General features: G+C 72.1%; 45 protein-coding genes and 1 pseudogene (2 of these 46 only partly in view). 13 read left to right on the forward strand and 33 right to left on the reverse strand.

What is annotated here, in order from left to right:
• Positions 1 to 1,401, reverse strand: a pseudogene (ctaD, locus tag GA0115234_RS15025) (cytochrome c oxidase subunit I); it reaches 310 nt to the left of the window's first position.
• Positions 1,402 to 1,852: 451 nt separating this feature from the next.
• Here ctaD and GA0115234_RS15030 point away from each other — a divergent pair.
• Positions 1,853 to 3,523 (forward strand): sensor histidine kinase, encoded by a 1,671-nt coding sequence (locus GA0115234_RS15030; RefSeq protein ID WP_093542367.1) that lies wholly within the window; start codon positions 1,853 to 1,855, stop codon positions 3,521 to 3,523.
• 14 nt (positions 3,524 to 3,537) lie between these two features.
• Here the strand turns inward: GA0115234_RS15030 and GA0115234_RS15035 are convergent, their stop codons facing one another.
• Positions 3,538 to 4,260 (reverse strand): response regulator, encoded by a 723-nt coding sequence (locus tag GA0115234_RS15035; protein WP_093542368.1) that lies wholly within the window; start codon positions 4,258 to 4,260, stop codon positions 3,538 to 3,540.
• Between the two features lie 280 nt (positions 4,261 to 4,540).
• On the opposite strand from GA0115234_RS15035, the gene GA0115234_RS15040 reads away from it, so the two are divergent.
• A complete protein-coding gene (locus GA0115234_RS15040) occupies positions 4,541 to 5,878 on the forward strand; it encodes a globin domain-containing protein (RefSeq protein ID WP_093541832.1) in 1,338 nt (445 codons plus the stop codon).
• Here the strand turns inward: GA0115234_RS15040 and GA0115234_RS15045 are convergent.
• Together GA0115234_RS15045 and GA0115234_RS15050 are read right to left on the reverse strand one after the other, a co-directional pair.
• On the reverse strand, positions 5,829 to 6,509 hold the full coding sequence (locus tag GA0115234_RS15045) for a vitamin K epoxide reductase family protein (RefSeq protein ID WP_093541834.1): 681 nt from the start codon (positions 6,507 to 6,509) through the stop codon (positions 5,829 to 5,831). The two genes, GA0115234_RS15040 and GA0115234_RS15045, sit on opposite strands and share 50 nt — an antisense overlap.
• Positions 6,506 to 6,985, reverse strand: coding sequence for a hypothetical protein (locus GA0115234_RS15050; RefSeq protein ID WP_093542370.1), 480 nt, complete (start codon positions 6,983 to 6,985; stop codon positions 6,506 to 6,508). Before GA0115234_RS15050 ends, GA0115234_RS15045 begins: the two co-directional genes overlap by 4 nt.
• Positions 6,986 to 7,165: 180 nt before the next feature.
• Between GA0115234_RS15050 and argB the strand changes: the two genes are divergently transcribed.
• Positions 7,166 to 8,008 carry an acetylglutamate kinase gene (gene argB / locus GA0115234_RS15055; RefSeq protein WP_256088721.1) on the forward strand — a complete coding sequence of 281 codons (843 nt, stop codon included), beginning with the start codon at positions 7,166 to 7,168 and terminating at the stop codon, positions 8,006 to 8,008.
• A gap of 34 nt (positions 8,009 to 8,042) precedes the next feature.
• Here argB and GA0115234_RS15060 read toward each other — a convergent pair whose 3' ends face one another.
• Positions 8,043 to 8,564 (reverse strand): GNAT family N-acetyltransferase, encoded by a 522-nt coding sequence (locus tag GA0115234_RS15060; RefSeq protein ID WP_093542374.1) that lies wholly within the window; start codon positions 8,562 to 8,564, stop codon positions 8,043 to 8,045.
• A gap of 17 nt (positions 8,565 to 8,581) precedes the next feature.
• Positions 8,582 to 8,791 (reverse strand): MbtH family protein, encoded by a 210-nt coding sequence (locus GA0115234_RS15065; RefSeq protein ID WP_093541836.1) that lies wholly within the window; start codon positions 8,789 to 8,791, stop codon positions 8,582 to 8,584.
• Between the two features lie 261 nt (positions 8,792 to 9,052).
• On the opposite strand from GA0115234_RS15065, the gene GA0115234_RS15070 reads away from it, so the two are divergent.
• A complete protein-coding gene (locus tag GA0115234_RS15070) occupies positions 9,053 to 10,165 on the forward strand; it encodes an alpha/beta hydrolase-fold protein (protein ID WP_256088722.1) in 1,113 nt (370 codons plus the stop codon).
• Between the two features lie 38 nt (positions 10,166 to 10,203).
• On the opposite strand, the gene GA0115234_RS15075 is transcribed toward GA0115234_RS15070, so the two are convergent.
• The 8 genes from GA0115234_RS15075 to GA0115234_RS15110 all read right to left on the reverse strand — a co-directional run bounded on the left by GA0115234_RS15075 (position 10,204) and on the right by GA0115234_RS15110 (position 30,278).
• Positions 10,204 to 11,904, reverse strand: a complete 1,701-nt coding sequence (locus GA0115234_RS15075; RefSeq protein ID WP_093541840.1) for an ABC transporter ATP-binding protein — start codon at positions 11,902 to 11,904, stop codon at positions 10,204 to 10,206.
• On the reverse strand, positions 11,891 to 22,777 hold the full coding sequence (locus GA0115234_RS15080; RefSeq protein WP_093541842.1) for a non-ribosomal peptide synthetase: 10,887 nt from the start codon (positions 22,775 to 22,777) through the stop codon (positions 11,891 to 11,893). The genes GA0115234_RS15075 and GA0115234_RS15080 overlap by 14 nt, the downstream gene beginning before the upstream one ends.
• Positions 22,778 to 22,834: 57 nt before the next feature.
• Positions 22,835 to 24,622, reverse strand: a complete 1,788-nt coding sequence (locus tag GA0115234_RS15085; protein WP_093541844.1) for an ABC transporter ATP-binding protein — start codon at positions 24,620 to 24,622, stop codon at positions 22,835 to 22,837.
• A 46-nt stretch (positions 24,623 to 24,668) separates the two neighbouring features.
• Positions 24,669 to 25,718, reverse strand: a complete 1,050-nt coding sequence (locus GA0115234_RS15090; protein ID WP_093541846.1) for an iron-siderophore ABC transporter substrate-binding protein — start codon at positions 25,716 to 25,718, stop codon at positions 24,669 to 24,671.
• Between the two features lie 185 nt (positions 25,719 to 25,903).
• The gene (locus GA0115234_RS15095) at positions 25,904 to 26,758 is read right to left on the reverse strand and encodes an ABC transporter ATP-binding protein (RefSeq protein WP_256088723.1); all 855 of its coding nucleotides are present in this window, start codon (positions 26,756 to 26,758) and stop codon (positions 25,904 to 25,906) included.
• Positions 26,759 to 26,797: 39 nt separating this feature from the next.
• Positions 26,798 to 27,859: a FecCD family ABC transporter permease gene (locus tag GA0115234_RS15100; RefSeq protein ID WP_093541848.1), complete on the reverse strand. Its 1,062-nt coding sequence runs from the start codon at positions 27,857 to 27,859 to the stop codon at positions 26,798 to 26,800.
• Positions 27,856 to 28,914, reverse strand: coding sequence for a FecCD family ABC transporter permease (locus GA0115234_RS15105; RefSeq protein ID WP_093541849.1), 1,059 nt, complete (start codon positions 28,912 to 28,914; stop codon positions 27,856 to 27,858). Before GA0115234_RS15105 ends, GA0115234_RS15100 begins: the two co-directional genes overlap by 4 nt.
• Before the next feature lie 11 nt (positions 28,915 to 28,925).
• A complete protein-coding gene (locus GA0115234_RS15110; RefSeq protein WP_093541851.1) occupies positions 28,926 to 30,278 on the reverse strand; it encodes a lysine N(6)-hydroxylase/L-ornithine N(5)-oxygenase family protein in 1,353 nt (450 codons plus the stop codon).
• A 245-nt stretch (positions 30,279 to 30,523) separates the two neighbouring features.
• On the opposite strand from GA0115234_RS15110, the gene GA0115234_RS15115 reads away from it, so the two are divergent.
• Complete coding sequence (locus tag GA0115234_RS15115; RefSeq protein ID WP_093541853.1) at positions 30,524 to 31,471, forward strand: methionyl-tRNA formyltransferase; 948 nt, start codon at positions 30,524 to 30,526, stop codon at positions 31,469 to 31,471.
• Between the two features lie 71 nt (positions 31,472 to 31,542).
• Here the strand turns inward: GA0115234_RS15115 and GA0115234_RS15120 are convergent, their stop codons facing one another.
• The 6 genes from GA0115234_RS15120 to GA0115234_RS15145 form a co-directional block, all read right to left on the reverse strand.
• On the reverse strand, positions 31,543 to 32,133 hold the full coding sequence (locus GA0115234_RS15120; RefSeq protein ID WP_093541855.1) for a hypothetical protein: 591 nt from the start codon (positions 32,131 to 32,133) through the stop codon (positions 31,543 to 31,545).
• Positions 32,134 to 32,147: 14 nt separating this feature from the next.
• The gene (locus GA0115234_RS15125) at positions 32,148 to 33,311 is read right to left on the reverse strand and encodes an ROK family glucokinase (protein WP_093541857.1); all 1,164 of its coding nucleotides are present in this window, start codon (positions 33,309 to 33,311) and stop codon (positions 32,148 to 32,150) included.
• A gap of 134 nt (positions 33,312 to 33,445) precedes the next feature.
• The gene (locus tag GA0115234_RS15130) at positions 33,446 to 34,306 is read right to left on the reverse strand and encodes an ATP-binding cassette domain-containing protein (RefSeq protein WP_093541859.1); all 861 of its coding nucleotides are present in this window, start codon (positions 34,304 to 34,306) and stop codon (positions 33,446 to 33,448) included.
• Positions 34,303 to 35,355 carry an ABC transporter permease gene (locus GA0115234_RS15135; protein WP_093541861.1) on the reverse strand — a complete coding sequence of 351 codons (1,053 nt, stop codon included), beginning with the start codon at positions 35,353 to 35,355 and terminating at the stop codon, positions 34,303 to 34,305. Before GA0115234_RS15135 ends, GA0115234_RS15130 begins: the two co-directional genes overlap by 4 nt.
• Complete coding sequence (locus GA0115234_RS15140) at positions 35,352 to 36,335, reverse strand: sugar ABC transporter substrate-binding protein (protein WP_093541862.1); 984 nt, start codon at positions 36,333 to 36,335, stop codon at positions 35,352 to 35,354. The genes GA0115234_RS15135 and GA0115234_RS15140 overlap by 4 nt, the downstream gene beginning before the upstream one ends.
• Before the next feature lie 361 nt (positions 36,336 to 36,696).
• Positions 36,697 to 37,455 (reverse strand): GntR family transcriptional regulator, encoded by a 759-nt coding sequence (locus GA0115234_RS15145; protein ID WP_093541864.1) that lies wholly within the window; start codon positions 37,453 to 37,455, stop codon positions 36,697 to 36,699.
• 136 nt (positions 37,456 to 37,591) lie between these two features.
• Between GA0115234_RS15145 and GA0115234_RS15150 the strand changes: the two genes are divergently transcribed.
• Positions 37,592 to 38,614: a Gfo/Idh/MocA family protein gene (locus tag GA0115234_RS15150; protein ID WP_093541866.1), complete on the forward strand. Its 1,023-nt coding sequence runs from the start codon at positions 37,592 to 37,594 to the stop codon at positions 38,612 to 38,614.
• Positions 38,615 to 38,619: 5 nt separating this feature from the next.
• On the opposite strand, the gene GA0115234_RS15155 is transcribed toward GA0115234_RS15150, so the two are convergent.
• From GA0115234_RS15155 to GA0115234_RS15175, 5 genes are all read right to left on the reverse strand, one after another.
• Positions 38,620 to 39,045, reverse strand: coding sequence for a PaaI family thioesterase (locus GA0115234_RS15155; protein WP_093541868.1), 426 nt, complete (start codon positions 39,043 to 39,045; stop codon positions 38,620 to 38,622).
• A gap of 16 nt (positions 39,046 to 39,061) precedes the next feature.
• On the reverse strand, positions 39,062 to 40,279 hold the full coding sequence (locus tag GA0115234_RS15160) for a cytochrome P450 family protein (protein ID WP_093541870.1): 1,218 nt from the start codon (positions 40,277 to 40,279) through the stop codon (positions 39,062 to 39,064).
• A 63-nt stretch (positions 40,280 to 40,342) separates the two neighbouring features.
• The gene (locus GA0115234_RS15165; protein ID WP_093542377.1) at positions 40,343 to 41,077 is read right to left on the reverse strand and encodes a response regulator; all 735 of its coding nucleotides are present in this window, start codon (positions 41,075 to 41,077) and stop codon (positions 40,343 to 40,345) included.
• A gap of 82 nt (positions 41,078 to 41,159) precedes the next feature.
• On the reverse strand, positions 41,160 to 42,377 hold the full coding sequence (locus GA0115234_RS15170) for a sensor histidine kinase (protein ID WP_093541872.1): 1,218 nt from the start codon (positions 42,375 to 42,377) through the stop codon (positions 41,160 to 41,162).
• A gap of 117 nt (positions 42,378 to 42,494) precedes the next feature.
• A complete protein-coding gene (locus GA0115234_RS15175) occupies positions 42,495 to 43,418 on the reverse strand; it encodes a DMT family transporter (RefSeq protein WP_093541874.1) in 924 nt (307 codons plus the stop codon).
• A gap of 212 nt (positions 43,419 to 43,630) precedes the next feature.
• Between GA0115234_RS15175 and GA0115234_RS15180 the strand changes: the two genes are divergently transcribed.
• On the forward strand, positions 43,631 to 44,383 hold the full coding sequence (locus GA0115234_RS15180) for an SDR family NAD(P)-dependent oxidoreductase (RefSeq protein WP_093541875.1): 753 nt from the start codon (positions 43,631 to 43,633) through the stop codon (positions 44,381 to 44,383).
• Between the two features lie 36 nt (positions 44,384 to 44,419).
• Here GA0115234_RS15180 and GA0115234_RS15185 read toward each other — a convergent pair whose 3' ends face one another.
• The 3 genes from GA0115234_RS15185 to allB form a co-directional block, all read right to left on the reverse strand.
• Complete coding sequence (locus tag GA0115234_RS15185; protein WP_093541877.1) at positions 44,420 to 44,749, reverse strand: putative quinol monooxygenase; 330 nt, start codon at positions 44,747 to 44,749, stop codon at positions 44,420 to 44,422.
• Positions 44,750 to 44,871: 122 nt separating this feature from the next.
• Entirely contained in the window at positions 44,872 to 45,987 is a 1,116-nt protein-coding gene (gene alc, locus GA0115234_RS15190; protein WP_093541879.1) for an allantoicase, read from the reverse strand.
• 2 nt (positions 45,988 to 45,989) lie between these two features.
• Positions 45,990 to 47,333, reverse strand: a complete 1,344-nt coding sequence (gene allB, locus GA0115234_RS15195) for an allantoinase AllB (RefSeq protein ID WP_093541881.1) — start codon at positions 47,331 to 47,333, stop codon at positions 45,990 to 45,992.
• Between the two features lie 363 nt (positions 47,334 to 47,696).
• Here allB and GA0115234_RS15200 point away from each other — a divergent pair, with 363 nt between their 5' ends.
• The gene (locus GA0115234_RS15200) at positions 47,697 to 48,497 is read left to right on the forward strand and encodes an IclR family transcriptional regulator (protein WP_093541882.1); all 801 of its coding nucleotides are present in this window, start codon (positions 47,697 to 47,699) and stop codon (positions 48,495 to 48,497) included.
• 60 nt (positions 48,498 to 48,557) lie between these two features.
• Here GA0115234_RS15200 and GA0115234_RS15205 read toward each other — a convergent pair whose 3' ends face one another.
• Both GA0115234_RS15205 and GA0115234_RS15210 read right to left on the reverse strand, forming a co-directional pair.
• A complete protein-coding gene (locus tag GA0115234_RS15205; protein ID WP_093541884.1) occupies positions 48,558 to 49,238 on the reverse strand; it encodes an ABC transporter ATP-binding protein in 681 nt (226 codons plus the stop codon).
• Positions 49,235 to 50,329, reverse strand: a complete 1,095-nt coding sequence (locus GA0115234_RS15210) for an ABC transporter permease (RefSeq protein WP_093541886.1) — start codon at positions 50,327 to 50,329, stop codon at positions 49,235 to 49,237. The genes GA0115234_RS15205 and GA0115234_RS15210 overlap by 4 nt, the downstream gene beginning before the upstream one ends.
• Before the next feature lie 110 nt (positions 50,330 to 50,439).
• On the opposite strand from GA0115234_RS15210, the gene GA0115234_RS15215 reads away from it, so the two are divergent.
• Positions 50,440 to 51,651 carry a sensor histidine kinase gene (locus GA0115234_RS15215; RefSeq protein WP_093541888.1) on the forward strand — a complete coding sequence of 404 codons (1,212 nt, stop codon included), beginning with the start codon at positions 50,440 to 50,442 and terminating at the stop codon, positions 51,649 to 51,651.
• Positions 51,648 to 52,289 (forward strand): response regulator, encoded by a 642-nt coding sequence (locus GA0115234_RS15220; RefSeq protein WP_093541890.1) that lies wholly within the window; start codon positions 51,648 to 51,650, stop codon positions 52,287 to 52,289. The genes GA0115234_RS15215 and GA0115234_RS15220 overlap by 4 nt, the downstream gene beginning before the upstream one ends.
• 20 nt (positions 52,290 to 52,309) lie before the next feature.
• Here the strand turns inward: GA0115234_RS15220 and GA0115234_RS15225 are convergent, their stop codons facing one another.
• Positions 52,310 to 52,624, reverse strand: a complete 315-nt coding sequence (locus GA0115234_RS15225; protein ID WP_093541892.1) for a DUF5955 family protein — start codon at positions 52,622 to 52,624, stop codon at positions 52,310 to 52,312.
• A gap of 245 nt (positions 52,625 to 52,869) precedes the next feature.
• On the opposite strand from GA0115234_RS15225, the gene GA0115234_RS15230 reads away from it, so the two are divergent.
• Both GA0115234_RS15230 and aceB read left to right on the forward strand, forming a co-directional pair.
• Positions 52,870 to 53,475, forward strand: coding sequence for a nucleotidyltransferase family protein (locus GA0115234_RS15230; RefSeq protein WP_093541894.1), 606 nt, complete (start codon positions 52,870 to 52,872; stop codon positions 53,473 to 53,475).
• A 234-nt stretch (positions 53,476 to 53,709) separates the two neighbouring features.
• The gene (gene aceB / locus GA0115234_RS15235) at positions 53,710 to 55,329 is read left to right on the forward strand and encodes a malate synthase A (RefSeq protein ID WP_093541895.1); all 1,620 of its coding nucleotides are present in this window, start codon (positions 53,710 to 53,712) and stop codon (positions 55,327 to 55,329) included.
• Positions 55,330 to 55,402: 73 nt separating this feature from the next.
• On the opposite strand, the gene GA0115234_RS15240 is transcribed toward aceB, so the two are convergent.
• Positions 55,403 to 56,671, reverse strand: a complete 1,269-nt coding sequence (locus tag GA0115234_RS15240; RefSeq protein ID WP_256088724.1) for an extracellular solute-binding protein — start codon at positions 56,669 to 56,671, stop codon at positions 55,403 to 55,405.
• A gap of 124 nt (positions 56,672 to 56,795) precedes the next feature.
• On the opposite strand from GA0115234_RS15240, the gene GA0115234_RS15245 reads away from it, so the two are divergent.
• Positions 56,796 to 57,410 (forward strand): TetR/AcrR family transcriptional regulator, encoded by a 615-nt coding sequence (locus GA0115234_RS15245; RefSeq protein ID WP_343335943.1) that lies wholly within the window; start codon positions 56,796 to 56,798, stop codon positions 57,408 to 57,410.
• 73 nt (positions 57,411 to 57,483) lie between these two features.
• Here the strand turns inward: GA0115234_RS15245 and GA0115234_RS15250 are convergent, their stop codons facing one another.
• A protein-coding gene (locus GA0115234_RS15250) for a glycosyl hydrolase family 18 protein (protein WP_093541899.1) crosses the window boundary here: on the reverse strand, positions 57,484 to 57,671 show its final stretch. 2,101 nt of this gene lie beyond the right edge of the window; the window shows 188 of its 2,289 coding nt (coding positions 2,102-2,289); the start codon falls outside the window, past its right edge — the gene reads right to left on this strand; it ends in the stop codon at positions 57,484 to 57,486.

Below are 57,671 nucleotides of genomic sequence, written 5' to 3' on the forward strand. Positions count from 1 at the left end.
CGCGGCATTCCCTGGGCTCCGAGCCAGTGCTGCACGAGGAAGGTGAGGTGGAAGCTGACCGTCAACACCCAGAAAGTGATCTTTCCCAGGCGCTCGTCGAGCATCTTCCCGGTGAATTTCGGCCACCAGAAATGGAATCCGGCGAACATCGCGTACACGACCGTACCGAAGAGCGTGTAGTGGAAGTGGGCGACGACGAAGTACGAGTCGGAGACGTGGAAGTCCAGTGGCGGTGAGGCCAGGATGACGCCGGTCAGTCCGCCGAACACGAAGGTGATCAGGAATCCGGTGGTCCACAGCATCGGAGTCTCGAAGGACAGCGACCCCTTCCACATCGTGCCGATCCAGTTGAAGAACTTCACTCCGGTCGGTACGGCGATGAGGAAGGTCATGAAGGAGAAGAACGGCAGCAGGACACCGCCGGTCACATACATGTGGTGGGCCCAGACCGTGACGGACAGTCCGGCGATGGCGATCGTCGCGGCGACGAGACCGATGTAGCCGAACATGGGCTTCCGGGAGAAGACCGGGATGACCTCGGAGACGATTCCGAAGAACGGCAGGGCCAGTACGTAGACCGAAGAACCAGAAGAGGTGCTGCCACAGAAGGGCGCCCCCGTTGGCGGGATCGAAGATGTGCGAGCCGAACTTCCGGTCCATCTCCAGCGCGAGGAGCGCCGCGGCCAGGACCGGGAAGACCAGGAGGATGAGTACGGCCGTCAGCAGTACGTTCCAGGTGAAGATCGACATCCGGAACATCGTCATGCCCGGGGCCCGCATGCAGATGATGGTGGTGATGAAGTTCACCGCTCCGAGAATGGAACCGAAGCCGGAGAGCGCCACGCCCATGATCCACATGTCGGCGCCGATCCCCGGTGAATGCGTGGCGTCGGACAACGGGGCATAGGCGAACCATCCGAAGTCGGCGGCGCCCTGCGGAGTGAGGAACCCCGCGGCGGCGATCAGCGAGCCGAAGAGGAAGAGCCAGTACGCCAGCATGTTCAGCCGCGGGAACGCCACATCGGGGGCGCCTATCTGAAGCGGCATGAGCCAATTGGCGAAACCCGTGAACAGCGGCATCGCGAACAGCAGCAGCATCACCGAACCGTGCATGGTGAATGCCTGGTTGAACTGTTCGTTGGAAATGATCTGCGTCCCGGGGCGGGCGAGTTCGGCACGCATCACGAGTGCCATCACCCCACCGATGAGGAAGAAGACGAACGCGGTGACGAGATAGAGCGTTCCGATCTGCTTGTGGTCGGTCGTGGTGAGCCACGAGACGACGATCCGCCCGCGCGACGGACGGCCCTTCCCGGTGGGACGCGTGTCGGCGGTGGCGGCTCCGGGGCCGGGGGGCCTGGACCCCTGTGCGGGGGCTGCTCGATTGCCCTGCGTTTCCATTGCGTCCACCGGACCGTGTCCTCCAGCTCTTGCGGTTCTTCGAGCGCTCCCCGGCCGCACGGGCGGCGGGGGAGCGGTCGGAAAGGTCCGGTGGATCACGGGGGACGGGACCGGACCTTCCCGGCCGCACCATGCTGGCCTCGCCCCCGACGGCCTTCCAGGGACCGACGGGGTACGCTCCGCCGGGCCGACCGGCCCTACGTACCGGGGCGTCGGGGAGCCGACCGGCCTCATCGGGCCGACCGCGCATGGCCGGACCCGCCCCACGGCTGCCGTAGGCTGACCGGCCGTGACCGGTCCCGGCCCTGCGGTGATCCGGTGAGCGACTTCCCGGCCTACCGCACACGGATCCTGAGAGCAGCGCCCGATGACAGAGACAGCACCCGGGGCCCTGCCCGGCTCCCCCTGCGCCGGCCCGGCGGCCTGGCCCGGACCCGGCGAACCGGACCGGATGCGCAGCCTGCTGGACGCCGTGATGAGTCTGGGGCATGGTCTGGAACTGCCCGAGGTGCTCCGCGGGATCGTGGAGGCCGCGGTGAAACTCACCGACGCGGAGTACGGAGCGCTCGGCATCGTCGGGGACGGGCGGACACTGCTGGAGTTCCTGCCGGTCGGCATATCGGAGCAGCTCGCCGCCGTGATCGGGCGGACGCCGTGCGGGCGCGGGATCCTCGGTGAACTGATCCATCACCCGGAACCGCTGCGGCTCACCGATCTCAGCAGCCATCCGCGCAGCTTCGGCTTTCCGCCCCACCATCCGCCGATGCGCACCTTCCTCGGGGTGCCGGTACGGGTCCGGGACGAGGTGTTCGGGAATCTCTACCTCACCGAGAAGCGGGGCGGGGCGAGCTTCGACGCCGACGACGAGGCGGTGCTGACGACCCTGTCGATCGCGGCCGGGGTCGCCATCGACAACGCCCGTATGTACGACGAGAGCCGCCGCCGGGAGCGGCGGCTGGAGGCGCTGGGCGAGATCACCCGCACGCTGCTCTCCGGGACGGACGCCGACGAGGTGCTGCATCTGATCGCCGAGCGGGCGATGGAGGTGGCGGGCGCCGACCGGGCCGCGATTCTGCTGCCCACGCCCCCCGCGTCCGTCTCCAGGGCCTCGGAGGCACCGGGGGCCGAGGCACGTCTGACCGTCGCCGTCGCCCATGGCAGGGACGCCGAGCGCGTGACGGGGCTGTCCGTACCCGCGCGGGGATCCCTGGCCGGGCTCGCCGCCCGTACGGGGACCCCGGTGCACTGCGCCGATGTGCGTACCGATCCCCGGGCCCATCCGTTCGGCGACGGTGCCGAGGACGGTCTCGGTCCGGTGGTGACGGTGCCGCTGCGGGTCGACGCGGAGACCCGGGGCGCACTGCGTCTGGGGCGGCCGGCGGGCCGTCCGCCCTTCGACGACACCGAGGTCGCGCTCGTATCGGGCTTCGCCGACCAGGCGGCCATCGCCCTGGAACTGGCCCACAGGCGGGCCGAGTCCGAGGAGCTCGCCGTGATGCACGACCGGGACCGGATCGCCCGCGATCTGCACGATCTGGCGATCCAGCGTCTCTTCGCGACCGGGATGACCCTCCAGAGCACCACGCGCGCCATCGCGGACCGGCCGGACGCGGCCGAGCGGGTCAGCCGGGCGGTGGACGATCTGGACACCACGATCCGGATCATCCGGTCCACCATCTTCGATCTGCGGACGGCGGACGGTCCGGGGCGCGGCGGGCTGCGGCAGCGGATGGCGGAGACCGCCCGCACGGCGGAGACCGCCCTCGGCTTCCGGCCCGCGCTGCGGATCGACGGGCCGGTGGACACCACGGTCCCGGACGAGCTGGCCGAGCATGTGGTGGCGGTGGCCGCCGAGGCCGTCTCCAATGCCTCCCGCCACGCCCGTGCCACGCGGATCGGCATCGCGCTGTCGGCGGACGAGGAAGTGACCCTGACCGTCACCGACAACGGCATCGGAATCCGGGACGGTGTCGCGGCGGATGCCGATGAACCGGTGGCGGGGCGCACCGGAGGGCTGGCCAACATGCGGACGCGGGCGGAGCTGTGCGGGGGCACCCTGACCGTCGAACGGCCGGCGGACGGCGGCACCCGGATCATCTGGCGGGCGCCGCTCCACGACTGACGCCCGCGCGTCCGTCAGTCGCGTGCCGCGGGGGGCCACCCCTGGCGGTCCTTGATCCGGCCGACGAGCATCGCGGCCTGGATCCGGCGGCCCACGCCCAGTTTGGCGAGGATCGAGGAGATGCGGTTCTTGACGGTCTTCTCCGCCAGGAAGAGGCGTTCCGCGATCTCGCGGTTGGTGAGGCCCTCGCCTATGAGGTCGAGGATCTGCCGCTCCCTGGGGGTGAGTCCGTCCAGCTCCGATGTCCCGGACGCCTGGGCAGGGGGGTGTTCGGTGCCGCGCAGCCGTGCCATCACGCGGGCGGTCGTGCGTGGATCGAGCATCGAGGTGCCCGAAGCGACCCTGCGTACGGCGGTGATCAGATCGGCTCCGTTGATCTGCTTGAGCACGTATCCCGCGGCGCCCGCCATGATGGCGTCGAACAGCGCCTCGTCGTCATCGAACGACGTCAGCATCAGACAGGCGAGCTCGGGCATCAGGGCGCGCAGTTCCCGGCACACCTCGATACCGGCGTGGTCACCGCCGCGGTCGTCGCCGAGGCGTACGTCCAGCACGGCGACCTGCGGTCCGCAGGCCGGTACGCGGGCCAGCGCCTCCCGGGCGTCGGACGCCTCGCCGACGACCTCGATGTCGTCCTCGGCCTCCAGCAGATCGCGTACGCCGCGCCGGACCACCTCGTGGTCGTCGAGGATGAAGACGCGTACGGGGGCCGTGGACGGCGGCGGGGCCGTGCTCAACGGGGTCGTGCGCGGTGGGGTGTTCACGGAATCGCTCACATCGTGCTCGATCGGTTCGGGGAGAGGGCCGGATTCAGTATGTGCCCGTGCGCGGGACCGTTCCCGCCGGGGTCCCACAGCATGGTGAACGGCATCCGAACAGGGCCGAAAGGCCCTGTGGCCGGGGGCCGGTCAGCGGGTGGGGCGCGGTGCCATACTGACGCCGCCAAGATCGTCCGGGCGCCACGGACATCTCCCTTTCCGGCCACCCCACTGAGCTGCACCGAGGAGCAACCGGCCCATGAACACCCCGAGCGAGGACTACCACGCACTGCTCGCACGGCATGACGCGATGCGGCTGCGACGACGCATCCTGGCCCCCTCCGGCAGCCGTGCCGGAGAGTGGAGCGCCGAGGCCCCGCAGGCGTACGACGGCACGGCCGACCAGCTGCTGATCAGCGATTCGCTGCTCCTGGTGAACCCGCTGGAGGAGCTGATCGCCGAGCTGTACCGGATCCTGTTCGAGCGGCACCCGTATCTGCGGTCGCTGTTCCCCGAGTCGATGGCGTTCCAGCAGGCCCATCTCGCCGGGATCTTCCGCTATCTGATCGGCAATCTGCACCGTACGGACGAAATGATCGCCGTCTTCGGGCAGTTGGGGCGCGACCACCGCAAGCTCGGGGTGCGGCCCGCGCACTTCGAGGCCTTCGAGGCGGCGCTGATCGAGGCGCTGCGCGTGCGCGGGGGCGCCCGGTGGACCCGTCCCCTGGAGCAGGCGTGGCTGCGGATGCTGCGGCTGGCCGTCTCGGCGATGGTCCGGGGCGCGGACGAGGCGATCGCCGAACCGCCCAGCTGGGAGGCGACGGTGACCGCGCACGAACTGCGCGCCCCCGATCTCGCGGTGCTGCGGGTACGTCCCCATCAGCCCTACGCCTTCGAGGCCGGGCAGTACGCGTCCCTGGAGTCGCCGCTGCTGGAGCAGGCCTGGCGTCCTTACTATCTGGCCCGCGCCCCGCATCCGGACGGTGAGCTGGAGTTCCATGTGCGGGCCCGGGGCGCCGACGGGGTGAGCGACGCGCTGGTGCACGGTACGCGGGAGGGCGGCGCCGTCCGTCTCAGCGCCCCGCGCGGCGCGCTGGCCCTGCCGGATCACCTCGTGTCCTCGGACCTTCTGCTGATCGCCTCCGGTACGGGCTGGGCCCCGATGAAGGCGCTGCTCCAGCGGATCGACGCCGACCGGACCCGTACGCACCGGGTGCGGCTGCTGCTGGGGCCCGCCGGGACGGAGGGGAGGGCGGCGGCCGGGGAGCTGTACGACGCGGCGTACCTGGACGCGTTCCGGCGCGAACGACCCTGGCTGACCGTCATCGCGGCCGACGCGGAAAGTGCCCGCTTCGCGGGTCCCGGGCTGCGGGCCCTGAACGGCATCCTGCCCCCGCAGCCCGGGGCCGCGGCCCGGCAGCACGCCTTTCTGGCCCTCTCCCCCGAGGCCGGCACGACCGGTCCGGTGCAGGCTGTCTCGGCCCGGCTGGCCGCCGCCGGCGTACCGGTCGAGCAGATCCGGCACGACGCCACCGGCGTGGTCGCGGTCACAGAAATGTCTGCCAGTACGGCCAGAACCGGACTGCTATCAGCATGACGATGACCAGGCACCAGGTCACCGGCACCACGAGGGGGAACTCCAGCACCGCCGCGACCAGGGCGCGCGGTGCGGGCAGGACCCCGTGGCGCAGGTTGTGCACCGTGGTGTGCCAGAACATGAGGACGGTGGCCACCCACACCAGCACGCACCACAGGCAGAGTGCGCCGATCTCGAACAGGGCCTGTGTCATCAGCCACATGCAGAAGCCCGCGCCGAACAGCGTGCCGAGGTTCAGCCCCCACCAGTACCAGCGCCGGTAGCGCGCGCCCGCGAGCAGGCCCGCGCCGGCCCCCAGCACCACCGCGAAGGCGACCAGCCCGATGAGCGGGTTGGGGAAGCCGAACGCCGACGCCTGCTCGCTGCGCATCACACTCGTGCAGGACACCACGGGGCTCAGCGAGCAGGCGGGCACGAAGCCGGGGTCGGCGAGCAGTGCGAACTTGTCGATCGTGATGACGAACGAGCCGAGCAGCCCGAGCGCGGCGGTGACGATCAGCAGCCACGCGAACCCGCGCCTCGCCCCGGCGCGTTCCCCACCGTCGCCCGCCCCGGACACACCGGCGCGGACCCGCTCGTCGGCCTCGGGCTCCTGCGCCGCCCCCACCACCCCGCGCTCCGGCCGCTTCATTCCCGGCCCCGTACGGAGCCGTCCGGCCAGACGACCTCCACCCGGATTCCGCGCGCACGCGCGAAGGCGACCAGATGCGCGGTGGCGTCCCGGCCGTCCGAGGGCGAACCGTCCCATACGGCGAGCACGGTCCGGCACGTCTCCACCAGCCGTTCGTCGGCGCCGACACACGCGTCGCGGTCGGCCGGGTCGAAGGCCAGCAGCCGTACGTGTTCGGCCAGCACCAGGAGTTCGCCCGCGGCCGACCGGTCGCGGGCGGGCAGCACGGCGGGGACCGCGTCCTGCGCCGGCAGCAGCACCGTCAGCTTCCGCCCGGCCTCCCGCGCCACCCTCCCGAAGACCACCGGCAGCCCCGCCCCGACCCGCACCAGGGCGGCGGCGCTCTCCGCCAATCGGTCCAGCCGCGCTCTCAGTTCGGCCTCCACCAGCTCCAGGGTTCTGTTGCCGAGGTCCCTGTGCCCGACGACTGCGATCACCATGCTTCCCTCCCGCGCACCCGAGGCGTGCTGCCTCGCAGTGAACCCATCGGGGGCCCGGCCCCGCTAGGGCCGATCGGCCCTGCACGACGGGACCCGGTGGGCCCGGCCGCGATGCGGACGGCAACTCCCTTCGCCCACAAGGAATCGCGACAAATTAGGTTAGGCTAAGCTAAGCGGGTGAACAGGGTGCGAGGCGGCGCGGTCGTCGTCAAGTTCGGCGGGAACGCCATGGTGGACGCGGACCTGAAGCGGGCGTTCGCCCGGGACGTCGTGGAACTCCGGCGCACGGGGCTGCGCCCGGTCGTCGTCCACGGGGGCGGGCCGCAGATCAGCGCGATGCTCGGTCTCCTCGGCCTGGAGTCCCGCTTCGAAGCGGGGCTGCGGGTGACCACACCGGAGACCATGGACGTGGTGCGCATGGTGCTGAGCGGGCGGGTCCAGCGGGAGCTGGTCGGTCACATCAACGAGCACGGCCCCTTCGCCGTGGGGATGACCGGCGAGGACGCGCACACGCTGACGGCGGTACGGCGGCCCGCCTGGGTGGACGGACGGCCGGTGGACATCGGTCTCGTCGGCGACATCGTGGACGTGAACCCCGCCATGGTGCATACACTCCTGGACCAGGGGCACATCCCGGTGGTCTCCCCCGTGGCACGCGGCGAGGACGGGCAGGTCTACAACGTCAACGCCGATCTCGCGGCCTCGGCCTTGGCCGTGGCCCTCGGAGCCGAGCGGCTGGTGATGCTCACCGATGTGGCGGGGCTGTACGCCGACTGGCCGCACAGCACCGAGGTGATCGAGCACCTGACGGCCGACGCCCTGGACGGGCTGCTGCCGGGGCTGGCGAGCGGGATGCTGCCGAAGATGGAGGGGTGCCTGCGGGCGGTCCGCGGCGGGGTGCGCAAGGCCCAGGTGCTCGACGGCCGCGTACCGCACGCGGTGCTGCGCGGCGTCCTCGACGAGACCGGCCCCGGCACCACGGTGGTCGCCGACAGCGATCCGGTCGGCGTCACCGGGTGACGGTGACGGCCGGCGCGCACGCACGCGCCGGCCGTCACAGGGACCTGGCGAGGATCCGCGCGTTGCGCCGGGGGTCCAGGGACCGCACCCAGGACGAGGGCGCCCGGCGCGTGGTCGTGGGCGCGAAGCCGTAGCGGAGGAACAGGCCGCCACCGCCGGTCGTCGCCGCGAACAGCGCACCGAGCGACCGGGCGTGCGCCATGGCCAGCGCGGCACGCAGGAGTCCGGCGCCCACCCCGCTCCCCTGCCGGTGCCCGGCCACGCAGAAGTTGTACAGAACACCCACGGGTCCGCCCCCCTCACCGGGGGCGGCCGGGTAGACCCGCAGGCCGACGGAGCCCTCGATGGGGCCTCCGGGGGCCTGCGCCACGAGGAAGTCGGCCGCGTGGGCGGCGTAGAGCGGGACGGACCGCTCCCGCAGCGCGCCCGAGCGCACGAACGGCCGGGACAGTTCGGCGAGTTCGGCGGCGTCCTCCGCACGGGCCGAGCGCACGGAGTACGTCGGCACGGGGAGCGCGGGCGGCGGCGGGGCGGGCTGCGGCGAGGCCGTGATCAAGACGTTCCCCACGCGGTTCAGTCGGTGGACGTCACGAGGGAACGGGGCCGCAGGTCGGTCCAGTTCGCCTCGATGTACTCCAGGCACGCCTCCCGGGTGTTCTCCGCGAGGGCGGTCGTCCAGCCGCCGGGAACCTCGGCGAAGGACGGCCAGAGCGAGTGCTGTCCCTCGTCGTTCACCAGGACCAGGAAGCGGCCTTCGGGGTCGTCGAACGGATTGGTGCTCATGTGTCGGTGTCTCCTCGGGCCCGACGGGCCGGTGGGGGCCGCGTCGTGACTGTGCGTCGGATCGAGAGATGGAACAGAAGGAAGGAGCCAACAACGTTAGGTTAGGCTCACCTAATGCAGGATGAGCCTAACCTCTCCCCCTCCCTCTCACAAGGAGACGTCCATGCGCCTGGTGATCACACGGGTCCGCACCGGGGGCGGCACGAGCGCACCCCCGGAAACGTGCCCCCGGACCACGGACGAGCGCCGCACGGACCGGCCGTGACGGAACCCGGACCCGGCCCCGCGGCCGACGAGGAGCATGCCTTCGCCGCGTTCGGGCTGTCCGGCCGCCCCGGCACCGACGCGTTCTGGGCGGCGGCGCGGACGCCCGTCCCGGTACCCGCCGCCGACGGCGGCTGGCGGACCCTGTTCCTGTGGCGCGGCTCCGAGGCCTGCCTCGACTTCGAGAGCTGGTCGCCGCCGGTGCCCCTGCGCCGATGGGCCGATACGGACTGCTGGTACGCCGAGGTGCGGATGCCCGCGCGGCTGCGGGTGACCTACCGGATCGTCGCGGGCGAGGCGGCGCACGCGGACCCGTTCAACCCGGTCGGTGCCGGCGCCGACCGGTCCATCGCCGCGACCCCCGACGCCCCGGCCCAGCCGCACTGGCCGGTCGTCGGCGCCGACGACGTCCTGCCCCTGCCCCGTACCCGGCTCCGCTGGACCGGCGAACGGCTCGGCGGGCGGCGCACCGTGCGGGTGCACCCGGTGGGCGGCGGCGGACCGGTGGTGCTGCTGCTGGACGGGGACGACTGGCTGTATCTGCACCCGGCCATGACCGCGTTCGACTCGGCCGTCGCGGCCGGCGAGATGCCTCCCGTCACCCTCGTCTTCCTGCCGGCCAGGGACAGGCAGGCCGAGTTCGGGTGCAGGCCCGAGTTCTGGGAGGCGGTCCGGGACGAACTCCTGCCGCTGGTGGCGGAATCCGGCGTACCGGCCGACCTGGACCGGCTGGTGGTCGCCGGACAGAGCCTGGGCGGGCTCAGCGCGCTGTACGCGGCGCTGGAATTCCCGGACCTGGTCTCGCGGATCGCCGTCCAGTCGGCGTCCCTCTGGTGGACGCCCGGGGCCATGGAGCTGGCGGACCCCTTGGGCGGCCCGGTCGGCGGCACCCTCGCCGCCCGGCTGCGCCGGAGCCCCGACCTGTCGGGACTGCGGTGCGCGTTCGACGTCGGGGAGCACGAGACGCGGATGCTGCCGCACTGCGAACTGGCCGAGACCCTGACCGAACGGGCCGGTGCGACGGTGCGGGTCTCCCGCTCGGCCTCGGACCACGACCGGGCCGGCTGGCGGCACGCCCTCCTCAGGGACGTCGCCTGGGCTCTCGACTGAGCGGTGCCGGGGACGGGCAGCGGCCCGTCCCCGGCGCCTCAACGGGCCACGGCCAGGCAGTAGTCGGCGTCGCCGGCCAGGAGATTGCGGTGGGTGTCCTCGGCGGTGATGACGCCGTCGTCCAGGACCAGTACCCGGTCGGCGGCGTCCAGCAGGGCCGGGCTGCTGGTGATCACGACCGTGGTGCGGCCGCGGCGCAGCTTCGCGACATTGCGCGCGACGAGCTGCTCGGTGACCGCGTCGACGGCCGTCGTCGGGTTGTGCAGGACCAGTACGTCGCTGTCGGCGGCCAGGGCGCGGGCCAGGGAGAGCCGCTGCCGCTGTCCCCCGGAGAGGTTCGCCCCCCGGTCCCGGACCGCGTAGTCGAGCCCGTCGCGGTGGAGGGCGACGACATCCGTCAGCATGGAGGCCTCGACGGCCTCGGGGACCATCCGGCTGGTGCCCGACGGGTCCATGTTCGTGCGGAGCGTGCCCGCGAAGATCTCCCCGTCGTACGGGTTCACCAGCATGTGCTCGCGGACCGCCTCGACCGACAGCTCCGCGACCGGCCGCCCGCCGATCCGCACCACCCCCTCGTACGCGTCGGGCGCGACGTTCACCGCGAGGACCGACGCGAGGTCGGCCGCCGCCCGCGGCTGGTAGACGGCGATCGCCACGAACTCGCCCGCGGCCACCTCGAACGTCAGCCCGCGCAGCGACCCGTACCGCACGCGGTCGACCGCGAGGCCCCGGTCCGCCTCCGGACGCCGCGACCCCGGGACGGTCACCGGCGGCGCGGTCAGCACCAGGGCCATCCGCTCGGCAGAGGCGCGCGCCATCATCACGTACTTGGGCATCTCCGAGAACATCTTGAGCGGTTCGATGATGAACTGCGCGAGACCCACGGCCATGACCAGTTCCCCGATGGTGATCCGGCCGTCGAACGCCAGCCAGCCCGCGGTCAGGGAGACGGCGGCGGCGAGGACCGCGTTGAGGGCCAGCGCGGTGCCCGCGTACGTGCCGTTCACCCGGGCGACGGTGATCGCCTGGCGCTTCGCGTCCGTGCTGACCTTCCGGTAGGACCCGAAGGCCGCGTGGTTGCCGCCGAATCCGTGCAGCGGGCGCAGGCCGATGATCAGGTCGGCGACCTTGGCGCCGGCCCGCGCCACCCGGGCCTGCTGTTCCTGGGTACTGGCGCCGATCCGCCGGGACATCACGGCCAGGATCGACAGGATCGCGACCGTCCCCACGATCACCAGCAGGCCGAGCCGGATGTCGGCCAGCCCCAGCGCGACCGCCGCGACCACCACCGCGACCAGGGAGCTGATCAGCAGCGGCACCACCTCGACGATGTCGGCGGTCTGGTCGGCGTCCTCGGTGGCGATGGTCAGCACCTCGCCGGACTTCAGGTCGACGTCCCTGGCCACCGGCTGGAGCCCGCAGGCGGCCACCTGGACCCGCCAGCGGTGCGCCTCGGTCGTGTTGGCCTTCTGCAGGACACGCATCCCGAACCGCCACGACAGCGACACCGTCGTGATGATCACGGCCAGCGCGCCGATCGACAGACCGAGCGAGGCCGGGCTCCGGTGCTGCAGGGTGTGCTCGACGATCAGGCCGAGCGCGATGGGGAAGGCCGTCTCCCCCGCCTGGTACAGGCCCATGAGGACGGTGCCCCAGACCATGGCGCCGACGTTGCGGCGCAGCGCGGTGCGCAGGATGTCGGACCCCGGCCGGGGCCGCTGCGTGTCAGGAGTTTTCATCAAGGTGGCGGGCAATCGCTTCCGGGGTTCGCAGGGTGAACAGATCACGGATCGTGATCACAGGACCGTACGCGCGGCGGAGCAGCCCGGTCAGCCGCACCGCCAGCATGGAGTGCCCGCCGAGGGACACGAAGTCGCTCACCGCGCTCACCTCGTCGTCGTCCAGATCGAGTGCTTCGGCGAAGAACTCGCAGACCTCGGTCTCGGTGGGGGTCCGCGGTCCGCGCTCCTGACCGGTGGTCAGCGCGCCGAGCGGCCTGGCCTCCGGCAGCGCCTTGGTGTCGGCCTTCCCGTTCACGGTCAACGGAATGCTGTCGACCTGGGCGAAGTGTGTCGGGCGCAGGAAGTCCGGCAGTCCGGCGCCCACTTCGGCGGCGACCCGCGCCAGGTCGGCGCCCTCCAGTACGAGGTAGGCGGCCAGCCGGTACGCGCCGTCGACCTGCGGGTCGGGCTGGGCGACGGCGGCGGCGAACCGCACCGCCGGGTGCGCCGCGAACACCGCCTCGACCTCGCCGAGTTCGACCCGGTGGCCGCGGATCTTGACCTGCTGGTCGGTGCGGCCCAGGTAGGTCAGGTTCCCGTCGGGCCTGCGGATCACCAGGTCGCCGGTGCGGTACATGCGCTCGCCGGGTCCGCCGAACGGGCAGGCGACGAAGCGGTGCGCGGTCTGGGCACTCTGGCCGAGATAGCCGCGCGCGATGCCGATGCCCGAGACGTAGAGCTCACCGGGGACCCCGTCGGGCAGCGGCCGCAGCCACGGGTCCAGTACGTAGACCTCCGTGTTGTCGATCGCCACGCCCACCACCGGGTCCTGGCACTCGAAGGTGCCGACGCCGAGGGTGTTGATGGTGTACTCGGTGGGCCCGTACAGGTTGTAGCCGACCGTCCCCTCGGTTCCGGCGAGCCGCTGCCAGAGCGTCGGGGTGACCGCCTCGCCGCCCAGCAGCACCAGCGCTGGCCGCCGGTCCGGGTTGTCGAGCAGACCCTCGGCCACCAGCTGCTGGGCGTAGGTCGGGGTCACGTTGATGACGTCGATCCCGTGCTCGCGGCAGTACTCGACCAGCCGCGGGGCGTCGCGGCGCAGTTCCTCGTCGCAGATGTGGACCTCGTGGCCGTCGGCGAGCCAGAGCAGTTCCTCCCACGACATGTCGAAGGCGAACGACACGGTGTGCGCGATCCGGAAGACCCGGTGCTCGTGCTCGGCGAGGACCGGTTCGAAGATCCGCCGCTGGTGGTTGATCAGCATGTTGGTGAGTCCGGCGTACTCGGTCACCACGCCCTTGGGCTTCCCGGTCGAGCCGGAGGTGTAGATCGTGTACGCGGGGTGGCGCAGCCGGTCCGGGTCGTCCGGCGCGAACGTCACATACGGATCGGCCTCCGGAAGCGGGTGGTCCAGCTCGATCAGCTCGCCGCCGAGCCGGGGGGACACGGCGCTCACGGTGAGGATCACCTCGGGGCGGGCGTCCGCGACGATGGTCGCGATCCGCTCGTCCGGGTGGTCCAGTTCCAGCGGTACGTACGCGGCGCCGACGCGCAGCACGGCGAACAGCGCCACGATCGAGTCGAGGGAGCGCGGGATCGCCAGGCCCACGGTCGTCTCGGGTCCGATGCCCCGGCGGGCGAGCACCCCGGCCAGTTCGCGGCTGCGGTCCCGGAGCCGGGCGAAGGTCATGGCCGAGCCGTGGGCGACGAGCGCGACCCGGTCGGGATCGCGGTCGGCCGCCTGGTCGAAGCGGTCGACGACGGTGTCCGTGCCGATGTCGGTGCGGGCGGCGGGTCCGGGTCGCGGGGCCGGGCCCGGCAGCGCGCCCATCCGGCCCGTCGACCGGGCGAGGTCCTCCAGCACGCGCAGGTACTCGTCCAGGAGGCGACGGGCGCCCTCGGGGTCGTCGTCGCGGTGCTCCAGCTTGACCGTGAGCCGGTCGCCGGGGGTGACGACCCAGGTGAACGGGTAGTGCGTGGAGTCGTCCGCGTGCACCGAGGTGATGCCGTGCCGGGCGTTCATCTCGGCGAACGCGTCCAGGTCCAGGAAGTTCTGGAGCACGAAGAGGTTGTCGAAGAGGGTGTCGTGTCCGCTGGCCCGCTGGATCTCGCCGAGCCCCAGGTGTTCGTGCTCCATGGCCTCGACCCGGGCCGCCTGTACGGCCGACAGATAGGCGCCGACCGTGTCGTCGGGCCGGGCCCGGGTCCACATGGGCACGGTGTTGAGCAGCACACCGACGATGCCGGAGTGGCCCTCGCCCTCCCGGCCCGAGACGGTCACGCCGAACACCGCGTCGCCACGGCCGGTACGGGCGCCGAGGAGCAGGCCGAAGGCGCCGGTCAGCACCGTGTTCAGGGTGACGCCGTGCACCCGGGCCGCGTCCCGCAGCAGCTGTGACAGCTCGGCGGAGAGCGTGTGGACCAGCGCGCGCGGCAGCCCGTCCGGGAGGGACGGGGCCGGTCCGGCGAGCAGGGTCGGGCCCGGGAGGCCGGCCAGGTGCTCCGCCCAGAAGCGGTTCGACACCTCGGGGTCCCTGGCGTCGAGCGCCCGCGCGTAGTCCTCGAAGCCCGGCACGGCCGGGGCCGTGACCGGCTGTTCGCCCGCCACGACGGCCTCGTACGCCTCGAAGAGGTCGCGCAGCACGATCTCGCGGGACCAGCCGTCCCAGAGCAGCAGGTGGTAGCTGAGCAACAGGCCGTCCCGGCCGTCGGGCAGCCGCACCACGGTCAGCCGGATCAAGGGCGGCTCGCCGAGGTCGAATCCCGACTCGCGGTCCCGGGTGCGCAGCGCCTCGACCTCCGCGTCGGTGGTGAGCGCGATCGTGCGGACGTCGACCCGGCGGCCCGTCTTGAGGACCTGGACCGGGTTGCCGTCGTCGTCGGTGGTGAAGCCGGCCCCCACGACCGGGTGGCGCGCGATCACGCACGCCATCGCCTCGGCCAGCGCGTCGGTGTCCAGGCGCCGGTCGAAGGTGAACCAGCTCTGTGCGACGTAGTGTCCGCCCGTGCCCGCCATCTGGGCCTGGAAGAACAGGCCGCGCTGGAGGGGGGTGACCGGTGCGGTGCGCTCGGCCGTGGCGCAGGCTCCCGCGAGGTGTTCCAGTGCGTCGCGCCAGTGCCCGGTGATCGCGTCGGGTATGCCCCGGGCGAGGGTGAAGGCCGCGTGCAGGCTGCCGGTGACGTCGTCGGTCCACGCGTTGACCTCGACGGCGTACGGGCTGTTCTGGTCGCCGCCGGTGAGGGGCAGTGCCTGGGACTCGCTGCCCCGGCCGAGGTAGTTGAACAGCACCTGCGGGCGGGCGCGCAGCAGCGGGGCCGTCTGCGGGTTGAGGTATCTGAGCAGGCCGTAGCCGATGTGCCCGTGCTCGTCCGGCTGGCGTTCGGCGACCTCGCGCGCCGCCGCGACGGGGTCGGTGTGTGCCGTGAGCCGTACCGGTGCGATGGCGGTGAACCAGCCGACGGTACGGGAGTAGTCGTGGTGTTCCAGGGCCGGGACCCGGCCGTGCCGCTCCAGGTCGATCGCGAGGTCGGTGGGTGTGGGCTGGACGCGGGTCAGCGCGGTGCGCAGGGCGCCGCACAGCAGCTCGGTGAGGCCCACGCCGAGTGCGGCGGGGGCGCTGCGCGTCACCAGGTCGCTCACCCCGGGTGCGAGTACCACCGTGGTCTCGCGCAGGTCCCGGACCTCGGGCAGCAGGGCGGGTGCCCCGAGCGTGGTGATCCAGTGTCCGAGGTCGTCGGCCGATCCGGCGGACCGCACGGCCAGCGCTTCGGCGTACTCGGCGTAGGACGTGGTCGGTGGTGCCGGGTCCGCTCCGCCGAGGGCGGTGGCCAGGTCGTCGAGGAGGACCAGCCAGGACACCGCGTCGACGGCGAGGTGGTGCACGGTGACGACCAGGGTCCGGTCGGACGCCAGCCAGGAGAACGCGATGACGTCCCCGGACTCGGGGTCGAGCCGTCCGGCGGCCTCGTTCGCCGCGGCCGTCGCGTCGGGGGCGTCGGTGGGGACGACGGCGACCTCGCGGGCGGGTTCGGTGCGCAGGGTCCACACACCGTGCTCGACGCGCAGCCGCAGCCGGAGGGCCGGGTGGGCGGCCACCAGGGCGTCGGCGGCCCGCCGGATGTCGGCGAGGCCGGTGCCCTCGGCCACCACCACGGCCCTGGCCTGGGCGAACCGGGCGAGCGATCCGCCCAGTTCCCGCTGGCGCAGGATGACCGGGGTCGCGGGCAGCGGGCCGTCCGCGCGGCGGGACGGCGCGGCCGCCACGGGCTGCGGGGCGCGCGTGCCCAGGTGGTCGGCGAGCGCGCGGGGTGTCTTCAGCAGGAAGACGTCCCGGGGGGCGATCGGCAGGCCGTGCGCCCTGGCCCGGTTGATCACCGTGATGGCGACGATGCTGTCGCCCCCGGCGCCGAAGAAGTCGGTGTCGGCGTCCACGGCGACGCCGGGCAGCGCCTCGGTGAAGATGCCGACCAGTGCGGTGAGCGCGGATCCGCTGGCGGCCGCCGGGGTGTCGTCCTGTGCGGCGCGTTCGGTCAGGGCCCTGCGGTCCAGCTTCCCGTTGACCGTCAGCGGCAGGGCGTCGACCGGCAGTACCCGGCCCGGCACCATGTGCACGGGCAGCTTGGTGGAGAGCAGTGCGGTGAGGTCGCCGGGCACCCGGCCCACGACATGGGCGACGAGGTGGTCGCCGCTGTCCGCCACGGTGACGGCCGCGTCGACGACACCGTCGAGTTCCCTGACCGCGGACTCCACCTCGCCGAGCTCGATGCGGAAGCCCTTGAGCTGCACCTGGTCGTCGGCGCGGCCGGCGAACTCCAGCTCGCCGTCGAGCGTGCGGCGGGCGAGGTCGCCCGTGTGGTACATGCGGGAGCCGTCGGCCGTGAACGGGTTCGCCACGAACCGGCCCGCGGTGAGCCCCGGCCGTCCCAGGTAGCCGAGCGCGAGCTGGTCCCCGGCGACGTAGATGGCGCCGACCCGGCCCGGCGGCACCGGCCGGAGCCGGTCGTCGAGCAGATGGGTGACCAGGCCGGGGATCGGACCGCCGATCGGGCTGACGTCGTCGCCGGAGGCGAAGTCCGCGTCGGTCAGCACCCGGTGGGTGACATGGACGGTGGTCTCGGTGATGCCGTACATGTTGACCAGCTCGGGCGACCGGGTGCCGTGCCGCTCGACCCAGCCGCGCAGCCGCCCGAGGTCCAGCGCCTCGCCGCCGAAGATGATCCGGCGCAGCGCGGTGACCGGTTCAGCGGCGAGCCGGTCGGCCTCGATGAACTGGTGGAACGCCGAGGGGGTCTGGTTGAGCACGGTCACACCGCGTTCGCGGACCAGCCGGTGGAAGTCGACCGGGGAGCGGGTGAGTCCGTACTCGGGCACCAGCAGTTCGCCGCCGTGCACCAGTGCGCCCCACAGCTCCCAGACCGCGAAGTCGAAGGAGAAGGAGTGGAACTGGACCCATACGTCGTGCGGGCCGAAGTCCATGTCGGGCCGGGTGCGGGCGAGGAGCGTCACCACGCTGGAGTGCGGGACGACGACCCCCTTGGGCCGGCCCGTCGAGCCGGAGGTGTAGATCACATACGCGGGATCGTGCCAGTCGGCCGCGGGCCCGGCGGTGGTGGTGGCCGGGGCGGGTTCGTCGCCCTGGACGAGGACACGGGCCTCCACAGCCGCTCGGGCCAGCAGACGGGTGAAGCGGCCCTGCTGTGCGCGGTCCACGAGCACGACCTGGGGTGCGGCGTCGGCGAGGATGTACTCCAGCCGCTCGTCCGGGTACGCCTGGTCCAGCGGTACGTAGGCGCCGCCCGCGGTGACGACCGCGACCAGGGCGACGACCTGCTCCAGGGAGCGCGGGACGGCGACGGCGACCCGGGTGCCCGGTCCGGCACCGGCCGCGCGCAGCACCGAGGCCAACGTGTCCCGGGCGTCCGCCAGTTCGCCGTAGGTCAGTGACCGGGTGCTGCCGTCGAGGGCGCACTGGGTGACGGCGGTGGCCGCCGGGTCGCGGGTCGCGGCGGCGGCGAACAGCTCGCCCAGGGTCGCCCGGGAGACCGGCGCCGGGCCGCGACCGCTGCCGGGGACCAGGTCGTCGACCGGGGTGTCCGCCCGGTCGAGCAGACCGGTGAGGGTCCGGGTGAACGTGCGCAGGATCGCCTCGGCGCTCTCCGGGCGCAGCAGTTCACCGTCGTGGATCAGGTTGAAGCGCGCCCGGCCGTCCGGGGCCCGCTCCACCACCAGCGTCAACGGATAGTGCGGGGCACCTTCGTTGACGATGCCGGTGATGACCAGCTCGTCGTCGGCTCCGCGCAGCGCGGCCACGTCGGTGGCGACGTCGAACACCACCAGGGTGTCGAACGGGGAGCCGGTACCGGCCTGGCGGCCGATCCTGGCGAGTGAGACGTGCTGGTGCGCCAGCACCCTGCTCTGGTGCTCCTTCACGGCGGTGAGCAGCTCGCGCGCCGTGGTGGTGGGGGTCCAGCGGGCGCGCACCGGGATCGTGTTGATGAACAGGCCCACCATGTCCTTGATGCCGGGGACCTCGGCGTCGCGGCCGGACACCGTGGAGCCGAACACGACGTCCCTGCCGTGCAGGAGGGAGCCCAGCGTCACCGCCCACGCGCCGTGCACGGCCACGCTCAGCGGCACACCGGCCGAGCGGGCGGCCGCGTCGATGTCCTCGGCGGGTTCGACGGCGGTGTCGGCGAACCGTTCGGAGGGGGTGTGCCCCTCGGCGACCAGCGAGGGGCCGGGGAGTCCGGCGAGTTCGGCCCGCCACACCCGGTCGCTCTCGTCCTGGTCGCGGGCGGCGAGCCAGCTCACGTAGTCCCGGAAGCCGCCGAGCGGGTACCCGGTCCCCGGCGCGTGGTACTCGGCCAGCAGGGCGCGGAGCATGGGCGGCACCGACCAGCCGTCGGCGACGATGTGGTGCACGGTCTGCACCAGCACGTTGCGGCCGGAGCCGGCCCGGACGAGCGTGTACCGCATCAGCGGTCCGGTGGCCAGGTCGAAGCCCGCACGGCGGTCCCGCTCGGCGAGGTCGCGGATCTCGTCGTCGGTGAGGGCGGGGCGGTCCAGCGTGGTGAAGGGCGCCTGGACACCGCTCTCGGCGACGGAGACGACCCGGCCGTCGGCGAGGGCCGTGAACCGGGCGGCCAGGTTGGGGTACAGGGCGAGCAGCCGGGTGGCCGCCGCCGCGAGCCGGTCGGCGTCGACGTCGCCGTCCAGCGTCAGCAGCTGCTGTTCGACGTAGCTGCCGGTCGCGTCGTCGTCGAAGACCGAGTGGAAGTACAGGCCCTCCTGCAAGGGGGTCAGCGGCAGGACGTCCCGCAGCGCCGGGCCGTCCAGTTCGTCGACATCGGCCTGGGTGAGCCGCACCAGGGGGAAGTCGCTGGGCGAGTGGCCGCCTCCGTCGAGCGCGGCCAGGGCGGTCAGGGCGTCCTGGAAGTACTGGCAGACGGTGGTGAGGTCCTCGTCGGTGAAGAGTCCCTCGGGCCAGGAGACGGTGGTGACCAGCTCGTACGCGCCGCTCGCGTCGGGTTCGGCGATCGCGTTGAACTCCAGGGCGCGCGGCATGCGCATCCTCGGGTCACGCTTCTCGCCCAGCTGCCCCGTGGTGCCCGCCAGTTGCCAGTCCCCGGCGGCACCCGCGTCGAAGCGGCCCAGGTAGTTGAAGAGCACCTGCGGTGCGGGGGCGGTCAGCCCGGTGCCGGTCAGATGGCGCAGGGCGCCGTAGGAGACGCCGTTGCCGGGCACCGCCGCGAGGTCCTCCTTGACCGCCTTGAGGGCGGCGGCCAGGTAACCGGGTGCGGTGAGGTCGGCCGCCGTGCCGGGGTCCACGGTCACCGGGAACAGGGTGGTGAACCAGCCCACGGTCCGGGACAGTTCCGGCTCAAAGCCGGCCGCGTCCGCCACGTAGCGCCCCTCGCGGCCGTGTCCTTCCAGCTCGATGTGGGCGAACGTCTGGTCCTGGCCCCGGTCGCGGCGCCACCGGGCGAGGGTGACGGCGAGCGCGGTGAGCAGTACGTCGTTCACGCCCGCGTGGAACTTGGCGGGGATCTCGCCGAGCAGCGCGGCGGTCTCCTCGGCGCCGACGGAGACGGTCCGGGTCCGTTCCCGGGCCACGGTGTCGGCCTCGGTCAGCGCGCGCCTGCCGATCGGGGCGTCCGGGGCCGGCAGCGGAGTCTCGAAGTGCGGACGGTCCGGTTCGAACGCGGCGCGCTCCAGCAGCTGGGTCCAGCGCCTGAACGACGTGCCCACGGGGGGAAGTCCGATGGGCGTGCCCGCGGCGGACTGGCGCCAGGCCGTGGCCAGGTCGTCCATCAGGATCCGCCAGGACACTCCGTCGACGACGACGTGGTGGGCGACCAGGACCAGTTGCCGCGCCTCGCGGCGCCAGACGGCACGCAGCATCACACCGTTGTCCGGGTCGAGCCCGTCGGCGGCGAGCTCCACGCACTCCGCCGGCGGCCGGTCGCTCTCCTGCCACCCCACGACGGCGCGGTCGGCCCCGGGGATGTCGAAGCTCCAGCGGTCGCCGCGCACCAGCCTGGCGCGCAGCATGTCGTGCCGTCCCGCCAGCGCGGCGAGGATCTCGTCGAGCGCGTCGGCGGTCAGCTCCGCCGGGGTGTTCAGTACGACCGACTGCACGAAGCCGTCGATCGCGTCCGTGGTCCGGCCGAGCCACTGCACGATGGGCGATCCCACCACGGAACCGGTCGGGACGTCGCCGTGGTCCACGGCGGAGACGTCCTCGCGGCTCGCCACCGCGGCCAGTGCCCCGAGCACGCTGTGGGTGAAGATCTGCCGTGCGGTGACATGGAGACCGGCGTCGCGCAACGCGCTCAGCAGGGAGATCGCCAGGATGCTGTCCCCGCCGAGCTGGAAGAAGTCCTGGTCGACACCGGCCTTCTCCAGTCGCAGCACCGCCGCGACGGCCGCGCACACCACCCGCTCGTCCTCGGTGGCGGGCGCCGCCGCGGAGCCGGTGCCGATCACGGGCTCCGGCAGGGCGCCCCGGTCGAGCTTGCCGTTCGCGGTGAGCGGGAACTCCTTCATCACGACGAGGTGGGCGGGCACCATGTACTCCACCATGTGCCGGGTGGCCCACTCCTTGACCTCGTCGGCCCGCAGCCCTTCGTGGCCGGTGGCCGGGATCACGTACCCCACCAGGTAGGTGCCGCCCGCCGTGTTCTTCTTCGCGACGACGCAGGTGTGCCGTACCCCGGGGTGCTCCGCGAGGCCGACCTCGACGTCCTCGATCTCCAGCCGCATGCCGCGGATCTTGATCTGGTTGTCGGCGCGGCCGAGGAAGTCCAGCGACCCGTCGGGGGCGAACCGTGCCAGGTCACCGGTCCGGTACAGCCGGGACCCGTCGTCGGCGAAGGGGTTCGCGACGAACCGGGACGCCGTCAGGCCGGGCGCGTTGACGTAGCCGCGCCCCAGCAGGAGTCCTCCCGCGTACAGTTCGCCGCCGACCCCGACCGGGACCGGGCGCAGCTCGTCGTCCAGGACGTACAGCTGGGTGTTGGGGTTGGCCCGGCCGATCGATGTCGACAGGCGTTCGGCCTCGCCCCGGTAGACGACGTGGGAGACGCCGATGGTCGTCTCGGCCGGGCCGTAGCCGTGGTACAGGGGGATGTCGAGCCGGGTGCGGAACCGCTCGTACAGCTCCGGGGTCAGTACCTCGCCGCCGCACCACACGTGCCGCAGGCTGTCCAGGCGGCCGGAGTCGCCCGCGATCTCCAGCAGTACGTCCAGCATGGACGACACCAGATAGGTGAAGGTGACGCGCTGCTCGGCGATCACGCTCAGCAGGTGGTGCGGGTCGCGTTCGCCGCCGGGGCGCAGGATCACCAGCCTGCCGCCGGAGACCAGGGGCAGGAAGATCTCGTTGATGGAGATGTCGAAGGAGAGCGGCGCCTTGAAGAGCGAGGCGTCGTCGTGGCCGAAGCCGAGGATCTCCTCGACCTGCCACAACAGGCGTTCGCTGATCGCCTCGTGACGGATCATGGCGCCCTTGGGCCGTCCGGTCGAGCCGGAGGTGAAGATCACGTACGCCAGGGCGTTGCCGGGGACGGTCGCCTCCGGCGCCTCGGCGGGGTGGTCGCCGAACGCCCAGTCGCCGAGGTCGACGGCCACGGCGTCCGGTTCGCCCGCACCGTGCTCGCCGGAGTCGTTGAGCTGGAGCACGACCCGGGCGTCCTCGACGACGACGGCGCGGCGCGCGGCGGGCCACTGCGGATCGAGCGGCACGAAGGCGCACTTCGCCTGGAGCACGGCGAGGAGACCGATGACCATCTCGGCACCGCGGCCGAGCGAGATGCCGACGACCTGCTCGGAGGTGAGGCCGCGCTCGATCAGGTGGTGGGCCAACTGGCTTGAAAATGCCGCTGCTTGACGGTACGTCAGTGAGCGGTGCTCATCGATGACGGCGATGGCGTCCGGCCTGGCGCGCGCCTGTTCGCGGAACATCTCGATGATGGTCGGGCGGACCCGGTCGGCGCGGTTGTCGTTCCACCCGGCCAGGGCTTCGATCCTCGCCGCCACGCCGGACGGGCCGATGGTGCCGATGGAGCGGTCGGGGAAGTCGGCCAGGTCGTCCAGCGCGAGCTGCGCCTCGGCCGGCACGACGCCGTCGGGGAGGGTGATGCTCCGGCCGTCCGCGCCGACCTCCCAACCGTCGCTTCCGGCACCGCCGTTGTCGACCCACCCGAGGAGGTCGGCGAAGAGGGTGCCGGGGGTGAGGTCGAGGCCGTCGGGGCCGAGGCCGGTGGCCCAGTACGACAGCCCGATGGCACATGCTCCCGTGATGGTCCGGTCACCATAGTCGCCGGTCCGCCGGCGCACATCGGTCAGGCGGTCGGGGGAAAGCAGTACGCGCGGGGCGCTCGGTTCCATCATCGAAGACTCAGCATCCTTCCGAAGTACGCACATCAGCCCGAATTGACTCGGGCTCGCCTAACTGCCCTCTCGCCAGGCGCGCCACAGACGCGCGTACTGGCCACCCAGAGCCACCAGCTCCGCGTGTGTCCCTTCCTCCACCACGCGTCCCGCGGACAGCACGGCGATCCGGTCCGCCGCCATCGCCTGGGTCAGGCGGTGGGCCACGAACAGCGTGGTCCGGCCCGAACAGGCGGCCAGCACGGCCCGTTCCAGCTCGGCGGCGCCCTCGCTGCCCGCCTCCGCGGTCGACTCGTCGAGCACCACCACCGGCGAGCGGCCCAGCACCAGGCGGGCCAGGGCGATCTGGGCGACCTTGGTGACGTCCAGACGCTCGCCGCCCTCGCCGACCACGGTGGCCAGACCCTCGGGCAGCAGCTCGACCCAGCCCTCGGCACCGACCGTGCGCAACGCGTCCAGCAACTCGGCATCGCTCGCGTCGGGCGCGGCGAGCCGCAGATCGTCGGCGAGCGGACCCGAGAAGACATGGGTCTCCTGCGTCAGGATGCTCACCAGGGCCCGCGCCCCGGCCTCGTCCAGACCGGCGAGGTCCCGCGAGCCGATGCGCACCGACCCGGCCTGCGGGGTCCCGATACCGGCGATCAGCGCGGCCAGGGTCGACTTGCCCGCACCCGTCGCCCCCACCAGGGCGAGCGAACCACCGGCCGGAATGGACAGGTTCACCTCCCGCAGGACGGGTTCCTCGGTGTCGGGATAACTGAACGTCAGCCCCTCCACCGTCACCGGATGCGGGCCGGCGTCCGCCGGCGCGACGGACACGTCGCCCACCAGCCGGTCCTCCGCGGGCTCCCCCAGCACCCCGACCAGACGGGTCAGGCTCGCGCCCGACTTCTGCGCCTCGTCGAAGGTGAACATGATGGCGCCCAGCGGGGTGAACAGCCGGTGGAACATCAGCGGAGCCGCCGACACCTCGCCCAGGCTGGCGGCGCCTGCCTCCAGCAGGACGTACCCCACCACGACGATCAGGGCCAGTCCGATGAACTCGGCGCGGTTCTCCCTGCCGACGAAGCGTCCGAAGAACCGGAACACCTCGACGCCCAGATCGCGCACCCGCCACGACTCGCTGGTGACCTTCTCGCGTACGGCTCCCTCCAGGCGGTAGGCCCGGACGGTGTCGATCCCGTTCAGTCCGCTGATCAGCGCTTGCGCACGGTCGGCCTGGGCCTTCCGCTGCTTCTGGTAGAGCGGTGCGGACCGGGGCAGGTACCACCGCAGCGCCAGTGCGTACGCGGGGAGCGCGCCGGCGCCGGCCAGGCCGAGCCGCCAGTCCAGTCCGAACATGCCGGCCGTGGCGATGACGACCAGCACGCCCGCGGAGAACACCGTGGGGATGGCGGCCCTGATGCCCTTGGACAGCACGGCCACGTCGTCACCGACCCGGGAGAGCACATCGCCCCGGCCGACCTGCTCGATGCGGGCGCTCGGCATCCCCAGCACCGCGCGGACGGCGCCCTCCCGCAGCCGGGCGAGCAGATCCGCCCCCAGCCGCCCGATCAGATACGTCGAGACCGCGGTGGCCACCGCGCCGAGCAGCGCGGCGGCCACCATCAGCGACCCGGTCGTGACGAGCACGGAGCGCGATCCGCCCTCGGTCACCCCGTCGACCACCCGGCTCAGCAGGAGCACGGGGAGCACCTGGAGCGCCGCCCCGGCCACTGTGGTGAGCAGGGTGGCGGAGGTCAGCCACGGGGCCCGGCGGCAGTGCGCCGCGACCCACCGGGCGGCCTCACCTCCCGTCGCCGTACGCAGGGTTGCCGGGGCGACGCGGGTGTCGGTGGTGCTCACACGAAGACCAAATCTCTCCGGGGACGGGGCCGTCCGATCGGCATGTCTAGTCGACCGACTTGACGAGCTCGTCGATCGCGTACGGCAAGGAGAGCAGGGTGCCCTGGGACATGGCCGCGCCGACCGCCGGACCCTCGCTGTCCAGCAGGTACGAGACCTTGCCGTTCTTGACGGCGGGCAGGTTGGCGAACAGCTTGAACTTCTTCAGCGCCTCCGTGTCCGCCTTGTCGTTGATGACGAAGACACGGTCGACGTCGACCAGGTCGATGCGCTCGGGGGACAGCGTGGTGAAGAACTTGCCGTCCGCGATCTCGTCGATCTTGGTCTGGTACTTGAAGCCGGTGCCCGTCACCAGCCGTCCGCGCACATCGGTCGAGGTGAACGGCCCGACGGAGTCCTTGTACCAGGACAGCGCCACGGCGGTCTGGTCCGCGAACTCGGGGTGCGCCTTCTTGGCCGCGTCGAGCTTGCCCTGGATGCCCTCGACCAGCTGGGTGCCCTCCTTCTCCTTGCCGAGCGCCTTGGCGATGTGCACCGCGTTGTCCTGCCAGGGCGCGCTGAAGGGCTCCTTCTCGCCCTTGGTACGGCCCACCGTCGGGGCGATCTTGGAGAGCTTGTCGTAGGCGGCCTGGTCGATCTCGGAGTAGACCGCGATGATCAGGTCCGGCCGCAGGGAGGCGATCTTCTCGTAATTGGGGCCCGAGTCACCGTTGTTCATGATGACCTCGGGGCGGGTGTCGCCCCACTTGCCCTTCACCCAGGGCCACTGGGTGTTGATGTCGGGGGACTTGCCCGCCGGGTTCGGGTACTGGTCGACCATGCCGACCGGCTTGATGCCGAGCGCCAGGATGGCCTGGTCGTCCGTGTAGCCCACCGAGACGACGCGCCGGGGGGCCTTGGTGATCTTCGTGGATCCGAACGCGTGCTCCACGGTGACCGGGAACGCGCCGGAGGCGGCGGCCGGGGCATCGTCGTTCTTCGTGTCCGACGTGTCGGAACCGCATCCCGCGAGAAGACCGACGCCGAGGGTCGCGGCGGTCAGGATCGCCGCCACCCGCCGCCAGGGCTTCGCGAGCGTCGTTCGAGGGGTAAGCATCCGGAATCCCTTGCTTTCACACTGTCCACTGCACCTTTTGTAAGGGCAGCCAAACCTTACCCTGCACAAGTGAGGCAAGCCTAGCCTGACTTGCAAATCTTCCCCCGCCGAGCACGAGTCGGGCTCCCCCGTGCTCCCGACCGTGCCCACGCCGCACGGAAGCCACGGCTCGCGCCGTACGGAAGCTACGGCTCGCGCCGGACGTGCGTACGGCCGATCGGCACGATGAGCGGCCGGTCGCCGACCGGGTCGTCGATCACCATGGCGTTCAGCCCGAACGCCTCCCGCAGCAGCTCGGCGGTGATCACCTCGCGCGGGTGACCCTGCGCCAGGACGGATCCCGCCCGCATCACGATCAGGTTGTCGCTGTAGCGCGTGGCCAGATTGAGGTCGTGCAGCACCATGACCACGGTGCGCCCCGACTCGTGCAGATCGTCCACCAGGTCGAGCACATCGATCGCGTGTGCCAGGTCCAGATAGGTGGTCGGCTCGTCCAGCAGCAGCAGATCGGTGCCCTGGGCCAGGGTCATGGAGATCCAGACGCGTTGGCGCTGTCCGCCGGAGAGCGAGTCGACCGGACGGTCGGCCAGCTCGGACACCCCGGTCATGGCCAGCGCGCGCTCCACCACGCCGACGTCGTCCGAGGACCACTGCCGCAGCCAGCTCTGGTGCGGATGGCGCCCCCTGGCGACCAGGTCGGCCACGGTCAGCCCCTCCGGCGCCACCGGCGCCTGCGGCAGCAGACCGAGCTTCTTCGCCACGTCCCGTGTCCTGAGCCGGCCGATGTCCTCGCCGTCCAGCACGACCGTCCCGTGGTCCGGCTTGAGCAGCCGGGTCAGGGTGCGCAACAGGGTGGACTTCCCACAGCCGTTGGGGCCGATGATCGTGGTGATCACCCCCGGCGGGATCGTCACGTCGAGCCCGTCGATGACCGTCCGGCCGCCGTACCCGACCGTGACGCCCCTGGCCGCCAGCCGCGGTACGTCCTCGGCCCCGGACCCGCTCCCGGTCCCCGCCTCGGTGATGAACTGAGTGGCCACAAGCACCCCTTGTCTGGATTCGCCTTGCTGATGCACCGTCTACCTCAGGTTCGCCCGTACCAGCAGATAGACGAGGAACGGGCCGCCGATCGCGGCGGTGACCACACCGACCGGAAGGGTGATCGGCAGCGCGGTGCGCGCGACCAGGTCCGAGCCGATCAGCAGCACCGCCCCCACCAGGCCGGAGGCCACCATCGGCGGCGTCGGGAACCTCGCCAGCCGCATCGCCACCTGCGGCGCCACCAGGGCGACGAACGGAACGGGGCCCGCCGCGCTCACCGCCACCGCGGCCAGCAGGACCGCGCACAGCAGCAGGACCGCCCGCACCCTCGTGTACCGGACGCCCAGGCCGGCGGCGACCTCGTCGCCGAGGTGCATCGGCTTGAACTGGAACGCGGCGGCGGCCATGACGACGAGGAGGACGAGCGTGCACCAGAACGCCACCTCGACCTGGCCCCACGACCGGTCCTCCAGCGAACCGACCAGCCACGCCTGGGCCCTGGCCACGTCCCTGATGTCGGCCGAGACCAGCAGCCAGGTCGTGATCGCCTCCATCACCGCGCTCACCGAGATGCCGATGAGGATGAGCCGGAAGCCGTCGATCCCACGCCGCCAGGCCAGGAAGTACACCAGTAGTCCCGTACCGAGGCCGCCCGCGAGCGCCGCCGCGGGCAGGCCCACGGAGCCGACGACCGCCGCGGCGGTCCCGCCCGACACCGTCACCAGGAAGACCGCGACCGCGCCGGCTCCCCCGGTGATGCCCAGGATGTCCGGACTGGCGAGCGGATTGCGGGCCACGGACTGCGTGATCGCCCCGGACATCCCCAGCGCGGCCCCCACGACGAGACCCGCCAGGGCGCGCGGCATCCGCAGGTCCATGACCACGAACTCGTCGACCTGTTCGCCCCGGCCGAGGATCGTGGCGATCACCCGGGAGAGGCCGATGGGGAAGTCCCCGACGCTGATGGAGAGGCAGAACACCAGGAAGGCCGCCGCCAGCAGCAGCAGCGTGACCAGGACGGGCCAGGGCCGCCATACGAACGACACGGGACCGAGCCGTAGGCCCGGCGCCACCGATGGGTTCACTTCTGTCCCGTTCACGCGTTCCTGAACTTTCCTCGCCACACCAGAATCGCGAAGAACGGGGCACCGAGAAGGGCGACCACGACCCCCGCGTCCAACTCGCCCGGCCGCACCACCAGACGTCCCACGATGTCGCAGACCAGCAGGACGACGGCGCCGAGCAGGCCCGCGTACGGCACCAGCCAGCGGTAGTCCGGGCCGGTCAGATACCGGGCCACGTGGGCCACCATGAGCCCGAGGAAGGCGATGGGGCCGCAGGCGGCCGTGGCCGCGCCCGCCAGCAGGGTGATGGCCGAGATGCCGATCGTCCGGCTCAGCGCGATGTTCACGCCCAGCCCCCGCGCCACGTCGTCGCCCAGGTTGAGCAGATTGAGGGCCGGCAGGGTGATCAGCGCCAGCAGCAGCCCGGCCGCGACGAACACGGTCACCGGCCCGATGACGTCGAATCCGACACCGGCCACGGAGCCCGCGTTCCAGAACCGCAGCGCGTTCAGCGACTTCTGGTCGGAGAGCGCCACCGCCGTGGTCATCGCCGCCAGGAACACCGTGATTCCCTGCCCGGCCAGGGCGAGCGTCAGCGGATTGCCCGCCCCCCGGCCGATGCTCGCCAGGCCGAAGACGACGATGCCGGCGACCCCCGCCCCCACGAAGGCGAACCAGACGTACTGGAACGGGTTGGCGAAGCCGAAGACGGCGATCACCGACACCACGGCGAACGAGGCGCCGGAGTTCACCCCCAGCAGGCCCGTATCGGCGATCGGGTTGCGGGTGTAGCCCTGGATCAGCGAACCGGCGACCCCCAGGGCGATGCCCGCCACGATCGCGAGCACCGTCCGGGGCACCCGCACGGTCTGCACGATGAGCCGGATCTCGGTGAGCCGCCGGTCGGACTCGGGCGCCGCGAACAGTCCGTGCCAGACCTCGGCGGGGCTCAGCGCGCGGGCGCCGACGGCCAGCGACAACGCCGCCGCGATCACCAGGACCGCCACCAGCGCGGCCAGACCCACGACCCGCCGCCGGCGGGCCCCTGTCGTGCCCCCGGGCGCGGGGCGCTCAACTGCGGTCGTGAGCATGTCGACGTTCGCTATCCCTTTGCCCCGGTGCCGTCGGCGACCGGCCGGGCCTCGTCGGGGGCGGACTTGACGCCCCGGTCGAGCAACGAGTCCAGGATCTCGCCGACCCGTATCGCGGTGTTGGACAGCAGGGACGTCGTGATGCCGTGCGTGTGCTCCGTACCACCCTGCAGATAGATGCCGCAGCGCAGTTCGGGGTCGGTCGAGACGCGGTAGTCGCGCTCGACGCGGACCCGGCCCTCGTCGTCGCGCAGGCAGCGGTCGGCGACCTCGCCGAGGAGGCCGAGCGGGTCGGCCGGGCTGTAGCCGGTGGCGAACACCACGACATCGGCGTCCAGAAGCGTCTCCTCGCCCGTGACGAGGGACTTCACGGTGGCCCGGACGCCGTCGGGCGTCTCCTCGACACCGTTGACCCGGGACACGTTGAGGAAGCGCAGCCGCTCCGTGCCGAGGACCTTCTCCTGGTACATCTGCCGGTACAGGTCGTCGATCAGATCGATGTCCACCACGGAGTAGTTGGTGTTGCCGTGGTAGGCCATCAGCCGGCTCTTGACGCTCTCGGGCGCGGTGAAGAAGTCGTCGACCGCCCCGGGGTCGAAGATCCGGTTGGCGAAGCTGCTGTCGTCGGCGGGGCTGTAGCCGTAGCGGGAGAAGACCGCGCAGACCTCGGCCTCGGGGAAGCGGCGGTGCAGGTAGGCGACGTTCTCCGCGGCGCTCTGTCCGGCGCCCACGACGACGAAGCGCGAGGGCGAGGCGCCCTCCAGTCCGTCGACCTTGCGCAGCAGGTCGGAGTTGTGCCAGACGCGGTCACCGCGCTCCACACCGGCGGGCATGACGGGGCGCAGCCCGGTGCCGATGACGAGGTTGCGGGCCCGGTGCACCTCCAGTCCCTCGCCCGACCGGACGGTGACGTCCAGGTACTCCACGGTGCCGTCGTGGACGAAGGGCGTGACGGCGACCACCTCGTGGCCGTAGGAGACCAGGTCGTCGACCTTGGCCGCGGCCCACTCGAAGTAGTCGTGGAACTCGACCCGCAGCGGGAAGAGGTTCTTGTGGTTGATGAAGTCGATCAGCCGGCCCTTGCTCTGCAGATAGCAGAGGAAGCTGAACTCGCTGGCCGGGTTCCGGAGCGTCACCAGGTCCTTGAGGAAGGACACTTGCATGGTGGCGTCGTCGATCAGCATGCCGCGGTGCCAGCCGAAGCTCGGCTGTTGCTCGAAGAAGTGAGCGGTGACCGGCTTCTGCCTGCCGACGCCTGAGTTGTGCTCGCTCAGCGCAATCGCCATGGCCACATTGGAGGGGCCGAAGCCGATACCAATCAGGTCGTGGACCAGTGGTGCGTCGCCAGGAAGAACCTGTGACATGTCACTCCCATCGTGCGGGAAATCCGCCTGTCAGGCGTAAGGAAGATACGAAAGGCGGGCACGCCGACAAGGCCACCCCCCTAAACTTAGGTGAGCCTAAGCTAATCAGGCGGACTTGTCGATAGGGCGGCCCGTCGGCCGGGGCCGACGGACCGTCAACCGGAGCCCGAAATCGCCCCGTTGCAAACTAAGGTAAGCCTTGCTTTACTTACCGTCGGTCTATCCCTGCTCTGAGGAGGAACCCCATGCGGGTCGTCATGTTCGGTTACCAGACCTGGGGGCACCGCACCCTGCAAGCCCTCCTGGACTCCGAGCACCACGTGGTACTGGTCGTGACGCACCCCAAGAGCGAGCACGCGTACGAGAAGATCTGGAGCGACTCCGTCGCCGACCTCGCCGAGGAGCACGGCGTCCCGGTGCTGATCCGCAACCGCCCCGACGACGAGGAGCTGTTCGAGCGCCTCAAGGAGGCCGACCCGGACATCATCGTGTCCAACAACTGGCGGACCTGGATCCCGCCGCGGATCTTCGGCCTCCCCCGTCACGGCACGCTGAACGTGCACGATTCGCTGCTGCCGAAGTACGCCGGGTTCTCGCCGCTGATCTGGGCCCTGATCAACGGCGAGTCCGAGGTGGGCGTCACCGCGCACATGATGGACGACGAGCTCGACGCCGGGGACATCGCCCGCCAGGAGGCCGTCCCGGTCGGTCCGGCGGACACCGCCACCGACCTCTTCCACAAGACCGTGGACCTCATCGCCCCGGTCACCATCGGCGCGCTCGACCTCATCGCCGCCGGGCAGACCGAGTTCACCGCGCAGGACCGCTCGCAGGCCAGCTTCTTCCACAAGCGGTCCACCGAGGACATCCGCATCGACTGGAGCTGGCCGGCCCAGGACCTGGAACGACTGGTCCGCGCCCAGTCCGAGCCGTACCCCAGCGCCTTCACCTTCCACAAGGGCAAGCGCCTGGAGGTCCTGGCCGCGGTGGTGTCCCAGAACCGCTACGGCGGTACGCCCGGCCGCATCTTCTACCGCGAGGGCGAGGGCGTGGTGATCGTCGCCGGGGCCGACGCCCGCACCGGCCGCAACCACGGCCTGGCCATCACACGGGTCCGGACCGAGAGCGGCCGGGAGATGCCCGCGACGGAGTACTTCACCGCCATGGGCGGCTATCTGACCGACCGCCCCTGACCCACCGTCACCACCGCGGTCCGGGGTCCGGGGGCCCGCTCGGCCGCGGTGGCGGCGGACCGCCGGTCAGGTCAGGGGGTCGCCGCGGAGACGACGTAGACGACGGGGTTCATCGGGTCGGTCATGTTCACCGTGATGTCCTGGGTGGGCCGCGGGTTCTTGTTGGTGTGCCGGGTGCCCGCCCAGTCGGTCCCGGGGCCGAACGTCCAGCCCGAGACCTGCTGGTCGCGGGCGCCGATGGTCACCTTCCCGGTCTCCAGGTCGGACCGCCCGCTGCCCATCCGGCCCAGGAAGCGGTCCAGCCCGGCGGACGTGGTGCGGAACTCCACGTACAGCCGACTGGCCTTCCAGTTGTTGGTCTCGTAGTACTGCACGTCCAGGGCGTTGCCGGGCATCGGCAGTTCGAAGATCCGGCGCTGCATCCGGGACGGCCAGCCCTCCCGGAGCCCCTGCGCGGAGGCCTCCGCCGCCTTGTTCTGGCCGGAGCGGCGGCTCTGCCCTGCGGAGATCAGCAGATAGCCGGCCGGGATGCCGATGAGCAGCACGATGATGGTCGCCGTGATCAGCCGGCGGCGGATCATCCGGCGACGGTCCTGCGGCGGCGGCCCGTCGTCGGACGGCGAGGACTGACGCGGCAGGACGGGGTGCTCGGCTGCGGTCATGTGTCTGGGGATCCCTAGGAGGTGCGGGTGCTGCGCGTATTACGGATGGTGCTCGCGGCCTGGTCGTAGATCTGGGCGTACCGCTCGTACCGCTCGACGCGGCGCCGGTTGGCACGGCGGAACCTGCGGGCCACCAGCCGGGCCAGGTCCGCGGCGCCGACCATACCCGCCTCCGGGCCGAGCTGTGCCTTGGTGATCCGGGCCTCGGGGCGGTAGCCGCGGCCGGTGAGATGGCGTTTGAAGGCGTCCCTGGCGGGGCCGATGAGCAGGTCGTCGGCGGCGCTGACACCGCCTCCGATGACGAAGCAGGAGGGGTCGAGCGCGGCGGCCAGATTGGCGATGCCCACGCCGAGCCACTGGCCGATGTCCTGGAGGAGCTCGACGCACATCGCGTCGCCCTCGCGGGCCAGTTCGGTGATGAGGGGCCCGGTGATGTCGGGGATGTTGCCCTTGACCCGCTCGATGATGCCGTGCGCCACCGGGGAGTCCGCGGCGGCCAGCTCCTTGGCCTCCCGGACGAGCGCGTTGCCGGAGCTGTACTGCTCCCAGCAGCCGCGGTTCCCGCAGGGGCAGCGGTGCCCGCCGGGCACCACCTGCATGTGGCCGAACTCACCGGCGACGCCGTACTTGCCGCGCTTGACCTGGCCGTCCTCCAGGATCGCGCCGCCGATGCCGGTACCGAGCGTGATCATGACGAGATGGTCCTCGCCGCGGCCCGCGCCGAAGCGCCACTCCGCCCACGCGGCGGTGTTGGCGTCGTTGTCGACCATGACGGGGACGACGAGCCGGGAGGCGAGGGCGTCGCGCAGCGGTTCGTCGCGCCAGGCGAGGTGCGGGGCGAAGAGCACCTTGGAGCGGTCCGCGTCGACCCAGCCGGCCGCCCCGATGCCGACGGCGTGCACATCGTGCCGGTCGGAGAGGTCGAGGACCAGCTCCACGATGGTGTCCTCGACGACCTTGGGGCTCTTGGACTTGTCCGGCGTCTCGGTGCGCAGCTGCTCCAGGATGTTGCCGTCGGCGTCGACGACGCCCGCCATCACCTTCGTACCGCCGATGTCGATGCCGACGGTGGGTACCCGCGGTGCCGTGAGGTGCGAGCGCCGCTCCCGGGTGCCCACCGTCCGCAGGACGGTGGCGCGGGCGGAGCCGCGGTGTGTGAAGTCGCGGTACGTGCTCATCGTCCCTGCGGGGTCTGGGGGGAGCCGGGGGCGGTGCTCCCGGCGGCGGACTGCGCCCGTCGGGCTCGATTCTGCCACTGCCGGGGCACCGGGGCTGGCGGACCGGTGCGTACGGGCCCGGTCCCGGCCGGGGGCTACTCGGGTTCGCCGGTCCCCGGGTGGGCGCCGGGGAGGGGCGGTGCGGGGGCCCGCTCCAGCTCGTGGCTGAGCTCCTCCAGCTCGCTGCCGCCCGCCATCTGGCGGGTCAGCTCGTCCAGCGTGATGCTCCCCTTGGTGTGGCTTCCGGACATGGCGCCCCGCTTCAGCAGCACGAAACGGTCACCGACCAGATACGCGTGGTGCGGGTTGTGCGTGATGAGGACCACGCCGAGACCGGCGTCGCGGGCGGCCGCGACGTACTTGAGCACGACCCCGGACTGCTTGACGCCGAGCGCGGCGGTGGGCTCGTCCAGGACGAGGACCTTGGCGCCGAAGTGGACGGCCCGAGCGATGGCGACGCACTGGCGCTCGCCGCCGGAGAGGGTGCCGATCGGCTGGTCGACGTCGCGCAGGTCGATCCCCATGCGCAGCAGCTCGGAGCGGGTCGTCTCGCGCATCCGCCGCGCGTCGAGGCGTTTGAAGGGACCCGCGCCGGTGGTCGGCTCGGAGCCGAGGAAGAAGTTGCGCCAGACCGGCATCAACGGGACGACGGCCAGGTCCTGGTAGACCGTGGCGATGCCGCGGTCCAGGGCGTCGCGCGGATTGACGAGGGTGGTCTCCTCGCCGTCGATGAGGAAGGTCCCGGCGTCGTGCCGGTGCAGCCCCGCGATGATCTTGATCAGGGTGGACTTGCCGGCGCCGTTGTCGCCGAGCACGCAGGAGATCTCCCCGGCGTGGACCTCCAGCGAGACGTCCGTCAGGGCCTTGATGTTGCCGTAGAACTTGCTGACGTGGTCCAGCTCGACGAGCGCCCGGCGGGGCGCCTCCGGGTCGGCCGGGGCCTGGGGGGCCGTCATTTCGTCGCCTCCGCGCGCTTGCGTACCCATGCGTTGAGCAGGGTGGCCAGGAGCAGCATGGCTCCGAGGAAGAACTTGAACCAGTCCGGGTTCCACTCCGCGTACACGATGCCCTTGCTGGTCATGCCGAAGATGAAGGCACCGACCGCGGAGCCGATCGCGGAGCCGTAGCCGCCGGTGATCAGGCAGCCGCCGATGACGGCCGCGATGATGTAGATCAGTTCGTTGCCGACGCCCTCGCCGGACTGCACCACGTCGAACGAGAAGAGCAGGTGCTGGCCGGAGACCCAGGCGGCGAAGGCGACCCCGAGGTAGAGCCCGATCTTGGTACGGATCACCGGGACGCCGACCGCGCGGGCCGCGTCGGCCTCGCCGCCGACCGCGAAGATCCAGTTGCCGAAGCGGGTACGGAGCAGGATCCAGGTGGCGATCGCGACGAGCACGGCCCACCACAGGATGGTGACCTTGAACTCGACGCCGCCGATGGTCCACTGCGAGGCGAAGACCTTGCGGGCCGAGTCGAAACCCTCCATGTCGCCGATGGACTTCGTGGACACGGTCCCGCTGATCAGCTTGGTGAAGCCCAGATTGAGGCCGGTCAGCATCAGGAACGTACCGAGCGTGATGATGAAGCTCGGCAGTTTGGTCCGGGTCAGCATGAAGCCGTTGAACGCCCCGAAGGCCAGGGTGACCAGCAGCGACACGAAGACGCCGACCCAGACGTTGGCCGTCATCTGATAGCTGAACATCGACGAGATCAGCGCGGAGCTGGTGACCAGCACACCGGCGGAGAGGTCGAACTCGCCGCCGATCATCAGCAGCGCCACCGGCGCCGCCATGATCCCGATCGTCGAGGCCGCGTAGAGCACCGTGCCGAGGCTGGAGGCGCGCAGGAAGCTGTCGGCGACGATCGAGAAGAAGATGAAGACGGCCGCGGCGCCGACCACCGAGCCGAGCTCGGGACGGCCGAGCAGTCTGCGCAGCGGCGAGGTACGCAGCAGCCGCTCGTCGGCCCCGGCCGGGGCGGACGGTCCGGCGACGCTGCTCATCGGGTCCCCCGCTTGGTGTACTGGGCCAGCTCGGCGGCGTCCTTCGCGGTGATGATCTGCGGGCCGGTGAGGACCGGGCGGCCGCCCCCGAGCACATTGCCGTTGTAGCGGTAGAGCCAGAGCAGGTCGACCGCCTCGTACCCCTGGAGGTACGGCTGCTGGTCGACCGCGAAGCCGAGGGTCTTGTCCGTCAGGGCCGTGGCGACCTTGGCGTTCAGGTCGAAGGTGTCGATCTCGGCCTTGCTGCCCGCGGTCTTCTTCGCCTTGACGGCGGCGTCCGCGAACGGCGCGCCGAGGGTGACGACCGCGTCGATGTCCTTGTCGGCCTGGAGCTTCGCCTCGATGGAGGCCTGGACGTCGGGCATGTTGGTGCCCTCGACGTAGAGGTTCTGCAGCTGCCCGTCGAAGGTCTTCTTCGCTCCGGCGCAGCGCTGCTCGTGGCCGACGTTGCCCTGCTCGTGCAGGATGCACAGGGCCTTCTTGCGGCCCCGCGCGTTGAGCTCCTCGCCGACCGCCTCGCCCGCGATGGACTCGTCCTGGCCGATGTGGGTCAGCGCGCCGAACCGCTTGGACTCCGCGGAGCCGGAGTTCACCGTGATCACCGGGATGCCGGCCTTGACGGCCTTGGTCACGACGTCCTTCATCGCGTCCGGCTTGGCGAGGGTGACGATCAGCCCGTCGACCTTCTGGTCGATGGCGGCCTGTACCAGCTGGGCCTGCTGCTGCGCCTCGTCGTTGTGCGAGTACAGGAACTTGATGTTGTCCTTGACGGCCGCCTGCTCGGCGCCGCGCTGGACGATGTCCCAGAAGGTGTCGCCGTCGCCCGAGTGGGTGACCATGGCGAAGGTCCAGCGGGGCGTGTCCACCGCGGCCCGGCCCTCGGCGGCGGCCTGGGCCGCGCGCTCCTCCGCCCGCTTGCCGCCGGTGCTGCTGCATCCCACGAGGGACACCCCGAGCACCGCCGCAAGCACGACGCCCATCGCACGTACCCCTGTCCGAACCCTTGCCACGACGCCGTGCCCTTCTTGTGCTGCTCGCTGTACCGCTGGGAGGGGCCGGGGATGATGTGCACCCGGCCCGGCTGGCCAAGTATCCCCGAGCGGTCGGCGCCGCCGCCCGGCAGGGGCGGGACGCGTGTGTCGGCGCCGGGCGCGCGGGGGGTTCACCGGGTACCGCGCACGGTGTGTTTCTCCGGCTGCGACCCGTCGTCGGCGGTGATCGGGGGTGCTGCCTCGCGAAAGGTACGCATGGTGGGTCCGCCCTCTCTCCCGGCCGCCCGAGTGCGGCTGGAGGAGTTCTAGCGGTGGCCGTACGCGACGTCAACGGGCCGTGCGGCCGTCGTCACCGTACGAGCAGCTGGAAATCGAAGGTGTAGCGCGAGGCCCGGTAGAGGTGGGAGCCGTACTCGACCGCCCGCCCGGTGTCGTCGAAGGTGGTGCGTGTCATCGTCAGTACGGCGGCCCCCACCGCCTCGGCGAGCCGGGCCGCCTCGTCGGCGGTGGCGAGCCGGGCGCCCACGGTCTGGCGGGCGCTGTGCAGGGTGATCCCGGCGCCGCGCAGCATCCGGTACAGGCCGGTGGCCTCCAGCCGTTCGGTGTCCAGGTCGACGATCCCCGGCGGCAGGTGGTTGCGCAGGAGGGCCAGCGGCTCGCCGTGCGCGTACCGCAGCCGCTCGACGAGGTGGACGTCGGTGCCCTCGGCGAGTCCGAGCGCGTCGGCCGTCTCCGGACCGGCCGGCTCGACGGTGTTGCGCAGGACACGGGTCGTGGGGTGCCCGCCCGCGCTCTCCAGGTCGTCGTAGAGGCTGCTCAGTTCGAGCGGGCGGCGGACCGTGCTGTGCACGACCTGGGTGCCGACACCACGACGGCGGACCATCAGCCCCTTGTCGACCAGCGACTGGATGGCCTGGCGGACCGTGGGCCGGGACAGGCCGAGCCGGGCCGCGAGCTCGATCTCGTTGCCGAGGAGGCTGCCGGGGGCGAGTCGGCCCTGCTCGACGGCGGCCTCCAGCTGCTGGGCAAGCTGGAAGTACAGGGGGATCGGGCTGGTGCGGTCCACGCCGAGTTCGAGTGCGGCGGGGTCGGTGGTGGGTTTGGGCACGCGTGGAGGGTAACCCTCGTGTCGGAAGGCCGATAGTCCGGTCGTCCTGTTGTCCGGACAGCAGGACCAACGAACAAGCCGCAGCTTGTCCGGACATATGGTTGACAGCGCAGGCGGCGGACGGCACGTTGGGTCCATGCGTATCGGACTCATCGGCACCGGCCGGATCGGTTCCTTCCACGCGGGCGTGCTGGCCCGCCATCCCGAGGTGGACGCCCTGGTGGTGACGGACACCGACGGGGCGCGGGCCGCCGAGGTGGCGCGGCGCCTCGGCGCGACGACCGCCCCGGACGCCGCCGAGGTGTTCGGCGCGGGGGTGGACGCCGTGGTGATCGCCTCGGCCACCTCGGCGCACGCGGAGCTGATCGGCCGGGCCGCGCGGGCGGGGCTCCCGGCGTTCTGCGAGAAGCCGATCGCCCTGGACCTGCCGGGGACCCTGGCCGCGCTGCGCGAGGTCGAGCGGGCCGGGAGCGTGCTCCAGCTGGGCTTCATGCGCAGGTTCGACGCGGGGTACCGGGCGGCCCGCGCCGCCGTGCGGGGCGGGGCGCTGGGCAGGCTGCACACCGTGCGGGCGGTGACGATGGACCCCGCCCCGCCGCCCGCCGCCTATCTGCCGCTCTCCGGGGGGCTCTACCGGGACTGTCTCGTCCATGACTTCGACATGCTGCGGTGGGTGACGGGCCGCGAGGTGACGGAGGTGTACGCCGCCGGATCGGACGCCGGGCCCGGGATGTTCCGGGCGGCGGGCGACGTCGACACGGCGGCGGTCCTGCTGACTCTCGACGACGGCACCCTGGCCACAGCGGCGGCCACCCGCTGCAACGGAGCGGGCTACGACGTGCGGATGGAGCTGGCGGGCGAGCTGGACCAGATCACGGTCGGCCTGGACGCCCGCACGCCGGTCACCTCGGCCGAGCCCCAGGGCCCCCCGGCCCCCACCGGCCCCTGGCCCGGCTTCCTGGAGCGGTTCGCCCCGGCGTACGAGGCCGAACTGGACGCGTTCGTACAGATGGTGCGGGGCGAGCGGCCCAATCCCTGCGACGGCCGGGAGGCGTGGTCCGCGCTGCTGATCGCGGAGGCGTGCGAGGTGTCGCGCCGGGAGCGGCGCCCCGTGACGATCGCGGAGATCGCCGACGGCGCGGCGCCGCCCCGGCCCTGAGGCCGTCAGGCGGACGGCGGGGCGGCCGACAGCACGGTCCCCTGCGCGACCGCGCAGAGCGTCCGCTCCCCGTCCTCCGCCGCGGCGAACAGCTCGCAGCGGACCACCGCCTGGCGGCGGCCGGTGTGCGCGACCTCGGCGTGGGCGACGAGGGTGCGGCCGGTGGCGGGCCGGACGTACTGGATGGAGAAGCCACCGGTCAGTACGGCCCGGCCGAGGGTCGTACCGGCGGCGAAGGTGATCGCGTTGTCGGCCGCGTAGGCGAGGACCCCGCCGTGCAGAAAGCCGTTCTGCTGCTGGAGTTCCTGGCGGATGTCGACTTCGAGGGTGGCCGCGCCGTCCCCGAAGGCGGTGATCCGCGCCCCCACCAGTTCGCTGAACGGCTGGCTGTCGAGCACCCTCCGCGCCATCGGCAGGTCAAGTCCGGTCATCACAGAGCTCCTTGTCTCACCAGCGGACGGGCAGTCCGCGCACCCCGCGCAACAGCATCCCGGGGATCCAGTCCAGCTCCCCGGCCCCCGCGTCCGGTGCGAGGGAGGGGCAGCGCTCCAGCAGCGTACGGATCGCGATCCGGCCCTCCATCCGGGCCAGCGGCGCTCCCACGCAGAAGTGCATGCCGTGCCCGAAGGCCAGATGGCCCTGGGCGTCGCGGCGGATGTCGAAGGTGTCCGGCTCCGGATAGCGGGCGGGGTCCCGGTCGGCGCCCGCCAGGGACACCAGGACCGGTACGCCGGCCGGGACGACCCGCCGCCCGATCCGGACCGGCTCACGAGGGAAGCGGAACGTGGCGTTCTCCACCGGCCCGTCGTAGCGCAGCATCTCCTCGACCGCGCCGCCGATCAGCTCGGGGTCGTCCAGGAGGGCCGCCAGCTGCTCGGGATGGCCGAGCAGCGCCCGTACCCCGTTGGCGATCAGGTTGACCGTGGTCTCGTGGCCGGCGACCAGCAACAGGAAGGCCATCCCGACGAGTTCGTCGGGCGAGAGGCTGTCGCCGTCCTCGTCGCGCGTCCTGACCAGCGCGCTCATCAGGTCTTCGCCGGGCGAGCGGCGCTTGTCCTCGATGAGTTCGCCGAGGTACTCGTTCATGGCGCGCACCGCCTCCATCTCTCCCTGCGGCGAGGTGGGGGTGACCACACCGTTCGACAGCAGGCGGAAGGCGTCGCGGTCCAGGTCGGGGACGCCGATCAGCTCGCAGATGACGGTCATCGGCAGCGGGAAGGCGAGCGCGTCGACGAGATCGGCACGCCCGGCGGGCACCATCGCGTCGAGGAGCTCGTCGGTGATCTGCTGGACGCGCGGGCGCAGGGCCTCGACCCGGCGGGCGGTGAACTCCCGGGCGACGAGCCTGCGCAGCCGGGTGTGACGGGGCGCGTCCAGCTCCAGCAGGTTGAGGAAGATGGGGTCGCTCTCGACGGGTGCGCCCGGCAGCCCCCGCCAGTCCTTGGCGAACCGCGGGTCGGCGAGGGCCGCGCGGGCCTCGTCGTACCCCACCACGAGCCAGACGCGGTCGAACTCGTCGGTGCGGACGGTGTGCACCGGGCCCGCCGCGCGCAGCTTCTCGTAGTACGGGTACGGGTTCGCGGTGAAGTCCGCCAACCCTCGCAGATCGACATCCACTTCGGCATGCCCACCGACAACTTCGGCATGACCACTGACATCGGACATGGGATCGCCCCTCCCGGTCGGACCGCCCGTTCGGCCCGGTCGTTTCGGACAGAACGGTTCACCCTATGCCGACGGTTCCCCGCCGTCGTCGTCGAGCAGGCCCGCGTCGTGCACCAACAGCGCGATCTGGACACGGTTGTTGAAGCCGAACCTGGCCAGGATCCGGGACACCTGGGTCTTCACGGTCGCCACGCTGAGATAGAGCGTCGCGGCGATCTCCGCGTTGGAACGGCCGTGGGCGACGGCGATCGCGACCTCGCGTTCCCGCTCGGCGAGGGCGGCGATCCGCTGCCGCGCCCGGTCGGCGCGGTCCATGCGCTCGTCGTGGCCGCCGCGGGGACCGGTCCCGGCGGCACGGTCCATGAGCCGACGGGTCACCGCGGGCGACAGCACCGGGTCCCCGGCCGCCACCCGTCGCACCGATTCGACGATCTGTGCCGGCGGGGTGTCCTTCAGGACGAATCCGGCCGCCCCGGCGCGGATGGCCCGCAACACCTGTTCGTCGGCGTGGAACGTCGTCAGGACGATGACCTCCGGGGCGTCGGGCCGGGTGCGCAGTGCCTCGGTCGCGGTCAGCCCGTCCATGGCCGGCATCCGGATGTCCATCAGCACCACGTCGGGGCGCAGCCGGTCGACGAGACCGGCGACCTCCGTGCCGTCCGCCCCCTCCCCCACGATGTCGATGTCGTCGGCGCCGCCGAGCATGAGGGCGAGTCCCGCCCGTACGAGCGGGTCGTCGTCGACGATGAGCAGCCGGACGGGCCGTGCCACGGGATCCATCGGGGTGGGGGTGGTCATGGCGACCACCGTAGTCAGGCCCGCACCCCGGACGTACCGGGGACCGTCGTACCCGCCCCTGACCGCCACGCCGCCGTGGCCGTCAGGCCGGCCACGGCAGCGTGGCCCGGATACGGAAGCCGCCGTCCGGCAGCGGCCCGTGGTCGAGGCCGCCCCCGGCCAGGGTGGCGCGTTCGGTGAGTCCGATGAGCCCCTGGCCGGAGCCGGGTACCTGCTCGAAGGGCCGGGTGGGTGCCGGATTGCGCACCTCGACGGTGAGCCCCTGGCCCGGAGCGCCGGTGACCGTGACGGTGACCTCGGCGCCGGGCGCGTGTTTGCGGGCGTTGGTCAGGCCCTCCTGGACGATGCGGTAGACGGTTCGGCCGGTGGCGGCGGGGGCGGTGGCGGGGTCGCCGACGTGGTTGTCGAGGGTGACCTTCATGCCGGCCGGCCGGGATTCGGCGATCAGCTCGTCGAGGCTGGCGAGGGTGGGCTGCGGCCTGTCGCCGTCGCTCTCGCCGGGGCTGCGCAGGACTCCGATGATCTCGCGGAGGTCCTGGAGCGCCTCGTGGGCGCTGTCCCGGATGACCCCGGCCGCCCGTGCCACCTCGGCGGTCGGTGCGTCGGGGCGGAATTCGAGGGCACCGGCGTGGACGCTGAGCAGGGTAAGCCGGTGGGCGAGGACGTCGTGCATCTCGCGGGCGATGGCCTCGCGGGCCAGCCGCTGTGCCTGTTCGGCACGGAGCGCCGCCTCGGTCTCGGCCCGGCGGGCCCGCTCGCGCAGGGTGACGACGAGCTGGCGCCTGGAGCGTACGACCATGCCCCAGCTGATCACCAGCAGCGGCAGCAGCACCCCCATGACCGTGGCCCCGAGGAACGAGGTGTCCGGGTCGGGGCGCAGATACGGCTGTACGGGGGCCAGCGCCAGGGCGAGCGCCCCGACGGCCGCCACGGGCCGGAACGGCCGGTGCACGGCCACGCCGAACAGCGCGACGAGCATGGCCCCCGCCGAGACCGGCTCGATCGCGGCGACCAGGACCAGGGCCACCGCGACGCCGACCGGCCACCGCCGCCGCACCCACAGGGCGCAGCAGGCCAGCGCGCCGATCACGATGTCGGCGGCCAGGATGCCGTCGGGGGTGGAGCGGTCGGCCTCGATCGCGGCCGCCGCGAGCATGCCGATCCCGGCCGCGCAGAAGAAGGCGGTCAGGTCGACGGCCCAGTCCCGCACGGTGCGTCGGGAGCGGCCGCGCCGGTCGCCGGGCAGCTCGGGGTCGGCCATCGCCGAGGGCAGCAGCCAGCGGTACTCCGTACGCGTCATGCCCCAAAACTACCCAGGTCAGACGGATGACCTCGGCCGCTGGTACGCGTCGAGCGACCAAAGTCGCGGAACACGAGACTTTCGGACGGGGCGCGGGGCCGGTGGCCGTCGCCCGGCTCAGCCGGCGGCCGGGGTGACCGCGCGCCGCCCCCAGGCGGTTGCCGCCAGGACGAGCACCGCGCCCACCGCGCCGAGGACGCCGAGCCGCTCGCCGCCGATCGCGATGCCGACGGCGGCGGCCCAGAGCGGCTCCGTGCCGAGCAGCAGGCTGACCCGGGACGGCGAGGTGCGGCGCACCGACCACATCTGTACGAAGAAGGCGAAGAGCGTGCAGAAGACGGAGAGGAACAGCAGCCCGCCCCATTCCCGGACGCCGAACCCCGCGGCCACCGTCCACGGCGCCTCCCCGGTACCGGGCACGGCCGCGAGCACGGCGAAGACGGCGACGGCGCTGCCGAGCTGGACCGTGGTCAGCGACAGCGAGTCGGCCCCCTGCACGGACTTGATACGGGCCATCAGCAGCACGTGCACGGTGCGGGCGAGGGCGGCCACCAGCATCAGCAGATCACCGGGCGACGGGCTGGTGAATCCGCCGCCCTGGGTCAGCAGCACCACACCGGCGACCGAGAGCGCCGCGGCGGCGAGGAAGGCCCTGGGCGGCCGGACACGGGTCACCGCGCCCTCGGCGAGCGGGGTGACGATCATGGTGAGGCTGATGATGAGGCCCGCGTTGGTCGCCGAGGTGTGCACGACGCCGTACGTCTCCACGAGGAAGATCGCGCTGAGGACGAGCCCCAGCAGACCGGCCCCCCGCCACTGCGCCGCGTCGAGCGCCCGCAGCCTGCGACGGCCGACGACCACCAGCACCGGCAGCACGACGGCGAATCGCAGCACGAGCACGGCGACGACGGTCTGGGCGGTGGTGATGCCCTTGGCCGCCAGATAGCTCGAACCCCACACGACCGCGACGAGCAGCACGGGCAGGTCGGTGAGCCAGGCGCGGCGGGACGGGGCAAGCGTGGGCACGGCGATCGAGGACACCTGGCCTGGTTCTCCTGGTTCTCCACGGCGGGAACGATGTGGAGACCTCGATGGCTCACACGCGGGAACGATCACCGTACCGGGCACCGCCCCCCCGCCGGACAGCCCTCGTCGACGTCCGATTCCCGCCGGTATCGGCCGGGCTCAACGACTTTCCTGGTCCGTGTCGAACAACGACCGACACAACACCGCCGACGTACGAGGAACCCACGATGACCAGCACCAGCACCACCGGCACGACCCGGACCGCACTCGTCACCGGAGGCAGCCGCGGCATCGGCGCCGCGACCGCCCTGCGGCTCGCCCGGGAGGGGGTCGATGTGGCCCTGACGTACGTACAGGACGAGGCGGCCGCGACGGCGGTCGTCGATGAGATCCGCTCGTACGGCCGGCGCGGGATCGCCCTGCGGGTGGACTCGGCCGACCCCGAGGCGGTCCCGGCGGCCGTGCACGGCGCCGCGGACACGCTCGGCCGGCTGGACATCCTCGTCAACAACGCGGGCATCGGGGTGCTCGGGCCCATCGGCGCCCTCACCCACGCCGATGTGGACCGGGTGCTCGCGGTCAATGTGCGGGCGGTGTTCCTGGCCTGCCGGGCGGCGGCGGAGGTCCTGGAGGACGGTGGCCGCATCGTCTCGGTCGGCACGGCGCTCAGCCGGTACACCGGCGGGTCCGGCTCCACGCTCTACGCGATGAGCAAGTCGGCGCTGACGGGTCTCACCAAGCCGCTCGCCCGTGAACTGGGGCCGCGCGGCATCACGGTCAATCTGGTGCAGCCCGGACCGGTCGACACGGATCTCAACCCGGCCGACGGCCCGTTCGCCGCCGGCCAGCGCTCGGCGACCGCCCTGGGCCGGTTCGGCACGACGGACGAAGTGGCTTCCCTGATCGCCTACTTGGCCAGTGCCGGGGCGGCGTACATCACCGGTACGGAGGTGACGGTGGACGGCGGCCACGCGGCCTGAACGGACCGGCCCCGCGCGGCCCCGGCGCGGTGCGGTTCACCGCGAGCGCGGGGTGACCTCCGCCATCCGGGACCAACCCTCGCCCGGCACCTCGACGTTGATGATCTCCGGGGTCTCGGCGACGAGGTCCGCCATCAGGTCCATGGCCGAGGCGAAGTGCTCGGACTTCACGTGGGCCGCACCGGCCTCGGGGGAGGCGAAGGCCTCCAGCAGGACGAACTGGTCGGGGTTCTCGACGCTGTACGACCACTCGAAGAAGACGTTGCCCGGCTCCTGCCGGGTGGCGAGGGTGAAGGGCTCGACGGCCGGGAGCCAGTTGTCGCGCTCTTCGCTGCGTACGGTGAACTTGACGGCGATGAAGATCATGCACCCAGGGTCCCATATGCCCCTGGATGCGGACTCATCGGGCACACCCGGATGGTGTCGGCCCCGGCCCGGACGAGGCGTCCGGGCCGGGGCCGGCGTGCGGGCGCACAGGGCCCGGGTCCTCAGCCGCCCAGCTCGCGGTGGCGGGCCGCCAGCCGTGCGGCGCCCTCCTCGGTCGGTGAGCCGAACAGCCGCAGCCGGGAGATTCCGCCGTCCGGGAAGATGTCGATCCGGATGTGCGTGGCCCGGACCTCCTCCGGCAGGACGAAGCGGTGGTCGGTGTCGGGCTGCAGCCGGGTCCGGGGCAGCACCTCGGTCCAGTCCCCGCTCCCGCCGTCGCGGGCAAAGAGGCTCGCCCAGCCCGCCGAGTTGCCCTTCAGATACGCGGTGTCGATCTCGACGGCGCGGATCCGCGCCTGCTCGACGAGCCGGTAGCGGATCCAGTCGTTGCCCCGGTCGCGCCGCCGCCGGGTCTCCCAGCCGTCGTCCATCTTGCGGGACCGGCCGGGCTGGATGGTGTGGGTGGCCGGGGAGTAGAAGCGGTCGGAGGCGTCCTCCACCGTGCCGCCGTTCTCCAGGGCGACCAGGTCGAAGGTGCCGAGGGCGGCCAGCCACGCGGGGTCGGGAACGACCTCGCCGTACACCCGGAGGCGGGCTATCCCCCCGTCGGGGTGCTGGTTGACCCGCAGATGGGTGAAGCGCCGCCCGGCCTCGACCGAGAAGCCGTTGGCGGCGTGCCCGCCAACCGGCGTACGGGGTACGAGCGTCGTCCACTCGACCCCGGGCGCGAGGAGTTCCCCGGGCGACGGGGAGCCGGGCACGCAGGCCGCCTCGACGGAGACCGCCTGCGGGTAGTTGCCGCGGAAGTGGGCCGTGTCGACGACGATGCCGCGCACGATTCCGGGCGCGCCGAGCCGTACCAGCGCCCAGTCGTGGTCCCCGTCCGCCGGGTGCGGCTCGTCCGCACTCGCGCCGCGACGGCGGCGGGTCTCCCAGCCGTCCATGATCTTGCCCTTGTGGCCGAAGCGCTCGGGGTCGAACTCGGCGGGCTCCGGCCTGAGCAGGTTCTCGCGCTCGGCGAAGAACTCGTCGTTGGCGGCGATCACCCCCGCGCCGAGCCGCCGGTCGGCGAGGTCGACGAGGCCGGTGAAGGGGAAGTCGGCGGTGCGGTAGTCGGCGTACGGGTCGCCGCCGCCGTACGGGTTCGCGTCACCGGTGAAGCGCTCGGTCGCCGTCATGGTCAGTGGTTCCTTTCGAGGAGCCGTCCGGTGGGTCCGGCGACGGCGCCGTCGGCGGCGATCCGTTCGCCGCGCAGCCAGGTCGACTTCACGACGCCGAGCAGGGTCTTTCCGGCGTATGCGGTGACCTGGTTGCGGTGGAAGAGTTCGGCGGGGTCGACGGTGAACGTCTCGTCGGGGGCGAGCACCGCGAAGTCCGCGTCGCGTCCGGCCTCGATGGCCCCCTTCCGGGTCAGCCCGGCGAGCCGCGCGGGGGCGGCCGACATCCAGCGGGCGACGTCGTCGAGCGAGTGGCCACGCCTGCGGGCCTCGGTCCAGATGGCGGGCAGTCCCAGCTGGAGGGAGGAGATCCCACCCCAGGCGGAGGCGAAGTCCGGCGTCTTCAGCTCGGTGGTGCACGGCGAGTGGTCGGAGACGACGCAGTCGATCGTGCCGCCGGCCAGCCCCTCCCACAGCGCGTCCTGGTTGGCGGCCTCGCGGATCGGCGGGCAGCACTTGAACTCCGTGGCGCCGTCCGGGACCTCCTCGGCGGTGAGGGTGAGGAAGTGCGGGCAGGACTCGACGGTGATCCGTACGCCTTCGCGCTTGGCGGCGGCGATCATCGGCAGTGCGTCACTGGAGGACAGATGCAGCACATGGACGCGGGCGTTCAGCCGCCTGGCATGCCCGATCAGGCCCTCGATCGCGGTGTTCTCGGCGTCGCGCGGCCGGGAGGCGAGGAAGTCGGCGTAGGCGGGCCCGCTGCGCTGCGGGGCGGAGGCCAGATGGCGCGGGTCCTCGGCGTGCACGATCAGCAGGCCGCCGAAACCGGCGATCTCCGCCATGGACCGGGCCAGCTGCTCCTGGTCGAGCTCCGGGAACTCATCGACGCCGGAGGGCGACAGGAAGCACTTGAAGCCGAACACCCCGGCCTCGTGCAGCGGCCGCAGGTCCTTGACGTTGGACGGGATCGCGCCGCCCCAGAAGCCGGTGTCGATGTGCGCCTTGGGGGCGGCCACCTGCTGCTTGGTGCGCAGATGGGCGACGGTGGTGGTCGGCGGGAGGGAGTTGAGCGGCATGTCGAGCAGGGTGGTGATGCCGCCCGCCGCCGCCGCGCGGGTGGCGGTGAAGAAGCCCTCCCACTCGGTGCGGCCCGGGTCGTTCACATGGACGTGCGTGTCGACGAGTCCGGGCAGCAGGACGTCGTCGCCGAAGTCCTCCAGCCGAGCGCCGGCCGGCACCTCGGTGCCGTACGGCAGGACGGCGTCGATACGCCCGTCGGCGACGGCGACCGCCGCGGGGCGCGTCCCGTCCGGGGTGACGACACGCGTCGAGCGCAGTACCAGTTCCACGTCCGCACCGGACACCCGTGCTCCTCACTTCGGACCTTCGAACGCTGACGAATTCAACGAACTGTTGAAGGAGTCTTCACTCGGGATCCGGGCCCGTCAAGACCCCACTTTCCTCGCCGAGCGGCCGGTCGGCCACCGCGCGCCCACAACTGGAGATTTCCACAAAGTAAAAGTCCTATTTCGGAGAGCGGAACGTAACATGGGACCAGTGCGGCCCCGCGGAACGGCCCCGCCGAAGGCCGACACCGGGACAAACGGGCTCTGACCGGCCAGGACTCCGCACCCGGAGCAGTGGGCCGATCGGGAACCGCCCGGTAGGCTGCTGGGTGCCTCGCCGGGCGGGGCACCCGCTCTTCCGCCTCGAAAGGACCGTTTGACGTGCCGCCGTCCCACGCCAGCACATCCGACTCCAAGCCCGCCGCTTCCAGCGGTGGTGTGCAGTCCCTTGAGCGTGCCTTCGATCTTCTGGAGCGGATGGCGGACGCGGGGGGTGAGGTCGGGCTGAGCGAACTCTCCGCGAGCAGTGGGCTCCCGCTGCCGACCATCCACCGCCTGATGCGCACCCTGGTGCTCTGCGGATACGTCCGCCAGCAGCCCAACCGGCGCTACGCCCTCGGCCCCCGGCTGATCCGGCTCGGCGAGTCCGCGTCCCGGCTCCTGGGCACCTGGGCCCGCCCGTATCTCGCGCGGCTGGTCGAGGAGACCGGCGAGACCGCGAACATGGCGCTGCTCGACGGCGACGAGATCGTGTACGTGGCGCAGGTGCCGTCCAAGCACTCGATGCGCATGTTCACCGAGGTGGGCCGCCGGGTGCTCCCCCACTCCACGGGTGTCGGCAAGGCGCTGCTGGCGCACACGCCGCCGGACGAGGTGCGCGCCCTGCTCGCCCGTACCGGGATGCCGGCCGCCACCGAGAAGACGATCACCACCCCCGACGGCTTCCTCGACGCACTGGAGCAGGTCCGCCGGCTCGGTTACGCGGTCGACGACAACGAGCAGGAGATCGGGGTCCGCTGTCTGGCGGTCTCCGTCCCGAACTCCCCCACCTCGGCCGCGATCTCGATCTCCGGTCCGGCGGGCCGGGTGACGGACGCCGCGACGGAGCGGATCGTACCGATCCTCCAGCAGGCCGCGAAGGAGCTCTCCGACGCGCTGGCGAGCAGCGGCTCCACCGGCTGAGACGACGCGGGGAGGGGGCGGGCGGCCGACGCCACCCGCCCCCTCCCCGCTTCCTTCTTCTCAGACCGGTTCGGGCACCGTCAGGCGGCCGTCGTCCATCCGGACCGTGCGGTCCGCCCGGTCCAGATGGGTCCGGTCGTGCGTGACCAGCACCGTCGCCGTCGACCGCGACCGGGTCAGCGCGACCAGCAGGTCCAGCACCGCCGCTCCCCGCTCGTGGTCGAGCGCGCTGGTCGGTTCGTCGACCAGCAGCACCGCCGGGTCGTTCATCAGGGCCCGCGCGATGTTGATCCGCTGCCGCTGTCCGCCCGACAGCTGGTGCGGCCTGCGTCCGGCCTGGTCCGCCAGGCCGACCGCGTCCAGGAGTTCCAGCGCCCGGCCGCGGGCTCCGCGTACCGAACCGCCCGAGAGGTGGGTCATCACCTGGAGCTGTTCGGCCGCCGTGAGCGAGGGCAGCAGATTGGGCTGCTGGAAGACGATGCCGATGCGCTCCCGGCGCAGCTCCGCCTGTTGCGCACGGCCCAGGCCCGCGGTCTCCGTACCGGCGACGACCACCCGGCCCTCGTCCGGGGTGACCAGGGTCGCGGCCACCGCGAGCAGGCTGGACTTGCCGGAGCCGGACGGCCCCACGACCGCGGTGAGCGTCCCCGCGGGCACGTCCAGCGAGATCCGGTCGAGGGCGGTGAGCCGGCCGTCGCCGTCGGGGTAGGTGAGGGTGACATCGGCGAGGGTCAGGGTCATCGGGCACTCCCGAGTGCGGTGAGCGGGTCGACGGCGGTGATCCGCCGGATGGACAGGGCCGCCCCGAGGGCACCGAGGACGATCATGACGGCGGCCGGGACCAGGACGGTCGCCGCGTCGAGGACGAACGGCACGGCCCCGCCACTGATCAGGGCGCCGAGCCCGGAGGCGAGCGCGGTGCCCACGCCCGTACCGACCGCGAGCATCACGACGGCCTGCCCGAGCGCGTCGCGCAGCAGATAGCGGGTGGAGGCGCCGAGTGCCTTCAGCACCGCGACATCGCCGCTGCGCTGGATCGTCCAGACGGTGAAGAAGGCGCCGATGACCAGGGCGGAGATGGCGAAGAGGAAACCGCGCATCAGCTGGAGCGAGCCGTTCTCGGCCTGGTAGGAGCCGATGGCGGTGAGGGAGTCGGCGAGGGAGAGCGTGCTGGTGCCGGCCGCCCGGTCGCCCGCGGCGAGATCGGCGCCGCCGGTGGTGGTCAGGGCGATCACCGTGGCGTGCCGGGCCCGGCCCCCGCCGTCGCCGCCGAACCGCTGCCAGTCGTCGAGCGAGGTCCACACGACCGGCGTGTGGCTGTAGGAGGCGTCCCCCGCGACGGCCGCGACGGTGACCTCGGTGCCACCGAACCGCAGCCGGTCACCGGTCCCGGCGGCCAGGTCGTCGGCGGCCTGCTCGGACAGCACCACCTTCCCCGGTCCGACCCGCGCGCCACCGGCGGGCGCCAGGCCCCCGTCCGGCTCGACCCCGAACGCCGAGACCGCGGCGGTGCGCCCGCCCTGGACGGCGACGGCGTTGAGCGTACGGATGCCGAGCGGTTCCGCACCGCTCACCCCCGGCCGCTCCGCCCAGCTCCGCCAGGCGCTCTCCTCGACGGACGAGTCGGTGAAGGACACGGCGCGGCCGTCGGGCGGGGCCGCGAACGCCAGGTGGTCGGCGTTCAGCCCCGTGACGGCCGAGGTGTTCTCCCGGGCCAGACCGGCGGTGAGGCCGGACAACAGACCCACGAGCAGCGTGATCAGCACCACGACCGTGCCCATGAGCGCGAACCGGCCCTTGGCGAACCGGAGATCTCTCCATGCGACGAACATGGCCCCAGCCTCGCCGTCCGGGCCGCCGGAAACATCGCTCGGCGGTGGGGCCCGACATCAACCTTTCGATTGACCGGCCCCCGCCGCCCCGCGTCTACGCTGGACGAATCATGGATTCCCGCGCCCACCCCCCGGTCACCGCCGCACTGCGGCTGTGTCTGCACGCGCTGCTGATCGGGCTGCTCGCCCTCGCGGCGGTCCGGGCCGTCGGCGACGGCACACCGCACGCCACCGCCGTCGTCGTGGTCGCCTGCCTGATGGCCGCCCTGTACGCGGCGGGCGCGCTCGCCCCCGCCGTGCAGCCTCGCACCCGCCCGGCCGCGCTCTGGCTGGCCGCGCTGGGCGCCGTGTGGCTGGCGCTGCTGGCCCTGTCGCCGGACAGCCTCTGGGTGGCCTTCCCGCTCTACTTCCTGCAACTGCATCTGCTGCCGACGCGCTGGGCCCTGCCGGCCGTCGCCGCCACCGCCCTCGCCGCCATCGCCGGTTTCGTGCTGCACGGCCAGGCCGTCAACCCGGGCACCTTCATCGGGCCGCTGCTCGGGGCGGCGGTAGCGGTCGCGACGGTCCTCGGGTACGAGGCGCTGTTCCGGGAGAGCGAACGGCGCCGGGAGCTCATCGAGGAGCTGATGTCGACCCGGGCGGAGCTCGCCGAGGCGGAACGCACCGCGGGCACGCTCGCCGAGCGCGAGCGGCTGGCCCGGGAGATCCACGACACCCTCGCCCAGGGGCTGTCCAGCATCCAGCTGCTGCTGCGCGCCGCCGAACGCACCCTGCCCGCCGACGACCCCGCCACCGCGCACGTCCGCCGGGCCCGCGAGGCCGCGCAGGAGAATCTCGCCGAGGCCCGCCGCTTCGTCCGCGCCCTGTCGCCGCCCGATCTGGAGAACGGCTCCCTGGCCGCTGCGCTGGAACGCCTCTCGTCCCGCACGACCGGCCCCGGCCTCACGGTGCAGTGCGCGGTGAGCGGCACACCGGTGGAGCTGCCCACGCCGTACGAGGTGGCGCTGTTGCGTACCGCCCAGTCGGCGCTGGCCAACACGGTGCGGCACGCCGGGGCTGGGCGCGCGGAGATCACCCTCAGCTTCATGGACACCTCGGTGTCGCTGGACGTCGTCGACGACGGCCGGGGGTTCACCCCGGGTCCCGGCCCGGTCGCCGCGGACCGGGACACCGGGGGGTTCGGACTGCCGGCGATGCGGGCGCGGGCCCGTTCGCTGGGCGGCACGCTCAGTGTCGAGTCGGCCCCCGGCCAGGGCACCGCCGTCGCCCTGACCCTTCCGCTCCCGATCCCCGACGGCCGGCCAGGACAGGACGCCGCATGACCGCCTCCCCCGCCCCCATCAGGCTGCTGCTCGCCGACGACCACCCGGTGGTACGGGCGGGGCTGCGGGCCGTGCTCGATGCCGAACCCGGCTTCCGGGTGGTCGCCGAGGCGGCCACCGCCGAGCGGGCCGTCGAACTCGCCGCGGCCGGTGGCTTCGACGTGGTCCTCATGGACCTCCAGTTCGGCGCGGGCATGCACGGATCGCAGGCCACCGCGGCGATCACGGCACACCCGGACGCGCCCCACGTCCTGATCCTCACCACGTACGACTCGGACGCCGACATCCTGGCCGCGGTCGAGGCGGGCGCCGCCGGCTACCTGCTCAAGGACGCCCCGCCGGAGGAGCTGGCGGCGGCGGTACGCACGGCCGCGGCGGGCCGCTCGGCGCTCGCACCGGCCGTGGCCCACCGGCTGATGGACCGCATGCGGACGCCCGCGGAGGCGCTGACCAAGCGCGAGCTGGAGGTCCTGCAACTGGTCGGCGAGGGGCTGTCGAACCTGCAGATCAGCAAGCGGCTCTTCCTCAGCCAGGCGACGGTCAAGTCCCATCTGGTGCACATCTACGCCAAGCTGGGCGTGGACTCCCGCACCTCGGCGGTCGCGGCGGCGACGGCCCGCAGGCTCATCCGCCGCTGACCCCGCCCCTGTACGGCTGCTCAGCCGCGCGGCGGCTCACCGAAGAGATCGACGGCGACCCGCACGTCCCTGAGCGCGGAGGCCAGGGCGCTCACCGAGCCGATCGCTCCGGCGATCAGCAGCAGCGAACGGCGCAGCCGGGGAATCTCGGGCGCACCGCCCGCCGCCATCGCGTCCAGCGCGGCCAGTTCGTCCTCGGCGATCCCCCGGTCCGGGAATTCGGCGGGATGCCCGGCCAGCTCGCGGCGGAGCCGGGAGACCGCCGTACGCAGTTCGGTCACCCGCGGATCCTCTCCGCTGCCGGTCACCCGCGTCTGCCCCACGCTTCGCAACAATGCACTCCCCCTCGCACATCCATGTGCCAGTGTTCCGGCCGGTCCCCACAGCGTGGTCAAGTAACCGGGCGTGCGCGCAAGTTAACGCCATGACAGGTGCCGAGCGCCACTCCACGGACCGAATTCGGGGTGTCCCGTACGGGTGATCCGTATGTCTCCCGGTGGACGCCGCACCCGCCTGTGCCCGCCCGCGCCCGCTTGAGCGAAGGGTGCGCGTCCGGGGGCCGTTGGGGTATCCAGACCGCATGACTCCCACCACACCAGCTCCCCGGATCGCCGGACTGCTGCTCGCCGCAGGCGGCGGACGGCGGCTCGGCGGACGCCCCAAGGCCCTGCTCGAACACCGCGGCCGTCCCCTGGTCGAGCACGCGGTACGGGTACTGCGGGACGGTGGCTGCGGTGCCGTCCATGTCGTCCTGGGCGCCGCCGCGGACGAGGTCCGGGCCCGCGCCGACCTCGGCGGCTGCGAGGTGACCGTCAACCCCGGGTGGACCGAGGGCATGGGCTCCTCGCTGCGGGCGGGGCTCGGGTCGCTGACCGGCACCGGCGCGGACGCGGCACTCGTCCTGCTGGTCGACCAGCCGGGCATCGGCGCGGACGCGGTGGCACGGGTGCGTTCGGCGTACCGCTCCCGGACCGGGATCGCGGCCGCCGCCTACGGCGGGGAACGCGGCCATCCGGTGCTGTTCGGGGCGGAGCTGTGGGCGGAGATCGCGGCGGGGGCGGTGGGCGACCAGGGCGCTCGGGCCTATCTGCGGGCGCACCGCGATGCGATCACGCTCGTCGAGTGTTCCGATGTGGCTCAGGCGTACGACATCGACACGGTGGAGGACCTGAAGCACCTCGGGTGACCGGACTGGCACGCTGCGCCAGCATCGCACCACTTCTGTCGACCCGGAGAATCTCGACATCAACAAACCATTGAACTTCCACCATGAGGAAACTACTATCCACTGGTCAGAAGCCCTCTGCACTGCGGACGGCTTCCACGCCCGTATCCCGGAGCCCTGGCACGCCGTGCCATTTCAGGCGACCCGGCGGCCGTGAGACGCCGCCCGCACCGCCCGCTGAAGGAGTGACAGCTCATGTCCGCACCAGCGCCGTCCCCGCTGGCCATCGTCGATGCCGAGCCCCTGCCCCGGCAGGAGGAGGTCCTGACCGACGCGGCCCTCGCGTTCGTGGCCGAGCTGCACCGGCAGTTCACGCCCCGCCGTGACGAGCTGCTCGCCCGCCGCGGCGAGCGCCGCGCCGAGATCGCCCGTACGTCCACGCTGGACTTCCTGCCCGAGACGGCGGCGATCCGCGCGGACGACTCCTGGAAGGTCGCCCCGGCCCCGGCCGCGCTGAACGACCGCCGGGTGGAGATCACCGGTCCGACCGACCGCAAGATGACCATCAACGCCCTGAACTCGGGCGCGAAGGTCTGGCTCGCCGACTTCGAGGACGCCTCCGCCCCCACCTGGGAGAACGTCGTCCTCGGCCAGCTCAACCTGATCGACGCGTACACCCGCTCCATCGACTTCACGGACCCGAAGTCCGGCAAGTCGTACGCCCTGAAGCCCGCCGACGAGCTCGCCACGGTCGTCACCCGCCCCCGCGGCTGGCATCTGAACGAGCGCCACCTCCAGCTCGACGGCACCCCGGTGCCCGGCGCGCTGGTCGACTTCGGCCTGTACTTCTTCCACAACGCCCAACGCCTCATCGATCTCGGCAAGGGCCCGTACTTCTACCTCCCGAAGACGGAGTCGCATCTGGAGGCCCGCCTCTGGAACGACATCTTCGTCTTCGCCCAGGACTACGTCGGCATCCCGCAGGGCACGGTCCGCGCGACCGTCCTGATCGAGACGATCACCGCCGCGTACGAGATGGAGGAGATCCTCTACGAGCTCCGCGACCACGCCTCCGGGCTGAACGCGGGACGCTGGGACTACCTCTTCTCCATCGTCAAGAACTTCCGTGACGGCGGCTCCAAGTTCGTGCTGCCGGACCGCAACGCGGTGACGATGACCGCCCCGTTCATGCGCGCGTACACCGAACTGCTCGTCCGGACCTGCCACAAGCGCGGCGCGCACGCCATCGGCGGCATGGCCGCCTTCATCCCGTCCCGCCGGGACGCCGAGGTCAACAAGGTCGCCTTCGAGAAGGTCAAGGCCGACAAGGACCGCGAGGCGCACGACGGCTTCGACGGCTCCTGGGTCGCCCACCCGGACCTGGTCCCGATCGCCATGGCCTCCTTCGACGCGGTCCTCGGCGAGAAGCCGAACCAGAAGGAGCGGCTGCGCGAGGACGTCTCGGTGGCCGCCGGCGACCTGATCGCCATCGACACCCTGGACGCCAGGCCCACCTACGAGGGCCTGCGCAACGCCGTCGCGGTCGGCATCCGTTACATCGAGGCCTGGCTGCGCGGCATGGGCGCGGTCGCCATCTTCAACCTGATGGAGGACGCGGCCACCGCGGAGATCTCCCGCTCGCAGATCTGGCAGTGGATCAACGCGGACGTGGTCTTCGAGAACGGCGAACACGCCACTGCGGAACTGGCCCGTACGGTCGCGGCCGAGGAACTCGCCGCGATCCGCGCCGAGATCGGCGACGAGGCCTTCGCCGCCGGCAGGTGGCAGCAGGCCCACGACCTGCTGCTCCAGGTCTCCCTGGACCAGGACTACGCGGACTTCCTGACGCTGCCGGCGTACGAGCAGCTGGGCTGAGCCCCGCACCACCGAAACCGATACGCCTCTGCCCCCGGCACCGCACAGCGCCGGGGGCAGAGGTGTGCGGTCCTCAGGAGGTCGCCGCCTCCATGTCCGCCTTGACGGCCGACTCGTCGAGCGAGGTGAGCACGGACCGGGGGTCGCCGCCCTTCGTCACCGCCTGGCTCATATCGGTGCGGATCGTGCCCCGGACGGCGGGCCAGGAACGCATGTTGACCGGGGCGAACTGGGCGTTCGACAGCTGCTCGATGAAGGGCGAGAGCGGCTGTTCGGCAGGGGTTCCGGTCGCCGCGTCGGAGGCGGAGTACGTCACGGGCAGCGCGGACTGGCTGCCGCCGTAGGTCAGGGCGGACTTCCCGCTGTAGAGGAACGAGAGGAAGGTGCCGCACTCCTTGCGGTGGTCGTTGCGCCGGAACGCCATCAGCCAGTCGCTGATCCCCACCGGAGGGGCGGCCCCGCCGTCCTTCTTGGGGAACGCGGCGTGCGCGTAAGGGAGTTTGGCCTGGCCGGCCGCGCCCATCAGCATGGGGTGGGCGATCATCATGCCGATCTCGCCCCGCAGGAACTGGGTGTACGCGTCGGTCCGGTTGAGCTTCGCGGGGTCGGAACCGGCCAGCCCCCCGGCGACCAGCTCGTCCCGCAGCCAGGCCAGGGCCTCGGCGTTCTCCGGCTTCATGAAGTCGTATTCCCCGAGCTCCCCCGTGTAGCCGCCGCCGGCCGCGAGGAACCAGGACAGGGCCTCGTCCTCGGCCGCCTCGGGGCCGAACTGGAGCCCGTACGGCGTCTTCACACCGATCGCCTTCAGCGCCTGGGCGGCCGCCCGCAGTTCGTCCCAGGACGTGGGGGCGCCGCTGACGCGGGCCCGCCGGAACAGCTCCTTGTTGTAGAAGAGCCGGGGCGTGCTGGCCAGGAACGGGATGCCGTAGGTGGCGTCGTCGACCGTGCCCGCGTCGGTGAAGGACCGGATGAAGTCGGCCTGGGTGGCGATGTCGAACAGCTGGGTCATGTCGTGGAGACGGCCGTCCTCGGCGTACGGCGCGAAGACGTTCGACTGCGCGATGTCGGGCGCCCTGCCCTCCTCCACCCGCTGGGCGAGCGTCTTGTCGATCTTGGTGTAGGAGACCCGCTCCAGCTCGATCCTGATCCCGGCGTGCTGCTTCTCGAACGTGGCGACGACGTCGTCCCACTGGTCGCCGAGCGAAGCGCCGATGCTCTTGTCGTAACTGGCCACGAGCAGGTGGAGCTTCACCTCCTTGCTCGTCGAGCAGCCGGTGAGCCCCATCGCGGCCGTGGCGCCGGCGAGGCCGGCCGTCTGAAGAAGGAATTGCCGCCGACGCACCGCTCTTGCCACCTCTTGCTAGCCCAACACATTCGTTTGTGGCAGATTCTGCCACATGGGCAATAACTGCCTTCCGGACGTGGTGACTCCAGGGCATAACCTGATCCGCATGCAAGGTGGCTCGTTGACCGAGCGGCGCAAGGCCGCCACCCGACTGGATATCGCCCGTACCGCGGCGGCGCTCTTCGTGGAACACGGCCTGCGCACCACGCGCGCCGAGGACATCGCGCGCGCCGCGGGCGTCGCCCCGCGCACCTTCTACCGCTATTTCGCGACGAAGGAGGAGGCCATCACCCCGCTGCTCTCCGTGGGGGCCCGGCAGTGGGTGGAGGCGGTCCGGGACGCCCCGGGCGCCCTGCCGGTGCCGGAGGCGCTGCGGCACGCGGCGGCGCGCGCGCTGACCCCGGCGCCCGGCGACACGGCGGCCTCGGAGTCGCTGGAGTGGGTGCGGTCGCTGCTGCGGATGGCGGCGGACAGCCCGGCCCTCCAGTCGGTGTGGAACGACGCGTGCCACGACGCGGACGCCACCCTGGCCGTGGTGCTCGCGGCGCGCGCCGGACTCGCGGACGGAGCGGGCTCGCTGGAGATCCGGCTGCTGGCCGGGGTCGCCGGCGCGGCGGTGCGGGCGGCGGTGGAGACCTGGGCGGCCGGCGACGCCCCGGCGACGGGACCGGAGGGACCCGCGGCGCTGGCGGAGCGCTGCCTGACCTCGGCGGAGGGCACGCTGAGGGGATGCTGATCCCCGGTGCCGCACCACCGGTCCGCGCGGCCTCCGCGGGCGCGCGGACCGGTGGTGCGGCGTACCGCTCCGGCTACTTCAGGCCGGTGTCGAGCGCGTTGAGCAGGGTTCCCTGCGGGGTGTCTCCGGACATCTCCCAGACCATGACGCCCAGCAGCCCCTTGGACTTCACGTAGTCGGTCTTCTTGCCGATGGACCAGGTGTCGTCGAAGGACCACCACTGGTTGCCGGTGTAGCCGTACGTCGACACCGACTGCTCGT

This window comes from Streptomyces sp. DvalAA-43 (assembly GCF_900091725.1).
Classification (GTDB): Bacteria; Actinomycetota; Actinomycetes; order Streptomycetales; family Streptomycetaceae; genus Streptomyces; species Streptomyces pulveraceus.

Bases quoted from the DNA above. Each gene is read 5' to 3' on its own strand.
- GA0115234_RS15205 (WP_093541884.1), bottom strand. From the start codon at position 49,238: ATGACCCTGACCCTCGCCGATGTCACCCTCACCTACCCCGACGGCGAC.
- GA0115234_RS15045 (WP_093541834.1), bottom strand. From the start codon at position 6,509: ATGAAGCGGCCGGAGCGCGGGGTGGTGGGGGCGGCGCAGGAGCCCGAG.
- GA0115234_RS15090 (WP_093541846.1), bottom strand. From the start codon at position 25,718: ATGCTTACCCCTCGAACGACGCTCGCGAAGCCCTGGCGGCGGGTGGCG.
- alc (WP_093541879.1), bottom strand. From the start codon at position 45,987: ATGACGGCGACCGAGCGCTTCACCGGTGACGCGAACCCGTACGGCGGC.
- GA0115234_RS15135 (WP_093541861.1), bottom strand. From the start codon at position 35,355: ATGAGCAGCGTCGCCGGACCGTCCGCCCCGGCCGGGGCCGACGAGCGG.
- GA0115234_RS15210 (WP_093541886.1), bottom strand. From the start codon at position 50,329: ATGTTCGTCGCATGGAGAGATCTCCGGTTCGCCAAGGGCCGGTTCGCG.
- aceB (WP_093541895.1), top strand. From the start codon at position 53,710: ATGTCCGCACCAGCGCCGTCCCCGCTGGCCATCGTCGATGCCGAGCCC.
- GA0115234_RS15155 (WP_093541868.1), bottom strand. From the start codon at position 39,045: ATGACCGGACTTGACCTGCCGATGGCGCGGAGGGTGCTCGACAGCCAG.
- GA0115234_RS15030 (WP_093542367.1), top strand. From the start codon at position 1,853: ATGCGCAGCCTGCTGGACGCCGTGATGAGTCTGGGGCATGGTCTGGAA.
- GA0115234_RS15075 (WP_093541840.1), bottom strand. From the start codon at position 11,904: ATGAAAACTCCTGACACGCAGCGGCCCCGGCCGGGGTCCGACATCCTG.
- GA0115234_RS15130 (WP_093541859.1), bottom strand. From the start codon at position 34,306: ATGACGGCCCCCCAGGCCCCGGCCGACCCGGAGGCGCCCCGCCGGGCG.
- GA0115234_RS15170 (WP_093541872.1), bottom strand. From the start codon at position 42,377: ATGACGCGTACGGAGTACCGCTGGCTGCTGCCCTCGGCGATGGCCGAC.
- GA0115234_RS15120 (WP_093541855.1), bottom strand. From the start codon at position 32,133: ATGACCGCAGCCGAGCACCCCGTCCTGCCGCGTCAGTCCTCGCCGTCC.
- GA0115234_RS15180 (WP_093541875.1), top strand. From the start codon at position 43,631: ATGACCAGCACCAGCACCACCGGCACGACCCGGACCGCACTCGTCACC.
- GA0115234_RS15185 (WP_093541877.1), bottom strand. From the start codon at position 44,749: ATGATCTTCATCGCCGTCAAGTTCACCGTACGCAGCGAAGAGCGCGAC.
- GA0115234_RS15165 (WP_093542377.1), bottom strand. From the start codon at position 41,077: ATGACCACCCCCACCCCGATGGATCCCGTGGCACGGCCCGTCCGGCTG.
- GA0115234_RS15115 (WP_093541853.1), top strand. From the start codon at position 30,524: ATGCGGGTCGTCATGTTCGGTTACCAGACCTGGGGGCACCGCACCCTG.
- GA0115234_RS15150 (WP_093541866.1), top strand. From the start codon at position 37,592: ATGCGTATCGGACTCATCGGCACCGGCCGGATCGGTTCCTTCCACGCG.
- GA0115234_RS15065 (WP_093541836.1), bottom strand. From the start codon at position 8,791: ATGAGCACCAATCCGTTCGACGACCCCGAAGGCCGCTTCCTGGTCCTG.
- GA0115234_RS15080 (WP_093541842.1), bottom strand. From the start codon at position 22,777: ATGATGGAACCGAGCGCCCCGCGCGTACTGCTTTCCCCCGACCGCCTG.
- GA0115234_RS15160 (WP_093541870.1), bottom strand. From the start codon at position 40,279: ATGTCCGATGTCAGTGGTCATGCCGAAGTTGTCGGTGGGCATGCCGAA.
- GA0115234_RS15105 (WP_093541849.1), bottom strand. From the start codon at position 28,914: ATGCTCACGACCGCAGTTGAGCGCCCCGCGCCCGGGGGCACGACAGGG.
- GA0115234_RS15110 (WP_093541851.1), bottom strand. From the start codon at position 30,278: ATGTCACAGGTTCTTCCTGGCGACGCACCACTGGTCCACGACCTGATT.
- GA0115234_RS15215 (WP_093541888.1), top strand. From the start codon at position 50,440: ATGGATTCCCGCGCCCACCCCCCGGTCACCGCCGCACTGCGGCTGTGT.
- GA0115234_RS15125 (WP_093541857.1), bottom strand. From the start codon at position 33,311: ATGAGCACGTACCGCGACTTCACACACCGCGGCTCCGCCCGCGCCACC.
- GA0115234_RS15140 (WP_093541862.1), bottom strand. From the start codon at position 36,335: ATGGGCGTCGTGCTTGCGGCGGTGCTCGGGGTGTCCCTCGTGGGATGC.
- GA0115234_RS15220 (WP_093541890.1), top strand. From the start codon at position 51,648: ATGACCGCCTCCCCCGCCCCCATCAGGCTGCTGCTCGCCGACGACCAC.
- GA0115234_RS15230 (WP_093541894.1), top strand. From the start codon at position 52,870: ATGACTCCCACCACACCAGCTCCCCGGATCGCCGGACTGCTGCTCGCC.
- GA0115234_RS15040 (WP_093541832.1), top strand. From the start codon at position 4,541: ATGAACACCCCGAGCGAGGACTACCACGCACTGCTCGCACGGCATGAC.